The 43412-nt window shown below is 55.5% G+C and carries 38 protein-coding genes (1 of these 38 only partly in view); 28 read left to right on the top strand and 10 right to left on the bottom strand.

Annotated elements, in window-relative coordinates; genetic code table 11:
- Window positions 1–36: 36 nt before the first annotated feature.
- The 3 genes from TH4_RS16530 to TH4_RS16520 all read right to left on the bottom strand — a co-directional run bounded on the left by TH4_RS16530 (window position 37) and on the right by TH4_RS16520 (window position 4000).
- A complete protein-coding gene (locus tag TH4_RS16530; RefSeq protein WP_064781982.1) occupies window positions 37–990 on the bottom strand; it encodes a glycosyltransferase family 2 protein in 954 nt (317 codons plus the stop codon).
- Window positions 991–1203: 213 nt separating this feature from the next.
- Window positions 1204–3162, bottom strand: coding sequence for a 3-hydroxyacyl-CoA dehydrogenase NAD-binding domain-containing protein (locus TH4_RS16525; protein WP_064781981.1), 1959 nt, complete (start codon window positions 3160–3162; stop codon window positions 1204–1206).
- A 1-nt stretch (window position 3163) separates the two neighbouring features.
- Entirely contained in the window at window positions 3164–4000 is an 837-nt protein-coding gene (locus TH4_RS16520) for an alpha/beta hydrolase (protein ID WP_064782001.1), read from the bottom strand.
- Between the two features lie 192 nt (window positions 4001–4192).
- On the opposite strand from TH4_RS16520, the gene TH4_RS16515 reads away from it, so the two are divergent.
- From TH4_RS16515 to TH4_RS16445, 15 genes are all read left to right on the top strand, one after another.
- Window positions 4193–6487, top strand: coding sequence for a bifunctional salicylyl-CoA 5-hydroxylase/oxidoreductase (locus TH4_RS16515; protein ID WP_064782000.1), 2295 nt, complete (start codon window positions 4193–4195; stop codon window positions 6485–6487).
- A 6-nt stretch (window positions 6488–6493) separates the two neighbouring features.
- Window positions 6494–7252 carry an SDR family NAD(P)-dependent oxidoreductase gene (locus tag TH4_RS16510; protein WP_064781980.1) on the top strand — a complete coding sequence of 253 codons (759 nt, stop codon included), beginning with the start codon at window positions 6494–6496 and terminating at the stop codon, window positions 7250–7252.
- 2 nt (window positions 7253–7254) lie between these two features.
- On the top strand, window positions 7255–7749 hold the full coding sequence (locus TH4_RS16505) for a MarR family winged helix-turn-helix transcriptional regulator (protein ID WP_245227956.1): 495 nt from the start codon (window positions 7255–7257) through the stop codon (window positions 7747–7749).
- Window positions 7742–8554 carry an enoyl-CoA hydratase family protein gene (locus tag TH4_RS16500; RefSeq protein ID WP_064781978.1) on the top strand — a complete coding sequence of 271 codons (813 nt, stop codon included), beginning with the start codon at window positions 7742–7744 and terminating at the stop codon, window positions 8552–8554. The genes TH4_RS16505 and TH4_RS16500 overlap by 8 nt, the downstream gene beginning before the upstream one ends.
- The gene (locus tag TH4_RS16495; protein ID WP_064781977.1) at window positions 8554–9705 is read left to right on the top strand and encodes an acyl-CoA dehydrogenase family protein; all 1152 of its coding nucleotides are present in this window, start codon (window positions 8554–8556) and stop codon (window positions 9703–9705) included. Before TH4_RS16500 ends, TH4_RS16495 begins: the two co-directional genes overlap by 1 nt.
- Before the next feature lie 25 nt (window positions 9706–9730).
- Window positions 9731–11356: an AMP-binding protein gene (locus TH4_RS16490; RefSeq protein ID WP_008891968.1), complete on the top strand. Its 1626-nt coding sequence runs from the start codon at window positions 9731–9733 to the stop codon at window positions 11354–11356.
- On the top strand, window positions 11353–12546 hold the full coding sequence (kynU, locus tag TH4_RS16485) for a kynureninase (protein WP_064781976.1): 1194 nt from the start codon (window positions 11353–11355) through the stop codon (window positions 12544–12546). The genes TH4_RS16490 and kynU overlap by 4 nt, the downstream gene beginning before the upstream one ends.
- Before the next feature lies 1 nt (window position 12547).
- On the top strand, window positions 12548–13396 hold the full coding sequence (gene kynA, locus TH4_RS16480; protein ID WP_064781975.1) for a tryptophan 2,3-dioxygenase: 849 nt from the start codon (window positions 12548–12550) through the stop codon (window positions 13394–13396).
- A gap of 137 nt (window positions 13397–13533) precedes the next feature.
- Window positions 13534–14673 carry an ABC transporter substrate-binding protein gene (locus TH4_RS16475; protein WP_008891971.1) on the top strand — a complete coding sequence of 380 codons (1140 nt, stop codon included), beginning with the start codon at window positions 13534–13536 and terminating at the stop codon, window positions 14671–14673.
- A gap of 79 nt (window positions 14674–14752) precedes the next feature.
- Entirely contained in the window at window positions 14753–15670 is a 918-nt protein-coding gene (locus TH4_RS16470; RefSeq protein ID WP_064781974.1) for a branched-chain amino acid ABC transporter permease, read from the top strand.
- Window positions 15670–16656 (top strand): branched-chain amino acid ABC transporter permease, encoded by a 987-nt coding sequence (locus TH4_RS16465; RefSeq protein WP_064781973.1) that lies wholly within the window; start codon window positions 15670–15672, stop codon window positions 16654–16656. Before TH4_RS16470 ends, TH4_RS16465 begins: the two co-directional genes overlap by 1 nt.
- Window positions 16649–17398 carry an ABC transporter ATP-binding protein gene (locus tag TH4_RS16460; protein WP_064781972.1) on the top strand — a complete coding sequence of 250 codons (750 nt, stop codon included), beginning with the start codon at window positions 16649–16651 and terminating at the stop codon, window positions 17396–17398. The genes TH4_RS16465 and TH4_RS16460 overlap by 8 nt, the downstream gene beginning before the upstream one ends.
- 1 nt (window position 17399) lies before the next feature.
- The gene (locus TH4_RS16455; protein ID WP_064781971.1) at window positions 17400–18089 is read left to right on the top strand and encodes an ABC transporter ATP-binding protein; all 690 of its coding nucleotides are present in this window, start codon (window positions 17400–17402) and stop codon (window positions 18087–18089) included.
- Between the two features lies 1 nt (window position 18090).
- Window positions 18091–18522 carry an acyl-CoA thioesterase gene (locus TH4_RS16450; protein ID WP_064781970.1) on the top strand — a complete coding sequence of 144 codons (432 nt, stop codon included), beginning with the start codon at window positions 18091–18093 and terminating at the stop codon, window positions 18520–18522.
- Window positions 18515–18910 carry a RidA family protein gene (locus tag TH4_RS16445; RefSeq protein ID WP_063090420.1) on the top strand — a complete coding sequence of 132 codons (396 nt, stop codon included), beginning with the start codon at window positions 18515–18517 and terminating at the stop codon, window positions 18908–18910. Before TH4_RS16450 ends, TH4_RS16445 begins: the two co-directional genes overlap by 8 nt.
- A gap of 85 nt (window positions 18911–18995) precedes the next feature.
- On the opposite strand, the gene TH4_RS16440 is transcribed toward TH4_RS16445, so the two are convergent.
- The 4 genes from TH4_RS16440 to TH4_RS16425 all read right to left on the bottom strand — a co-directional run bounded on the left by TH4_RS16440 (window position 18996) and on the right by TH4_RS16425 (window position 23471).
- A complete protein-coding gene (locus TH4_RS16440) occupies window positions 18996–20156 on the bottom strand; it encodes an ABC transporter permease (RefSeq protein ID WP_064781969.1) in 1161 nt (386 codons plus the stop codon).
- Window positions 20153–21073 carry an ABC transporter permease gene (locus TH4_RS16435; RefSeq protein ID WP_064781968.1) on the bottom strand — a complete coding sequence of 307 codons (921 nt, stop codon included), beginning with the start codon at window positions 21071–21073 and terminating at the stop codon, window positions 20153–20155. Before TH4_RS16435 ends, TH4_RS16440 begins: the two co-directional genes overlap by 4 nt.
- Window positions 21074–21086: 13 nt before the next feature.
- Window positions 21087–22184 carry an ABC transporter ATP-binding protein gene (locus TH4_RS16430; protein ID WP_064781967.1) on the bottom strand — a complete coding sequence of 366 codons (1098 nt, stop codon included), beginning with the start codon at window positions 22182–22184 and terminating at the stop codon, window positions 21087–21089.
- A 144-nt stretch (window positions 22185–22328) separates the two neighbouring features.
- Entirely contained in the window at window positions 22329–23471 is a 1143-nt protein-coding gene (locus TH4_RS16425) for a substrate-binding domain-containing protein (protein ID WP_008891981.1), read from the bottom strand.
- Window positions 23472–23705: 234 nt separating this feature from the next.
- Between TH4_RS16425 and pdxR the strand changes: the two genes are divergently transcribed.
- Window positions 23706–25220 carry a MocR-like pyridoxine biosynthesis transcription factor PdxR gene (gene pdxR / locus TH4_RS16420; protein ID WP_064781966.1) on the top strand — a complete coding sequence of 505 codons (1515 nt, stop codon included), beginning with the start codon at window positions 23706–23708 and terminating at the stop codon, window positions 25218–25220.
- A 71-nt stretch (window positions 25221–25291) separates the two neighbouring features.
- Here the strand turns inward: pdxR and aptA are convergent, their stop codons facing one another.
- Entirely contained in the window at window positions 25292–26611 is a 1320-nt protein-coding gene (aptA, locus tag TH4_RS16415) for an omega-aminotransferase AptA (protein WP_064781965.1), read from the bottom strand.
- Between the two features lie 196 nt (window positions 26612–26807).
- Between aptA and TH4_RS16410 the strand changes: the two genes are divergently transcribed.
- The 4 genes from TH4_RS16410 (at window position 26808) to TH4_RS16395 (ending at window position 31921) form a co-directional block, all read left to right on the top strand.
- A complete protein-coding gene (locus TH4_RS16410; RefSeq protein ID WP_064781964.1) occupies window positions 26808–27542 on the top strand; it encodes a TSUP family transporter in 735 nt (244 codons plus the stop codon).
- Window positions 27543–27581: 39 nt separating this feature from the next.
- Window positions 27582–28340, top strand: coding sequence for an SDR family oxidoreductase (locus tag TH4_RS16405; RefSeq protein WP_064781963.1), 759 nt, complete (start codon window positions 27582–27584; stop codon window positions 28338–28340).
- A gap of 138 nt (window positions 28341–28478) precedes the next feature.
- Entirely contained in the window at window positions 28479–29912 is a 1434-nt protein-coding gene (locus tag TH4_RS16400) for a sigma-54-dependent transcriptional regulator (protein WP_064781962.1), read from the top strand.
- Entirely contained in the window at window positions 29909–31921 is a 2013-nt protein-coding gene (locus TH4_RS16395) for a sensor histidine kinase (protein ID WP_064781961.1), read from the top strand. Before TH4_RS16400 ends, TH4_RS16395 begins: the two co-directional genes overlap by 4 nt.
- 23 nt (window positions 31922–31944) lie before the next feature.
- On the opposite strand, the gene TH4_RS16390 is transcribed toward TH4_RS16395, so the two are convergent.
- Entirely contained in the window at window positions 31945–32511 is a 567-nt protein-coding gene (locus TH4_RS16390) for a GNAT family N-acetyltransferase (RefSeq protein WP_064781960.1), read from the bottom strand.
- A 410-nt stretch (window positions 32512–32921) separates the two neighbouring features.
- Here TH4_RS16390 and TH4_RS16385 point away from each other — a divergent pair, with 410 nt between their 5' ends.
- The 8 genes from TH4_RS16385 to TH4_RS16350 all read left to right on the top strand — a co-directional run bounded on the left by TH4_RS16385 (window position 32922) and on the right by TH4_RS16350 (window position 43133).
- Window positions 32922–34646: an OFA family MFS transporter gene (locus TH4_RS16385; protein WP_051007672.1), complete on the top strand. Its 1725-nt coding sequence runs from the start codon at window positions 32922–32924 to the stop codon at window positions 34644–34646.
- A 307-nt stretch (window positions 34647–34953) separates the two neighbouring features.
- Window positions 34954–35847, top strand: a complete 894-nt coding sequence (locus TH4_RS16380; protein ID WP_064781959.1) for a LysR family transcriptional regulator — start codon at window positions 34954–34956, stop codon at window positions 35845–35847.
- Window positions 35848–35958: 111 nt separating this feature from the next.
- Window positions 35959–36423: a formate dehydrogenase subunit gamma gene (locus TH4_RS16375; protein ID WP_064781958.1), complete on the top strand. Its 465-nt coding sequence runs from the start codon at window positions 35959–35961 to the stop codon at window positions 36421–36423.
- Window positions 36420–37976 (top strand): formate dehydrogenase beta subunit, encoded by a 1557-nt coding sequence (locus tag TH4_RS16370; RefSeq protein WP_064781957.1) that lies wholly within the window; start codon window positions 36420–36422, stop codon window positions 37974–37976. Before TH4_RS16375 ends, TH4_RS16370 begins: the two co-directional genes overlap by 4 nt.
- A gap of 4 nt (window positions 37977–37980) precedes the next feature.
- Complete coding sequence (fdhF, locus tag TH4_RS16365; RefSeq protein ID WP_064781956.1) at window positions 37981–40860, top strand: formate dehydrogenase subunit alpha; 2880 nt, start codon at window positions 37981–37983, stop codon at window positions 40858–40860.
- Between the two features lie 93 nt (window positions 40861–40953).
- A complete protein-coding gene (locus tag TH4_RS16360; protein ID WP_063090392.1) occupies window positions 40954–41178 on the top strand; it encodes a formate dehydrogenase subunit delta in 225 nt (74 codons plus the stop codon).
- On the top strand, window positions 41178–41984 hold the full coding sequence (fdhD, locus tag TH4_RS16355) for a formate dehydrogenase accessory sulfurtransferase FdhD (protein ID WP_064781999.1): 807 nt from the start codon (window positions 41178–41180) through the stop codon (window positions 41982–41984). The genes TH4_RS16360 and fdhD overlap by 1 nt, the downstream gene beginning before the upstream one ends.
- Before the next feature lie 237 nt (window positions 41985–42221).
- Entirely contained in the window at window positions 42222–43133 is a 912-nt protein-coding gene (locus TH4_RS16350; protein ID WP_064781955.1) for a dihydrodipicolinate synthase family protein, read from the top strand.
- 25 nt (window positions 43134–43158) lie between these two features.
- Here the strand turns inward: TH4_RS16350 and TH4_RS16345 are convergent, their stop codons facing one another.
- Window positions 43159–43412, bottom strand: partial view of a GntR family transcriptional regulator gene (locus tag TH4_RS16345; RefSeq protein ID WP_083997147.1) — the final stretch only. The gene runs 457 nt beyond the window's last position; 254 of the gene's 711 nt are visible here — the last part of the coding sequence; the start codon falls outside the window, past its right edge; its stop codon occupies window positions 43159–43161.

Raw genomic sequence — 43412 nt, 5'->3', positions numbered from 1 at the left:
CAGACTAATCCTGCCCCCGCAAACAATAAAATGAGCTCAACACTTTGTGGTCGGCGGAATGCGCACCCCGCGCTCAGGGCGGAAAGAAGCACAAGTGGCTATTGTACGGTCAAAGGCACTTCCGCAGTTCGGGAAAATCTTAGCGTTAAGATACCGATAAAATTCTTTAGAAAACAAGGTCGCGTTTTCTTGTCGTTTCACCCATGTCCAAGCACGGCTTGTCGCGCGTTGAAGCATTTTGGTGCGAATATTTGTATCCATATTGGGATGGTCGTAGATGAAATATGCAAGTGCAGCGTTTAGGTCATGGAGAACCTGAGATCCTCCAGCCAATGCGGAAGCACGGTTGTTGGTCTTTTCGACGGTTGGGCACCAGTTCAGAATACTTGGAACAAGGACAAAGTCTGTCTGGTTTGCGAGGCGCAGCGTGAAAGAATAATCTTGAATAAAGATGCGCGGGTCACATCCGCCTGCAGCACGAACTGTTTCTGTCTTGGCGAGAACACACGTCAGGTTGAAAATTGCCAGTTTGAGGGCGCGCTCAATTGGATTAGCCAGGAGCTGTGGTTTTTCGTCTGACAATGGTAAGTCTGGTGCATCCATCTTCTCGGAGTTCGCGGAAACGACCTCTCCCAAGCTCCACGCGAGCCCGATATCGAACTGCTTTAGTGCCTTATAAAGTTCTATGGTCGCGCGAGGATGGAGAATGTCATCACCGTCGCAAAACTTAATAAAGGGACGTGTTGCTGCGTCAATACCGACATTGGTTGCGATCGCGGGGCCAGCGTTTTTCTGGGTGATGATCTTTACGTTATCGCGATCATTCGAACATTCTTCTAACACAGCAAGGCTATTATCCGTCGAGCCGTCGTCGATGAAGATGTATTCACAGTCTCCGACGTCTTTTTGAGCAAAAATCGCGCTCAGTACCTTGGGAATGAAATCTTCTTTGTTATAAAATGTTGCGACAAAGCTGACGTCTGGCTTCAACGGTCCAATTCCTTAACAAGGCTTGCTGTTTGATTACAGCAATCAAGAATTTTGGTTGTTTATGGTTCTCCAAGTGGATGCTTTTATCAGGCCCAACTGCATTAGTCACCTCTGTGGTCAGGCTGTCAAAGAGATCGGTCTCCACGCTGACGAAATGTCTAAAAACTGGAGGCGAGGTCTTCTGATAATGAATTACGCATACTGTTGCACCGCTTAGTCAGATACCGTCATAAACATCGGCCCGCCCTTATGTCTCGGGAAGCCATAGCCATTGACCATGACAACATCAATGGCATCAGCACTGTTGGCGATGCCCTCAGACAAGATCTTGTCGCCTTCACTGCGCATCGCACCCAAGATGACATCCATGATTTCCGTACTGGTAAAGTCGCGGCGTGTGATGCGCTTTTTCTCTGATTCGGCAATCACCAATGCGTCGACTTCCGGGTCCGGCTGGGCCTTGCCGTTTTCATCATAACGATACCAGCCAAGGCCGTTCTTTTTGCCAAAACGTCCCATCTCACAAAGGTAATCCCCCAAAGCGACATAACGTTCGGACGGATCGCGGAACTGGGCGAGGCGTTTGCGGGTGGCCCATGAAATTTCGAGGCCAGCCATATCCAGCATGGCAAACAGGCCCATCGGGAAGCCGAATTCAACCATCGCGGCATCAATTTGATGGGGCAGTGCGCCGTCTTCGAGCATGTATTCACAATGCTTGCGATAGGCGGACATGATCCGGTTGCCGATAAAACCATCACAGACACCACATGGGACAGCGATCTTGCCAAGGGCACGGGCAAACTCGAACGCGGTTGCAAGGCTTTTGGTGTCGGCCTTGTCGGTTCGGACAACCTCAAGCAGCTTCATGATATGGGCGGGCGAGAAGAAATGCAGGCCAATCACGCGCCGCGGATTAACGCAGCGCGCGGCAATTTCATTGATGTCGAGATAGGATGTGTTGGACGCAAGCACCGCATCGGCTTTGCAATGAAGACTTAGTTTGCCAAAGACATCATGTTTGACCGCCATATCTTCAAACACGGCCTCGACCACCAGATCGGCATCGGATAAGGCAGCGTAATCAATGTTGGTGGAAAGGGACGCCATCAGCGCATCAAATCGATCCTGACTGATCAGGCCACGCTTGAGGCTGCCGGAAAGGTGTTTCTCAACCGTCGCACGGCCATTGTCACAGGCCGCTTCATCGCGTTCGATGATCGTGACATCAAAGCCCGCGAGTATGGACGCGGTTGCGATGCCAGCCCCCATGATGCCGCCGCCAATCACGCCGACCTGGCGGATCGGGTTGGGTTCAACACCTTTGAGTTCGGGCAGTTTGGCGACTGAGCGCTCGGCAAAGAAGATGTGGCGCAGTGCCTTTGACTGATCGCTGTCGCGCAGTTCGATGAATTTTTCGCGCTCAAAGGCAAGGCCTGCACCCGCGCCGTGTTCAATGCCGTTTCGGATGGCGGAGATGGCGGCAAGCGGGGCGACTTGACCACGAGCCTTCTTTTTCGTTGCGGATGTTATGTCGTCCCATTGCGCGGAGCTCGGCGCATCGATGGGATCCCTCGCAAGAAGGGATGCCGGTGTTTCACGATTGAGGATGGTCTTGGCAAAGTCGCGCGCGGCATCGCCCAAGGCGCCGTGGGTAATCGCATCAAGCAAGCCGATCTCGTTGGCTTTGGTGGCCGAAACCGGTTTGCCGCTGGTAATCATCGAGATGGCCTCGCTGACCGGGATCAGGCGCGGCAAGCGGACCGTGGCACCAGCCCCCGGGATCAGGCCAAGATTGACTTCCGGCAGGCCGAGTTTGGCTTTGCTGTCAGCAATGCGGTAATGGCAGCCCAGCGCGACTTCTAGTCCGCCGCCAAGGGCGTGGCCGTGAATGGCGGCAATGACCGGCTTGGTTGCGGCCTCAAGGCGTTTGATTACGTCGGGCAGGATCGGGGGCTTTGGCGGTTGTCCGAATTCACTAACATCGGCACCGGCAATAAAGGTTTTGCCTTCGCAGATCAGGATCGCAGCCCGGATGTCATCAGTGCCATCGATCTGATCAAGTGCATCAACAAGGCCACTACGCACCGAATGACTGGTGGCGTTGATTGGTGGATTGTTGATCGTGATGAAGGCAATCGCGTTTTCAATTGTAAGCGTGACGGTCGACATTTTATGCGTCCTCCGCACTGATCGGGGTGAGCAGGCAGGCGACAAGATCGGAGTCAGGGTCGGCGAGGTCGGCAATCACATTGAAATGATGTTTGTCCGGGGCATGCACACTTCGCGTGCGGGCGCCAAGGCCGGTCCAGATATTGGCCAGCAGATCGTTCTGGCGAACAAATTCCGGGCGTTCATCGGCCCCGACCCAGCAAGTGATCGAACACGGCAAGGCGGGTTTCAGCAGGGCTGCGCTTTCACGCGTTGCTTCGTCCTCATCAAGCTGCAGAGTATCATTCATGGTCGTTTTGAGCAGCGGGCGCAGGTCATTCAGGCCGCTGATCGAAACAGTGTTTTCAATCCGCGTCAGAACCGATGGAGCGAGTGGGGATGTGTCAGATACCATGCGGCTGACAAGGTGCCCGCCTGCCGAGTGACCGTTGATATGGATCGGGCCGGCGATCTTGTTGGCTGCGTGCGTGATGGCCGCGCCGATTTGCAGGGTGATTTCAGAAAGCCGTGCATCAGGGGCAAGCGTGTAGCTTGGCATACAAACAGCCCAGCCCCTGGTTACCGCCCCCCTGGCCAGATGCGACCAGCTGGATTTGTCAAACGCCTTCCAATAGCCGCCATGTACAAAGACGACCAAGCCCTTGGGCGTGCCGGAGGGCAGGAAAAGATCATATTTCTCACGCGGAGCATCGCCATAGGCAATGTCGAGCCGGGCGCGATCTTCACTTAAGAGTTCATCGCGAAATTGTGCCGATTGGGTCGCCCATAGCTCCGGATAGGTTGCGGCATCGGCGATGTGATCGCCATTGGCATAAGCATCATCCCAGTCGGTAATCATGGTCGGTTCCCTGAAATTCTGTGTTGTGGCGCTTGGTGATATCACCGGGCGCATTCTGATCATGGGAGGGAGTCTAGGCAAATCTGAAAATATTTCAAACCTAAAATATTTGTGCTTGAAATAAATGAATTCGAGGCGTACCGTTTTATCAGTTTCCCGAAACAACCAAACAAATCAGGAAGGGAAAAGCTGGTGAGAGTAGCTTGTCTGGGTGGCGGTCCTGCGGGGCTTTACTTTGGAATCTCGATGAAATTGCGCGACCCCGCGCACGAGGTTGTTGTGATTGAGCGCAACAAGCCAGATGACACATTTGGCTGGGGCGTGGTGCTGTCTGACGAGACGCTGGACAATCTGGCCGAGAATGATGGCAAAAGTGCCGAGGCCATTCGCGCCAACTTTTCCTATTGGGATGATGTCGCGGTTCAGTATCGCGGCGAAAAGACAATCTCCACCGGCCACGGGTTCTGCGGCATCGGCCGCAAAAAGCTTTTGATCCTGTTGCAAGAACGTGCACGTGAACTGGGTGTTGAGCTGCGCTTTGAGACGGAAGCCGAAAGTGCTGCCCATTATGCCAAGGAATTCGATCTGGTTGTTGCCAGTGATGGCCTGAATTCCAAGACCCGCACCGAATTTGCCGAGCATTTCCAGCCTGATATCGATACCCGCAAATGCAAGTTTGTCTGGCTGGGAACGCATCAGAAATTTGATGACGCCTTTACCTTTATCTTTGAGGAAACCGACAAGGGTTGGGTTTGGGCGCACGCCTATCAGTTTGATGACGAAACGGCGACCTTTATCGTCGAATGCACCCAGGAAACCTGGGATGCATATGGTTTTGGCGAGATGTCCAAGGAAGAGTCGATTGCAACCTGCGAGGACATCTTCAAGGATCATCTGGGCGGTCACGAACTGATCAGTAATGCACACCATATTCGCGGTTCGGCCTGGCTGAGCTTCCCGCGTGTTCTTTGCAAAAGCTGGTCTTATGAGAACATCGTTTTGATGGGCGATGCGGCGGCGACGGCGCATTTTTCCATCGGGTCGGGGACCAAGCTCGCGCTTGAAAGCGCGATTGCGCTGGCCAACTATCTGCATTCCGAAGGTGACCTCAAGTCCGCCTTTGGCAAATACGAAGACGAGCGCCGTCTTGAGGTCCTGCGTCTGCAGTCGGCTGCGCGCAACTCGATGGAGTGGTTCGAGGAAATCGAACGTTATTTCGATTTTGATCCAACCCAGTTTACCTATTCTCTTCTGACCAGATCGCAGCGCATCAGTCACGAAAACCTGCGTCTGCGCGATGCCAAATGGCTTGAAGGTGCGGAAAAATGGTTCCAGACGCAGGCGGGCCTTCCGGAAAGTGCGACGGTTCGCCATCCGATGTTCGTGCCTTATCAGTTGCGCGACATGTCGCTTAAAAACCGCATCGTTGTCTCGCCGATGGCACAGTACAAGGCGGTTGATGGTTGCCCGACCGACTGGCATCTGGTGCATTATGCCGAACGCGCAAAGGGCGGGGCAGGACTGGTTTATACCGAAATGACCTGTGTCTCGCCCGAAGGTCGCATCACGCCGGGCTGCCCGGGTGCCTATGATGCCAGCCACGAGAAGGCCTGGGCGCGGATTACTGATTTCATCCATAGCGAGTCTGAGGCCAAGGTCTGCATGCAGATCGGTCATTCCGGGCGCAAGGGTTCGACCCAGCTCGGTTGGGAAGAAATGGACGCACCGTTAAAGGATGATAACTGGCCACTGATGTCGGCATCTGCCATCGCATGGTCGGACCGCAATGCGGTGCCCAAGGCCATGACGCGTGAAGACATGGATATGGTTCGTGATCAGTTTGTTGCATCGGCCCAAATGGCCGATCGCGCAGGCTTTGACATGATCGAGGTTCATGCCGCGCATGGTTATCTTCTGTCATCCTTCATCAGCCCGGTCAGCAATGTCCGCGATGACGAATATGGCGGATCGCTTGAAAACCGGATGCGTTATCCGCTTGAAGTCATCAATGCCGTTCGTGCGGCATGGCCCAAAAACAAGCCGATGTCGGTGCGTATTTCGGCCAATGACTGGGTCGGTGATGCGGGGATTACGCCCGAAGAAGCGGTTGAGATTGCCCGGATGCTGAAAGCCAATGACGTCGATATTTGTGACGTTTCGGCGGGGCAGACGACAACGGATGCCAAGCCGGTCTATGGTCGCATGTTCCAGACACCGTTTTCCGACCGTATCCGCAACGAGGCCGGTATTCCGACCATGGCGGTTGGCAATATCTATGAGGCCGATCACGTCAATTCGATCCTGATGGCCGGGCGTGCTGACCTTGTTTGTCTGGCGCGACCGCATTTGGCCAATCCGTATTGGACGCTGCATCAGGCAGCCAGCCTTGGCAATCGCACCGAAAACTGGCCGGCGCCATACTATGCCGGGCGTGATCAGATGTGCCGTCTGGCCGAGCGGGCAGAAACCATGACCGGAAAGGTATAAGCACCGATGAGCGATCTTGCCGTTCATAACGCATTGATCACCGGCGGCGGTTCTGGTGTCGGGGCCGTGATGGCCAGGATGCTTGCCGATGCCGGGGTGAAGGTTGTGGTATCCGGACGGCGATCAGATGTGCTGGCCGAGGTTGCCGAACATCAAAACATCACTGCCATCGTGGCCGATGTCACCGATGAAACATCAGTGCAAGATATGTTCACGACCATGGTCGATGTGGTCGGTACCCCTGATCTGGTGATCGCCAATGCCGGCATGGCCGAAAGTGCACCGATTGGCAAAACGTCAGTCGATCTTTGGCAGCGGACCATGGATGTCAATCTGACTGGGACGTTTTTGACGTTTCGCGAAGGGTTGGCCGCAATGGACAAGACCAAGCCGGGGCGGCTGATTTCAATCGCCTCGACCGCCGGACTTAAGGGCTATGCCTATGTCACGGCGTATTGTGCGGCAAAGCATGGCGTTGTCGGCATGGTCAAGGGAATGGCGGCAGAGTTGGCCACCAGTCCGATCACGATCAATGCGGTTTGTCCGGGCTTCATGGAAACCCCGATGTTGGAAAAGTCGGTGGAAAACATCGTTGCCAAAACCGGCATGAGCAAGGACGCCGCGCGCGCAAGCCTTGCCAAAATCAATCCGCAAAACCGGTTCATTCAGCCTGAAGAGGTTGCTGAAACCGTCATGTGGCTTTGCAGCCCCAAGGCGGCATCGATAACGGGACAGACGATTTCCGTTTCGGGAGGAGAAGTATGAACATGAACAAATCCGAAGCACTTTCCGAACGGGCAGGAAATGAAACCTCTGATCTGTCGAAGGCACGGTTACGCGCCTGGCTGCAAATCCTGAAGGTGTCGCGCAAGATCGAAGGCGAGTTGCGTGAAAAGATGCGCCTTGAGTTCGGATCAACCTTGCCTCGCTTTGACGTATTGGCCGCCCTTTATCGCGAACGCGATGGCATGCGCATGAGCGAGCTTTCAAAGTCGCTGATGGTATCAAACGGCAATGTCACCGGGATCGTTGATCGTCTGGTGGCGGAGGGATTGGTTGTTCGCATGCCGGTCGAAAATGATCGTCGGGCATCGATTGTCCGCCTGACCCCGGCGGGTGAAAAAGATTTCGCTGAACGTGCGCTGGTACATGAAGGTTGGGTTTCGGACCTGTTTTCCGATTTGTCGTCTGGCGATGCCGATGCCCTGATCCGCATCCTGCGCAACATTTCCCATCATAACGAGGCGCCCCACCATGACTAAGATGGCAAACATCACGCCTAAACACTTCAACTGGCGGATGGAAGGCGACGTCGCGGTCATTTCGCTTGATCGCCCGGATCGCAAGAACCCGCTGACCTTTGAAAGTTATGCCGAGCTTCGCGACACATTCCGCGATCTGGTCTATGCCGATGACGTCAACGCGGTCGTGTTTGGCTCGAACGGGGGCAATTTCTGCTCTGGCGGGGATGTGCATGACATCATCGGCCCGCTTATCGACAAGGACATGAAGGGCCTTCTGGAATTCACCCGCATGACCGGTGATCTGGTCAAGGCGATCATTGGTTGTGGCAAGCCGGTGATTGCTGCGGTCGACGGTGTTTGTGTCGGGGCCGGGGCGATCATTGCCATGGCATCTGATCTGCGACTGGCGACAGCGGCATCGAAAACCGCGTTCCTGTTTACCCGGGTCGGGCTTGCCGGATGTGACATGGGGGCATGTGCCATCCTGCCACGCATCATCGGACAGGGCCGCGCGGCAGAGCTTCTTTATACCGGCCGATCCATGTCGGCAGAGGAAGGCGAGCGTTGGGGCTTTTATAATCGTTTGGTCGAAGCGGACGTGCTTGAGGCAGAGGCTATTGCCCTTGCGACCCGCATTTCCCAAGGCCCGAACTTTGGTCACATGATGACCAAAACCATGCTGGCCCAGGAATGGAACATGTCGATCGAGCAGGCGATTGAGGCCGAAGCACAGGCACAGGCGATCTGCATGCAGACCGAGGATTTCAATCGCGCCTACAAGGCATTCGTTGCCAAGGAAAAACCGGTTTTCGAGGGCGACTGATGGCAGATAAGACCTATCTTGATTGGCCATTCTTTGAAGACCGCCATCGTGAACTGGCGGCAAAGCTTGATGATTGGGCCGCGGCCAACATCAAGGGCATCAATCACGAGGATGTCGATGCGGCCTGTCGCGATCTTGTCGCACGTCTGGCCAGTGGCGACTGGTTGCGTCATGCCGCGATTGATCCGGCTGACGCGGGATCAAAGCTTGATGTCAGATCGCTTTGCCTGATCCGTGAAACACTGGCGCGTTATGACGGGCTTGCTGATTTTTCTTTTGCGATGCAAGGGTTGGGGAGTGGCGCAATCTCCTTGTTCGGAACAGACGACCAGAAAGATAATTGGTTGCCAAAAGTTCGTTCCGGCAAGGCGATTGCCGCCTTTGCACTGACCGAACCGCAATCGGGCTCGGACGTTGCAAATATCGCGCTTGAGGCAAAGCGTGATGGCGATGATTTCGTCCTGAACGGTGAAAAAACCTGGATTTCCAACGGTGGCATTGCCGATTTCTATTGCGTCTTTGCCCGCACCGGCGAGGCACCGGGTGCCAAGGGGCTGTCGGCCTTCATCGTGCCGGCGAACGTGCCCGGCTTTGAAATCGCGGAACGCCTGCACACCATCGCCCCGCATCCGTTGGCACGTTTGAAATTTACCGATTGCCGTATTCCGGCATCCGCCCTGATGGGCAAGGGTGGGGATGGGTTCAAGATCGCGATGTCGGTTTTGGATGTTTTCCGATCGACCGTTGCCGCAGCCGCCCTTGGCTTTGCGCGTCGCGCACTTGATGAAACCATCACCCGCGTTCAGGAACGCGAACTGTTTGGTGCACCGCTTTTTGATTTGCAGATGGTTCAGGGGCATGTCGCGGACATGGCGCTTGATATCGATGCCTCCGCCCTTCTGGTGTATCGCGCCGCCTGGCTTAAGGACAGTGGTGCTGCGCGGGTTAGTCGCGAGGCGGCGATGGCCAAACTTTATTCAACCGATCATGCACAAACCGTCATTGATAAGGCGGTGCAAATTCATGGCGGCGATGGTGTGCGCAGCGGGCACATCGTTGAATCGCTTTACCGGGAAATTCGCGCCCTTCGTATTTATGAAGGCGCATCCGACGTCCAGAAAATAATCATCGCACGGCAAACGCTGGCGTAATAATGGCTGTATCAGGGACTTCACAATGCTCGGACCAACCGCACATACCGATAGCTTCACACGGGATAAGTTACCCCCGTTTGCAGAATGGCCGGATATCAATCTGGATGGGTTTGATTATCCCGAATATCTGAATGCCGGGGTCGAACTGACCGACAAAATGGTCGAACAGGGATTTGGCGATAACACCGCCCTGATCGGCAATGGGCGCCAGCGTACCTATAAGGAACTGGCAGACTGGACCAACCGGATCGCCCATGCACTGGCTGAGGATTACGGCGTCAAACCGGGTAATCGCATCCTGATCCGGTCGGCCAACAACCCGGCCATGGTGGCCTGCTGGCTGGCCGCGACCAAGGCCGGGGCGGTTGTGGTCAATACCATGCCGATGCTCCGTGCGGGTGAGTTGGGTCAGATCGTTGACAAGGCCGAGATCGAATTTGCCCTGTGCGACACGCGCCTGATGGATGAACTGGTGGCGTGTGCCAAGGACAGCAAGTTCCTTAAAAAGGTGATCGGCTTTGACGGTACGGCCAATCATGACGCGGAGCTTGATCGCATTGCGCTGACCAAATCGGTCAAGTTCGAAGCGGTCAAGACCGGGCGCGATGATGTTGCCTTGCTCGGCTTTACCTCGGGCACCACCGGCAGTCCGAAGGCGACCATGCATTTCCACCGGGATCTTCTGATCATTGCTGATGGCTATGCCAAGGAAGTGCTGAATGTCACCCCTGATGACGTGTTTGTCGGCTCTCCGCCGCTCGCCTTTACATTCGGGCTTGGCGGGCTTGCGATCTTTCCGCTGCGGTTCGGGGCGACGGCGACCTTGCTTGAAAAGGCATCGCCGCCCAACATGATCGAAATTATCGAAACCTATAAGGCGACCGTGTGTTTCACCGCACCGACCGCGTACCGGGTGATGTTATCAGCCATGGAAGATGGTGCTGATCTGTCATCACTGCGCGCCGCCGTGTCGGCAGGTGAAACCCTGCCAGCCCCGGTCTATGAAGCGTGGATGGCAAAAACCGGCAAGCCGATGCTTGATGGCATCGGTGCGACCGAGATGCTCCATATCTTTATTTCCAACCGGTTCGGTGACAGCCACCCGGCCTGCACAGGCCGTCCGGTAACCGGATACGAAGCCAAGATTGTCGATGATAAAATGAACGAAGTGCCGGTCGGAACCGTCGGGCGCCTTGCGGTGCGCGGTCCCACGGGATGTCGTTATCTGGATGACGTGCGCCAGAGCGTCTATGTCCGCGACGGCTGGAACCTGACGGGGGATGCGTTCTTTGTTGATGAAGACGGCTACTATCATTTCGCGGCACGCAACGACGATATGATCGTGTCTTCGGGCTATAACATCGCCGGGCCAGAGGTCGAGGCCGCCTTGCTGGCACATGCGTCGGTGGCGGAATGTGCGGTTGTTGGCGCACCCGATGAAGAACGCGGAACGATCGTTCAGGCCCATATTGTCCTGGCAGAAGGCTTCGACCCAACGCCCGAGATGGCCAAAGCGCTTCAGGATCATGTAAAAGCGACCATCGCGCCGTTTAAATATCCGCGCTCCGTCGTCTTTATCGAGGCGTTGCCAAAAACCGCGACTGGAAAAATCCAGCGCTTCAGATTGAAACAGGAACCGTCTGCATGACCGACTTTGCCGCCACCAAATCCCTGTTCCATATCCCGGAAGGTGTGATTTACCTTGATGGGAACTCGCTTGGCGTGCTGCCGAAAACGGCGGAAAACCGTGCCAAGGAGATGATCGAACAGGAATGGGGGGAAATGCTGATCCGTGGCTGGAACGATGCCAAGTGGATGGAGCAACCCGAACGTGTCGGCAATCTTGTCGCACGTTTGATCGGGGCGGCACCCGGTACTGTGGTGATGGGCGATACCCTGTCGATCAAGGTCTATCAGGCGCTTGCAAGTGCACTTGAAATGCGCCCGGATCGCAAGGTAATCGTTTCTGATAATGGCAACTTCCCGACCGATCTTTATATGGCAGATGGCCTGATCAAGTCGCTTGATCGTGGTCATGTGTTGAAAACACCGAACCCGGAAGATGTCGAAAGCCTGATCAACGAGGATCTGGCGGTGCTGATGCTGACCCAGGTGGATTACCGCACCGGGCGCATGCACGACATGAAACGCCTTACCGATCTGGCGCATGCCGCTGGTGCGCTGGTGATCTGGGACTTGGCGCACTCGGCCGGGGCTGTGCCGGTTGATCTGGCGGGATGCAATGCCGATTTCGCGGTGGGCTGTACGTACAAGTATCTGAATGGCGGTCCCGGTGCGCCGGCCTTTATCTATGTCCGGCCTGATCATGCCAAGGTCGCCCGTCCGGCGCTTTCGGGTTGGTTGGGGCACGCCGCACCCTTTGCCTTTGATCCCGATTACACCCCGGCACCGGATGTGTCGCGCATGCGTGTCGGCACACCGCCGGTCATTCAGATGACCGTGTTGGAAGAAGCCATGAAGGCATGGGACGGCGTTGACATGGCCGATATCCGCAAACGCAGTATTGAGCTGTGTGAACAATTCATCGCCGGGGTCGAGGCAAATTGCCCGATGCTGGAACTGGCAAGCCCGCGCAATCCCCAAGAACGTGGATCGCAGGTGTCGTTCAAGTTTGATCAGGGCTATGCCGTCATGCAGGCCTTGATTGCGCGCGGTGTGATTGGTGACTTCCGCGCACCGGATGTCATCCGCTTTGGCTTTACCCCGCTTTATATCGACGAGGGTGATGTTGATGGTGCGGTGAAAATTTTGGCTGAAATCATGGAAACCCGTGCTTGGGACAAGCCGGAATTCCACAAACGCAATGCGGTGACCTGAGATGGCAAAGCAGACCTCGCCATATGATCCAAGCACGGAAGGTGCGCGCACGGATTTCTCCGATCAGATGTCCTATGGGGATTATCTGTCACTTGATGCGATCCTGACGGCCCAGCATCCGCAATCGGATGCCCATGATGAGATGCTTTTCATCATTCAGCACCAGACGTCCGAACTTTGGATGAAGCTTGCCATTCGCGAAATCAGTGCGGCCCGCAAGGCGATCCATGGTGGTGATCTGCGCCCGGCGTTCAAGATGCTGGCGCGTGTGTCGCGCATTTTCGAACAGCTGAACAACGCATGGGATGTCCTTCGCACCATGACGCCAAGCGATTATACGACATTTCGCGATGCGCTTGGCCCGTCATCAGGGTTCCAGTCCTATCAGTATCGCCTGATCGAATTCATGCTGGGCAATCGCAATCATGCCATGTTGCGCCCACATGCGCACCGCGAAGACATTACCGAAATGCTCAAGGCGGAGCTGGCAACACCAAGCCTTTATGACGAAGCCCTTTGCCTGCTGAATGCAGAAGACGGGATTGAGGTGCCAGCGGACGTTCTGAACCGTGATGTTTCGGCACCCTATTTGGCTGATGATGCGGTGATCGCCGCCTGGCAAAAGGTTTACAGCGATCCGGGTAAATACTGGTCGCTTTATGAATTGGCGGAAAAGCTGGTCGATTTTGAAGACTATTTCCGGCGATGGCGCTTTAACCATGTCACGACGGTCGAACGCGTGATCGGGTTCAAGCGTGGCACTGGCGGCACGGGAGGCGTCAGTTACCTGAAGAAAATGTTGGAAGTAGAACTGTTTCCGGAACTCTGGCGGGTTAGAACCGCGCTTTGAGGATGGACGGACCGGATGCAAATACTGCAAAATCAGGGGCAGGCATCAGGTTCACTAAAACCGTGACGCATAAAGACATAAATGTCGCGGGATCAACGTGTTGCTAAATGAAAAATTGTATAAACACGGAGGCTTAAATGAAGGGTATTAAGACAACCATCGCAGCAGCTGCTGCTTTGCTTGCAGCCGGAGCTGCGCAGGCAGAGCCGGTCAAGGTGGGTATGATCACCACACTTTCTGGCGGTGGTGCAGGGCTTGGTATTGATGCACGTGACGGCTTTATGCTTGCTGTCAAACAGGCAAACAATCCTGATCTTGAAGTCGTAATCGAAGACGATCAGCGCAAACCGGATATCGCGGTTCAGCTGGCCGATAAAATGATCCAGCAGGACAAGGTTGATGTTCTGACAGGTATCATCTGGTCGAACCTTGCGATGGCGGTTGTGCCGTCTGCTGTGGCTCAGGACAAGATCTACATGTCGGTTAACGCGGCACCGTCGCAGCTGGCAGGCAAGGGCTGCAACAAGAACTATTTCAGCGTATCCTATCAGAACGACAACCTGCATGAAGCCGCTGGTGGCTATGCTTCGAGTGCGGGTTATGAAAAGGCGTTCATCCTTGCCCCGAACTATCCGGCAGGTAAAGATTCACTGACCGGCTTCAAGCGCTTCTTCTTTGGCGATATCACCAACGAAGTTTACACCAAGCTTGGCCAAACCGACTACGCAGCTGAAATTGCACAAATTCGTGCATCAGATGCGGATCATGTATTCTTCTTCCTGCCGGGCGGCATGGGCATCGCGTTCATGAAGCAGTATGCCCAGTCTGGCGTCGACAAGCCGCTGATTGGTCCGGCCTTCTCGATGGATCAGGGCATCCTCGGTGCCGTTGGTGACGCAGCACTTGGTGTGAAAAACACCTCGAACTGGTCGAAAGACATCGACAATCCGACCAACGCGGCTTTCGTTGAGACCTTCCAGGCTGAATATGGTCGTCTGCCGTCGCTCTATGCATCGTTTGGCTTCGATACCGCCAATCTGCTGCTGTCGGCGATGGATAAGGCAAGCATTTCGGACAAGGATGCCTTCCGTGAAGCCCTGCGTGCGGCTGATTTCAATTCCGTGCGCGGCAAGTTCACTTTCGGTCCGAACCAGCATCCGATCCAGGATCTGTATGTCCGTGAAGTCGTCAAAGAAGGCGATGTGCTGACCAACAAGATCATTGGTACGGCGCTGACGGATCACTCTGACGCCTATGCGTCGGAATGCTCGATGTAATAAAGAGCTGACAAGAGGCCGGGGGCCGGTTTCGAATTTGTAATTGGCCCCCGACCACCTTGTGACGGAGTTTCCAATAATGTTTTCTCTTTTTCTGGAGCAGCTGTTAAACGGCCTTCAGTCCGGGGTGATGCTGTTTTTGATGGCATCGGGGCTGACGCTGGTTTTCGGCGTGATGGGGCTGATTAACCTTGCCCATGGCTCCCTTTATATGATTGGTGCGTTTGCCTGTGCGGCTGTGGCTGCATGGACCGGGTCTTTCTGGCTGGGGCTTGTCGCCAGTCTGATGGCGGCTTCCATTGCCGGTGCACTGGTCGAAATGTTGATTATCCGCCGTCTTTATAACCGTGATCACCTTGATCAGGTTCTGGCGACTTTTGCGCTTATTTTGATATTTTCCGAAGGCACCCGCTGGATTTTCGGATCCTTCCCGCTGTTTTTAAGCGTGCCTGATTTCCTGACCGGCACTGTTATCTTGCCGGGCGGATCGCAATACCCGCTATTCCGTTTGGCTATTATTGTCGCCGGGCTTGCTGTTGCGGTCGGGTTGTTCCTGTTGATCGGCAAAACCCGTCTTGGCATCCGCATCCGCGCGGGCGAGGCTGACCGTGGCATGATCGCGGCCCTTGGTGTCGATATTGATCGTCTTTACACCATTGTCTTTGCCCTTGGGGCTGCGTTGGCCGGGCTTGCCGGTGCCTTTGTTGGCACGACACAATCGGTTCAGGTTGGCATGGGCGAACCGGTTCTGATTTTGGCCTTTGTCGTGATCGTCATTGGCGGCATCGGCTCCATTAAAGGCGCGTTGGTCGGCTCCTTGCTGGTTGGGTTTACCGATACGATGGGGCGCTTCCTGTTGCCGCATGCTTTTGCGACCTTCCTTGATCCGTCAAGTGCCACGGCGATTGGCTCGGCACTGGCATCCATGTTGATTTATATCGTGATGGCGCTGGTTCTGTTCCTGCGGCCAAGCGGTCTGTTCGGGGCGACTTCCTGATGACCATGAACCGCGAGTTTCTGATTAATTCCATCCTTGCGATTGCGCTCATCACCGTTCCGCTGATCGCGCTTGGCATGGATGAACCATTTATCATCACCCTGGCCACAAAGGTCGCGATCTTTGCCATGGCCGGTGTCGGGCTTAACCTTGTGCTGGGCTATGGTGGGCTTGTGTCGTTCGGGCATGCGGCGTTCTTTGGTATTGGCGGTTACGCTGCCGGTATTCTTGCCAGCCATGCGCTAAACTATGAACCGATCATGGAAAGCCCGTTCCTGATCGAAGGTACAACCCAGATGATCGTCATCTGGATTGTTGCCCTTGTGGTCTCGGCACTTGTTGCGCTGGTGATCGGGGCGATCACGCTGCGCACCAGCGGGGTCTATTTCATCATGATCACGCTGGCCTTTGCGCAGATGATCTATTACTTCGCAATCTCCTGGCCAGCTTATGGTGGGGAAGACGGGTTGTCGATCTATGTGCGCAATGGCTTCCCGGGGATCAACACCCTTGATCCGATCAGCTTCTTCGCGCTTTGTGCCGTGATGCTGGCGATTGCGATGGTGTTCTCGGCCGTTCTGATCCGCTCGCGCTTCGGTCTTGCCCTTCAGGGGGCGCGTCAGAACGCGCAACGCATGACGGCGGTTGGTATTGCGCCGTTTCGCATTCGGCTGGTTGCCTTTGTGATTTCGGCGATGATCACCGCCCTTGCCGGTGCGCTTTATGCCGACCTCAACCGCTTTGTCAGCCCGACAATGCTGTCCTGGCACATGTCAGGTGAAATCATGGTGTTTGTCATTCTGGGCGGGGTCGGGCGTTTGTTTGGTCCGCTTGCCGGTGCGGCCCTTTACATCATTCTGGAACATCTTCTGGGGGGTGTCTGGGAATTCTGGCAGTTGCCGCTGGGCGTGTTGCTGCTTCTGGTCGTGCTGTTTGCGCGCGGTGGACTTGTCGGTGTTCTGGCGGGGGAGCGTAAACATGTCTGATGCCATTCTTTCGCTTTCCGATGTCACCAAGCAGTTCGGGTCACTTCTGGCCAGTGACAGCGTCACGCTTGATTTGCGAGCGGGCGAAATTCACGCCCTGATCGGTCCGAACGGAGCAGGTAAATCCACCCTGATCAAACAGATCGCGGGCGAGATTAAATCTGACCGCGGCGATATCCATTTCAACGGTCAGAACATCAACGCGCTTGATGCGGTGGCGCGATCCCGCATGGGGCTGGCCCGAACGTTTCAGGTATCGTCCCTGATGCCGGAATTCTCGGTCCTGCAAAACGTGATGCTGGCGCGCCAATCGGTTAGCGGCAAGGTGTTTCGCTTCTTCAAGCCGGTTCTGGGTGACAAGTCGCTGGTTGATCCAGCGATGGCACAGCTTGAACGGGTTGGCTTGGCAGATCGTGCGCAAATGCGTGCAGCCGACATCTCACACGGCGAACGTCGCCAGCTTGAAATGGCCGTCGCCCTTGCACTTGAACCCAAGGCATTTCTGCTTGATGAACCGATGGCCGGCATGGGGCCAGAGGGCTCCAAACGCCTGACCGGTTTCCTTGATGGATTGCGCGGACAGGCACCGATCCTTCTGGTCGAACATGACATGGATGCGGTCTTTGCGCTCGCAGACCGGATTTCGGTTCTGGTGTATGGCCGGATCATTGCCACCGGCACGGTGGACGAAATCCGCGGCAATGATGATGTCAAACGTGCCTATCTCGGGGAGGAAGCCTGATATGACTGCACTTCTCGAACTTAGTGGCGTTACCGCGTTTTATGGCGCATCGCAGGCCCTGTTTGGCATTGATTTGTCCCTCAACGAAGGCGAGGCCGTCGCCCTTATGGGCCGTAACGGCATGGGCAAAACCACCACGATCAAAACCATCTGTCGCATGATGGAACATCGTGATGGTTCGATCCATTTTGCCGGGCAGGATCTGGCGAAGATGCCATCGCACAAGGCGGCCCGCCTTGGTCTTGGTCTGGTGCCCGAAGGACGCCGGTGCTTTGCCCAGCTTAGCGTAACCGAAAACCTGATTGCTGCTGCCCGCCCGGGCGAATGGGATTTTGATCGTGTGGCGGGACTGTTCCCGCGTCTGGCCGAACGCCGTGATCAAAAGGCCATGACCCTTTCGGGGGGCGAGCAACAGATGCTGGCGATTGGCCGGGCGCTGATGACCAACCCACGTTTGCTGATCCTTGATGAAGCAACCGAGGGACTGGCCCCCGTCGTGCGTCAGGAAATCTGGGCGGCGATCAATCAGCTTAAACAATCGGGGCTGACTATCCTTGTGGTCGACAAGTCGCTTAAGGAACTTTCGGGTGTCGCTGATCGCTATGTGATTGTCGAAAAGGGCATCACGGCCTGGAGTGGGGCGGTGAATGAACTGACCGACGATCTGGCTGACCGGTATCTGGGGGTCTGATATGGGGGCATTCACCTATCAGCAGAAGGTTCTGTTCCAACATTGCGATCCGGCGGGGATTGTTTTCTATCCCCGCTATTTCGAGATGGTGAATGCCACGGTCGAGGAATGGTTTGATCAGGTCATCGGGTTCGGGTTTCCGACCATGCATGGCCCGATGAAGGTTGCCGTGCCGACAGCGGCACTCAGTGTCGCGTTTACTGCGCCAAGCAAGCTTGGCGATGTTTTGGAATTCTGTCTGATCCCGACCCGGATCGGACGTTCCAGTTTAGAGCTGGAAATCACCGCACGATCAGGTGCCGAGCAACGCCTGAAAACAACGGTCACCCTGGTCTTTACGAAACACGGGGCCGGAAAGTCAGTGGCATGGCCAGATGATTTGCGTGCCAAAATCGAAAAAGAAATCAATCAAGTGGTAGAAAACAATGCATAAAATCATTCAGCCGGACGGATGGAAACAGCCCAAGGGATATGCCAACGGCGTCTTGGCCGATGGTGCCCGACTTTACATCGGTGGCCAGATTGGCTGGAACGAAGATCAGGTCTTTGTTGCCAAGGATTTTGTCGGCCAGATGGAACAGGCGCTTAAAAACATTGTTGCCGTTCTGGAAGCCGCTGGTGGCAAGCCCGAACACATTGCCCGACTGACCTGGTATGTCACGGATAAAAAGGAATATCTCGCCCATCAGCGCGAAGTCGGGCAGGCCTATCAGCGCGTTCTTGGCAAGCATTTCCCGGCGATGACCATGGTTGTGGTCAAGGAACTCGTCGAAGACGAAGCTCTGGTCGAGATCGAAGCAACCGCCGCCATCCCATCCTGATCAAGCATTAGCACATGACGGAACAAAAAAGGGCAGCACATCACGTGCTGCCCTTTTTGTTGATCAGCTTGCCGGAAGGTGATTTTTAATTGCCTTCCCGGGCACTGGTTCCGAGGTTCTCTGGCGAGAAGATGTTGTTGCCAAACGGGCTTGGTGCCGATGCACCGCCCTCATCACCGCCAAGCGGGCCAAGGTTGGGCATGGTCGGGGCTGGCACAGCCTGTTGTGGTGTGTTGATCGATTGCTGTTCCATCAACTGCTGTTGCAGGGCGCGCTTTTCTTCAAGGACTTGCGCCGTGCAGACACTGGAATCATGGTTCTGGATAAACAGAACCGCGGCAAGTGTCAGAACCCCCAAAATCACGGCCACCGTTCCTGGATGGGTCGCGATCTTCAAAGCCGGACGTTCGGCAATCACATGGGCCCAGCCCTTGGTGTAATAGCGATTGCGGCATTCATAAATGATCGCACCGATGAGCGTGATGGCGATAATAATCACCGCCACGGCCGAGATTGACGGGTCAAGACCATACCGCACCTTCGATGACAGAACCGTGGTGAAGGTGCTGCTTGAAACAATCGTAAACACGGTGGTGTTGTAGTTTTCAAGCGATGCCAGAAACGCAAGAACCGTCGCCGAACCAATCGCCGGTGCCATGAAGGGCAAAAGCACTTTGACAAACGCCTGTGTTGGCGTGGCCCCCATATCAAGGGCCGCTTCGGTAAGCGTGGTGTCAAACCGCTGGATACGTGACAGGAACACAAGCATCGAATAAGCGGCGATGAAGGTCACCTGACCAAAGATGGTCAGGAACGTTCCGTCATAAAAGAAGCTCTCATACGGTGCATTGAAAAGGGTGCCGATCCTGTCCCAGAAAATCAGGGTCGAAAGACCGATGACAACGCCGGGTACGAGAATGGGCGCAATGAAGATCGTATAAAGGGCTGCGCGTAATTTGGGCCCAACCTGTGACAGTGTGATTGCGGCTGCCAGTCCGATTGGAATGGCAACACAAACAACGCCCACCCCGATCAAAAGCGAATTACCAAGCCCGGAAAGAAGCTTGTCATCGCTGGCAAGCTTGCCAAACCAGTCGGTGGTAAAACACTCCCACGGCGATACGCGCGGGAAGGTCGATGAGTTGAACGCGGTGATCACCATAATGATCAACGGTCCGAACAAATAGGCAAAGAACAGGGTCAAATACAGACCGGGGATCAATGCAGTCGGGGATTTCATCCTCATTGTTTGATCTCCCCGATCGATACCTTGAACAGGCGCATCACCAGCAGGACAAGCGCGATACAGACAATCAGCAGAACCATCGCATAGGCCGACCCGCGCGGCCAGTTGCCGCCGGAGTTAAACCATTGATAGACTAGCTGCGTGAACCACAGGTTCGATGGGCCTCCCAAAATCTGCGGTGCAGCAAGGGCGCCGGATGTCAGCATGAAGACCATCGTCATGCCCGATGCAATGCCCGGCTTGGCATAGGGAATGACAACCTTGGCATGGACCTGCCACCAGTTGGCGCCCATGTCACGCGCGGCTTCGATCTGGTTACGATCAAGGCTTTCAATCGCGTTATAAAGCGGGAAGATCATCAAAAGGATGTAGGCATAAGCCAACCCGGCATAGAGCGCGACGTCCTGGCGGATAAAGTCAATTGGCGTATCCCAAAGGCCAAGCCCCATGCCGGTTTCATTGATCACACCCGTGGCGCCAAACAGAATACGAAACGCAAAGGCACGCAGGATTTCGTTGATCCAGTACGGCACGATAAGCGCCAGTACCAGCAAGCGCGCCTTGGCACCGGTCGATGATTTCGCCAGCACAAAGGCCACCGGATAACAGATGATCAAATCGAACACTGTGACAAACACAGCCGCAAGCAGCGTTTTGAACAGGATGCCGATATCAAGGGTATTTAACCCGTCGGACGCGCCACTTCCCTGGAAGAAATAGCGATATTGCTCAAGGGTATAAACGTCTTCGGGGCCGCCAATCTTGGCCGGTGGCAGGTTAAAGCGGAACGAATAATCCAGCATGGTCAGTTGCGGCAGGATGATCAGAATGAACACCCAAAGGCTGACCGCAAGCATCAGATAGATCGAGACTGCCATCCCGTTGCGTCTGACAAGGTCGTAAAAAAGATCACGCATGATACGGGCCCCCTTACGCGCTGGCCAATTCGCCCGGTTTGAGCGCAATGCCCATTTCCGGTGCGAAATCGAGTTTGACCGGGGTATTGGCATCAATCGCATTGGTGCCATCATTGATCAGCGAAAGCTTAAGGTCCGTGCCACTCGCATTCATCACGATATGGCGCATATTGCCTTCGAACTCTTCGGTGATGAAGTTGGTTTCGAACTGATTGATTGCACCATCATCTTTCGAAAGCCGAAGCGCTTCCGGGCGCACAAAAAGATGGCAGGCATCCCCGGGCGCAAGGGCGGGGCCACCGGCCGGATGGTTTTCGACCGTAAAGGGTGTGCCCAGACCCGCATCGATTTTCATCACCTTGCCGTCATTGGACAAAACCGTGCCATCAAGCACATTGTTTTCACCGACAAATGACGCGACGAAGCTTGTCGTCGGGTGATCATAGATCGCCTTGCCATCGCCGATCTGTTCGATCTTGCCCTTGTTCATCACGGCAATGCGGTCTGACATGGTCAGTGCCTCACCCTGATCGTGGGTGATGTAGATAAAGGTCAGGCCGACCTGCTTTTGAATGGCGCGCAATTCAGTGCGCATGTGTTGCCGCAGTTTAAGATCAAGGGCCGACAACGGTTCATCAAGAAGCAGGATATCTGGCTCAACCGCAAGGGCGCGGGCAATCGCCACACGCTGTTTCTGACCACCGGAAAGTTCGCTGACTTTCTTGTCGCCCTGACCGGGCAGGGCAATCAGTTCAAGCAACTCATCGGCACGTTTGCGCCGGGTTTTCTTGTCGACACCGCGCACTTCAAGCGGGAAGGCGATGTTATCAGCGACCGAACGTAAAGGGAAAAGGGCAAGGTTTTGAAAAATAAGGGCGGTGGGACGTTTGTTCGGGCCAACGCCACGCATGTCCTGACCACCGATTTTGACCTTGCCGCGTGTCGGTTCCTGAAAACCGGAAATACAGCGCAAAAGCGTTGTCTTGCCGCAGCCCGACGGGCCAAGGAATGAAAAGAACTCGCCACCCGCGATGTTCAGATTTGCTTTATGGACAGCGGTGAATTCGCCGAACTCTACCCAGACATGCTCAAGCGAAATTTCTTTGGTCATAGAACTGACAACCCCCTGAAAACGTCAAAGCCCGTTCGCCCGCAAACACAGGCGATACCGGAATTATTGTTGTTTGAAATGGATCGGGCCAAAAAACCCAAAAAGGGCGACACGCGCAAAGTCGTGCCGCCCCAAAGATCGGAATCAGGCGCTTTCGAAGCGGTTCACATATTCGGTACGCATGTCGGCATACCACTGCGGTTCAGATGGCCACGGGTTGAGGTTGGCCAATGCTTCGCCCGGATAGGCATCGGCAAAGTTCTTGGCATAGGCTTCGCCGGCGAACTTGTCGGCACCCAGAACCGGGGAGTTGTAACCGTGATGGTCAATTGCCTCACCTGCCAGTTCCGGCATGTAGGCATATTTGATGAACTCATAAGCCTGTTCGATGTTTTCGGCACCGGTCGGCAGGGCAAGGCCATCGACCCATGCCAGCGCACCTTCTTTCGGCGCACGATACATGACCGGTTCGCCAGCCGTTTTAAGCGCAAGCGGCGGGCCATCCCAAGTCTGACCAACGATGACGCCTTCGTTCAGAAGACCGTTCTTCTGGGTATCGGCATCGTTCCAGATCAGTTTGATGTTGCCTTTACGCGCGATGCACCATTCGGTGATCTTTTCCCAAACCGGGCGCATTTCTTCTTCGGAGGTGTAGGCCTTCCAGACCGAACCCGGGGCCAGTTCGCCCGTGGTTTCCATGTAAAGGCCGGCACCCAGCATCATGGAATGCGCACGGCCCATGGTTTTGCCGGCATTGGCTTCGGACCAGACATCGCCATAGGACGGGAACATGCCTTCTGGCTGGAACATATCGGTACGCCACGCCATGCCTTCGGTGCCCCAGATATGCGGCAGCCAATAGGTGGAGCCAGCCTCAAACGCCCAATCGGTGCTGCCGATCTTGGCCATTGCCGGGTTCACGGCCTCAATGGCGACTTTGGACATGTCAAACGGCTGAAGCAGTTCCAGTGCTTTCCACTGAAGGGCACGGTTGTTGGTCGGCGATACGATATCAAAGCCGCGACCTTTGGAAGCCTTCATCTTGTTGATGATTTCCTCGTTCGAGCCGATGCCGGTGTAATTCACCTTGATGCCCGTTGCATCGGTAAACGATTTGAGGAACGTCTCTGGCAGATAATCAGACCACATCAAAATGTTGATTTCGCCAGAGGATGCGAGTGCTTTTCTGCTGATAATTGCAGGCATTGCAAGTGCCGAACCGGCGGCAAGCGAACCTTTAAGAAGTGTGCGCCGGTTAAGTTTCGGGCCGGAAGTGAACTTGGTCATCCGTATGTCTCCTGATAGCCGGGATTTTTCCCTTATGTGCGGCGCACCATGCGCCTCCCTGGTGGACATAACTTCCCTGAACCGACCGCATTATGATCGCGGTTCTTGTTCCTGCTTTATCGCATTGACAAAATGGTATATCTGCCGGTTACTCTAGTAATAGAGCCACAAGGCAAAAACTATGGTGCCACGCCGGTTAACGTGCTGCAGTGCCGAATAAAAGGGGCATAACCGATGCTCGACATTCGACTTGAGGATCCGGCAATTGCCGGTCAAACCCTTCAGCAACAGCTGCATCAGGGCCTCGTCGATGCGATTCTTGAAGGTCGGTTGCCTTCGCATGAACCCTTGCCGTCGACCCGCGATCTGGCATCGGCCCTTAAGGTGTCACGCAATACGGTGGTGCTGGTTTATCAACGCCTGCTCGATGATGGATACCTGACAGCCGTCTGGCGGCGCGGGCATTTCGTGAATGAGCAATATATTCGCCAGCAACTGCGCCTGAGTGTGGATACGCGGACCGCTTCGCTGTTTACCAAGGAACGCGATCCTGATTTGTGGCGACGCCATTTGCAGTTCCGCCCGACCGAGGCCCGCAATATCGTCAAACCGGCCAACTGGCGCGATTTCCCCTATCCGTTCATTTACGGGCAAGTTTCACCCGACAAAACCACCATTTCGCGCTGGCGAGATTCCATGCGGCTGGCCGGGTCGCTTGCCCATTCGCAAAGTTGGGTCGGCGATCAGGTCGATATGGATGACCCGCAACTTCTTGAGCAGATCATCACCCGCATTCTGCCCCACCGTGGTTTACGCGCCCATCCGGAACAGTTGCTGATCACCATTGGCGCGCAAAACGCCCTGTTTCTGGTCGGGCAGCTTCTGGCAGGGCGGGGCAGGACAGTTGGCGTCGAAGATCCGGGTTATGTCGATGCGCGCAATATTTTTGCCTCGACCGGGGCTGAAATCTGCCCGCTTCCGATTGACAGCGAAGGTCTTGCCAACTCATCCGTGCTGTCGAAGTGCGATATGGTCTACACCACGCCATCGCACCAATGCCCCACCAGTGTCACCATGTCACTGGATCGACGTCTTCAGCTTGTTGAACGGGCGCGCAAGGATGACTTCATCCTGGTCGAGGACGATTACGAGCATGAGCTGAATTACCTTGGTCATCAGCGCGCCGCCCTTAAAAGTTACGATAATTCCGGGCATATCATTTATATCGGCAGTCTGACCAAGCTGATGTTCCCGGGATTGCGGATTGGCTACATCCTTGCCGACAGTGAACTGATCAAGGAATTGCGTGCGCTGCGCCGCCTGAATTACCGCCACCCATCTGCACAGGATCAGCGCGCCATGGCGTTGTTCATTGGTGAAGGTCATCTGGACTCACACCTGCGCCGGACGCGTGATCGCCTGTCGGAGAAGTGGCAATTGATGCAAAACGAAATTTCCCGGCAATTACCCGAATTGAATGTCACCCCGACCACGGGCGGGTCGGCGGTTTGGGTTAAACTGCCCGACAATATCGATGCATGGGCCGTCCACCGCGAAGCTGCAAAACGCGGGGTTTTGGTCGAACCGGGCGATGTGCATTATTGTGATCCCGACCGCGCACCGCGTGATCGCCTCAGACTGGGGTTTGCCGTGATTGAGCGCGATCAGATTGCGCCCGGCATCACTCAGTTGCGCAATGCCATCATGGCGGTGATAGCCGAAAACAGGAAAGGGACCGCCGCACAGTAAACTGTGTGTATGGCGGTCCCTTTAACCCGACCCCACTCCCCCGAGATCGGATCTGTCCCCGGCAAAGCAGATTAGATAGGTGAACCAAGTACCTTCTGAAGGATGGCAACCATATCGTCGATGTCCTGTTCGGTGCTGACGAACGCAGGCGCGAAAATGATCGCATCGCCGGTCGCCTTGACGTGAAGGCCTTCGTCAAACAGTGCACGCTGTGCCCAGCTGCCTTTTGCACCCGGCGCATCACCGGGGGTCAGTTGGATACCCGACATCATGCCATAGCCGCGAAGATCGCTGACATGGGGCAGGTTGCGCAGGCCAAACACGCCATCAAGGAAGTGCGAAGACAATTCGTTGGCACGTTCGAACAGTTTGTCTTTGGCGTAGATATCAAGCGCTGCGATCCCGGCGGCACAGGCCACCGGATGGGCGGAATAGGTATAGCCATGGAAGAATTCCGGGCGGTCCGCATCGCCGGCAGCCTCAAAGACAGCCGCCTGAATTTCGGCACTGGTGGCAACCGCACTCATGGGAATAGCGCCGTTGGTCAGTGCCTTGGCCATGGTGATCAGGTCCGGCTTGACTGCGAATGCCTGGGAGGCGAAAGCAGAACCTGTTCGGCCAAAACCGGTAATCACTTCGTCAAATACCAGCAGGATGCCGTATTTGTCGCAAATCGCGCGAAGCTTCTCGAGATAGCCTTTGGGTGGCACGATGGTGCCGATCGATCCGGCAATCGGTTCAACAAAGACCGCGGCAATGGTATCGCCGCCATAGGTCTTGCAGATTTCTTCGAGATCGTTGGCCAGATCGGCATCGGTTTCCGGCTGACCACGGGTGAATTTTTGTTCTTCGGTCCATGTGTGGCGCATATGCACGACATCACAGGTAATCCCCGAAAAATCACGACGGTTATTGACCATCCCCGCAAGCGACGTACCGCCAAGGTTCACGCCATGATAACCCCATGCACGCGATACAAACCGGGTGCGCTGGGCATTGCCGGTCGCACGGTGATAGGCGAGGCACATCTTCATTGCGGTATCAACCGCCTCGGAACCCGATCCGGCAAAGAACACGCGATCAAGCCCGTCTGGCAGGATACCGGCCAGCTTTTCGGCAAATTCAAACGACACGGGGGCGGCGCGCTGGAAATGCGGTGAATAATCCAGCGTGCTGAGTTGCTTATAAACCGCATCGGCGATTTCCGGGCGTCCATGACCGGCCGCACAGCAAAACAGACCCGATGAACCATCCAGAATTTCACGGCCTTCCGGGGTCCAGTATTTCACGCCTTCTGCCTTGGCAAACATCTGCGGTTCTTCATGAAACAGACGGTTGTTGGTGAAAGGCATCCAATGGTTGGTCATGTTCGGCTTGACGGACACGTTCATGCTGGCTCCTGTCGGCAAGAGTGTGGGGCGGAAATCTTATGCTGCTAGCTAAACCCGTCCCCTCGCATGGTGTTAGTGCCAGAACTCGATAATATTTGGGTCCAGATCGCTATGTGGCTCCATCAAAAGGGACGATGTGGCTCTATTGCCGACGCAATCAGTGGCGTAATTCAGGTCTGTAACAACGAGGAATTCCATGGAACTGATCTTGTCTGGCATGGTCGTCGCGGTTGCCGCCCTGTTTCGTGGCGTCACTGGATTTGGTTTCGCACTGCTGGCAGCACTTGGTCTGTCAAGCTTGCTGGCCCCGGCAACGGCAACGCCGATCATCCTGATCATTGATATTGTCCTGACCGGCTTGATCCTGCGTGATTTTGATCGGGCCAAGGTCGACTGGCGGGCTTGTTCGATCCTGCTGGGTTTTGGACTTTTCGGCGCGGTGCTTGGCCCTTATGTCGCCTTTGCACTTGATGATCAGACGATCCGGATTGCCACCAATCTTGCGATTGCGGTGGCGGCATTGGTTGCCATGTTGCACCATCCGCCAAAATGGATGGGACATTTTGTCATCGGGGCACTTCTGGCCTGCTCGGTTGGTATTCTGATGTCGGGCTTTGCCGTTGGCGGACCGTTGGTTGCGGCCTGGCTTTTGGCCGGTGGCACGCAGGATGTCCGGGTGCGCAACACGCTTGCGATCTATTTCGGCGCGGTCGATGTGCTGGGATTTATCACCCGGGCGGCCGCGGGCATGTTGCCAGATGATTTCATCGCACTTGTCTTGCCGTTGCTGGTGATTGCCATGATCGCCTATTTCCCCGGCGAGATGATTTATCGCCGGATGTCGGCAACCACCTGGCGGCGTGTTTGCGCCATCAGCCTCGTTCTTATTGCCATTATCGGCTTCGCTCAGACCATCGCACTTGGTTTGTAAGACATTTACCATCTACTACTCACACTACCGGAGATCCCCATGACCAAAACAGCACTCATTACCGGCGCAACTTCTGGCTTTGGCGCCGCAACGGCCCGGCGTTTTGTCAAGGAAGGCTGGAAAGTCATCGTAACCGGCAGGCGTGCCGAACGGCTTGACGCGCTTGTCGATGAACTCGGTGGGGCATCGGTTGCCCATGCACTTTGCTTTGATATTCAGGATGCCGATGCGACACGCAAGGCGATTGACAGCCTTCCGGCGGACTTCGCCGAGATCGATCTTCTGGTCAATAATGCCGGTTTGGCGCTTGGCACCGGTCCGGCACAGGAATGCAATCTGTCGGACTGGATGACGATGATCGACACCAACACCAAGGGGCTGGTCGCCATCACCCGCATCCTGCTTGATAAACTGATCGAACGAAAAGGGGCGATTGTTAATCTGGCCTCCATCGCGTCGAACTGGCCGTATCCGGGCGGGAATGTCTATGGTGCGACCAAGGCATTCGTTCAGCAATTCTCGCTGGGTATTCGTTGTGACCTTGCGGGCACTGGCGTTCGTGTGACATCCATCGAGCCGGGCCTTTGTGAAAGCGAATTCACGCTGGTGCGTACCGGAGGCAACAAGGAAGCCTACGACAAGCTTTACAGTGGTGCCGATCCGATCCAGCCCGAAGACATTGCCGAAAGCATTTTCTGGGTGGCGAACTTGCCAGCGCATGTGAATGTCAACTCGCTTGAAGTCATGCCGGTCAGCCAAAGCTGGTCGCCGTTTGCCATTCATCGCAAGCAAGCCTGATCCCATATTTTGCACATCCGTTGGTGAAGGTAACTTCTGCGTTAGAATGAGCTAACCCTCACCAACGGTTTTGCTTTTCTCTTTCCGCTGAACTAAGCTTTTAAAAAAACAAAAAGCATGTTTCATCGGAGGGACATCATGAGATCGACCGTTCTGGGCGCGTCAGATGGGGCAGCGCCACCTGTCGGCAATGACGCAAGCCATGGCGGGCCGGGGCCCGAGTTTGGGCCGTGGCTTGAAAAGGCATCCATCCTGATCGTCGACGACGAACCGGGCATGCGCAATTTCCTTGTCCGTACCCTGGGGCCACGTGCCAAACGCGTCGAAGAAGCCGCCGACTGCGAAGAGGCCACAGCCCTTCTTGATCAGCACCACTTTGATGTCGTCATCCTTGATAACATCATGCCCGGCAAAAGCGGGGTGGAGTGGCTGACCGAACAGCGCGAGATCGGCTTTTTCTCCGACGCCATCCTGATGACGGCCTATGCTGATCTTGATACCGCGATCAAGGCGCTGCGTGCCGGTGCGGTCGACTTCGTCCTGAAACCATTTCGCTCTAACCAGATTTTGAACGCGGTGGCGCGCTGTCTGGATCGCATGCGGTTGCGCCGTGAAAACCATGTGCTGCGCCACGAATTGCGCGCAACGTCCGATCATGTGCTGCTGCGTGACAAGCTGATTGGCTATTCGCCGCAAATTCAGGAAATCCGTGAAACCATCGCCCGCGTGGCGCCCCTTCCGACATCCATTCTGATTTCCGGGGAAAGTGGCACGGGCAAGGAAGTCACCGCACGTTCGTTGCATGCGCTTTCTGATCGCGCCGAAAAGCCGTTTGTGCCGATTAACTGTGCCGCCATTCCGTCTGAGATGATCGAGGCGGAATTGTTTGGTCACGTCAAAGGGGCCTTTACCGGCGCACAGTCCGCACGTGATGGACTTTTCATGCATGCGCAGGGCGGAACCCTGTTTTTGGACGAAGTCGGTGAATTGTCGCTGGCGACCCAAAGCAAGCTTTTGCGCGCAATCGAAAGCCGCCGTGTCCGCCCGGTGGGCTCAGAACGCGAAGCCCCTGTTGATTTGCGCTTTATCTTTGCCACCAATGCCGATCTTGAGGCCGAAGTCGACGCCGGTCGGTTCCGCGCGGATCTGTTTTATCGCATCAATGTCATGCATATCGAAATGCCACCACTTTCGGCCCGCGGGGATGATGTCCTTGAACTGGCAGAACTGTTCATGACCAAACTGTCCAAGCAGCTTGGCGTGCGCGCCGTGCCAATGGATGCGGCTGTGCGCGCCGGACTGACACGCTATGACTGGCCGGGCAATGTGCGTGAATTGCGCAACCTGATTGAACGGACACTTATTCTTGGCAAGTTCCCGGAGGAATTCCGCGATGAACTTGCCGATCAGGGATCGCAGGTCGACCGTGATGAAACATTGGATGAGATGGAACGTCGTCACATTCTGGCGATGTTGCACAAGACCAATGGCAATCGCAACGAAGCTGCCAGACGGTTGGGGGTATCGCGCAAGACCATTGATCGCAAATGCGCAAGCTGGGAACAAGAATGACCGACGCGTCATTGTCGGGCGCCACCAAGCCCCCCGCCAAAAGAACACGATCCGTTCGTTTTAAGTTGCTGGCGATTGCGCTTTTGCCAACGCTTGTGATCCTGCCATTGTTGCTTGGCGTGATGATGGTGCGTTGGAATACCAAGTTCGACGCACTGTTAACATCAAAGGTCAGTGGCGATCTGACGATTGCCCATCAATACTTCACGCATATCCTTGAAAATACCGGCGAACAAATCCAGGCACTTGGCCAATCGGTTGCCTTTCGCGAAGTGCTCGCCAAAGGGGATGTCTCAGAGGTCGACCGCCTGCTTGCAGAACGTCAAAGCAAGCTTGGCCTTGATTTCCTCTATCTGTCACCCGCGCCGGGTGGCACAGGTTCTGACCAACCCGATGCGGACTGGCCAGTGATTGCCAGTGCCTTGCGCGGGCAATCGATGACCAGCATCGATATTTTCAGCAACAGCGAGTTGGCAGCGATTTCGCCCGATCTGGCCGAAAGCGCCCATCTGGATCTGATTGATACGCCCAATGCTGTGCCCTCGACACGCAATGCCGAAACGCGTGGCATGGTTGTGCATTCGGCAAGTCATGTTGAATTGCCAAACGGGCAAAACGCCGCCTTGGTCGGGGGTATTCTGCTCAACCAGAATTTGGCTTTCATCGATACGATCAACGATCTTGTCTATCGCCAAAGCAGCCTGCCCGAGGGCAGTCAGGGAACGGCGACCCTTTTCCTTGATGATGTACGGGTCAGTACCAATGTCCGCCTGTTTGCCGATCGTCGCGCCTTGGGCACGCGGGTATCAAGTGCGGTGCGCAAAACTGTCCTTGAAGACGGCCAAGTCTGGCTTGATCGCGCCTTTGTGGTCAATGACTGGTATATCTCGGCTTATGAGCCGATCAAGGACAGCTATGGCAAACGGGTTGGCATGCTTTATGTCGGGTTCCTTGAAGCCCCGTTTGCCCAGACCAAATATGAAAGCCTTCTGATCCTGATCGGGGCGTTTTTGTTTGTCGCGGCCCTGTCGGTGCCGATCTTCCTGCGCTGGGCACGGGGTATTTTCAAACCGCTTGAACGCATGGCCAATACCATTGGTCGCGTCGAAAACGGCGATTTGTCAGCCAGAACCAACATTGATCAGGTGCAGGACGAGATCGCCCTTGTGGCCGACCATCTTGATGACCTTCTCGATCAGGTACAGGAACGCGATAAACGTTTGCGCGCCTGGAACGATCAGCTGAACGAACGGGTTGATGCGCGCACCAGCGAGCTGCGCGAAGCCAATCGCCAGCTCGAAGCCACCACCCGGCAATTGATCATGTCAGAAAAGCTTGCGGCCATTGGGGAAATCACCGCCGGTGTGGCGCATGAAATCAACAATCCGGTGGCCGTGCTTCAGGGCAACCTTGATGTTCTCCGTGATTTGTTGGGCGAACATGCCAGATTGGGCGATACCGAATTCCGTCTGATTGACGAACAGGTCAATCGCATCAATCTGATCGTGACCAAGCTTCTGCAATTCGCCAAGCCCGAAGAATATGCCGGATATGTCGAACGCCATAGCGTGGCCGAGGTGATTGACGATTGCATGCCGCTGGTCGCCCATCTGCTCAGCCGCGCGTATATCAATGTCGTGCGTGAACATCATTCAACCCGGCTGGTTCTGATGAACCGGACCGAGTTGCAACAGGTTCTGGTCAACCTGATGGTCAATGCCCTGCACGCCATGTCCGAGCGCGGGACATTGACCCTGACCGATATTGATCAGGACCGCGATGGCCTGCCGGGTCTTCTGATCACGGTGCGCGATACCGGATCGGGTATGGATGCCGACGTGCTGAACCGTATCTTTGATCCGTTCTATACCACCAAACGGCGCGAAGGGACGGGGCTTGGCTTGTCGATTACCAAGACCCTGATTGATCGACAGGGCGGCGGGCTTGAAGTGGAAAGCAAGCCCGGAAAGGGCACCACATTCATGATCTGGTTGCCGGAGGCGGATTAGAGCCAGGCTGGCGTCAGGGCCGATTAATTTGTTGGGCTTTTCGGAGTGCCTGCACGCTGCCATTCCTTTTTCAGAATGGCATACACAAAAGTATTTTCGTATTTGGGTGTGCCATCGGGGTTGTTAACAAACGAAATAAACTCCTCAAAGCAGGCCTCTTTGCGCATGCCAAGTTTTTCGCACAGCTTCTGCGATTTGAAATTGTTGTCCTCGACATAGGCATAAAGCCTTCTTGCGTCGCGCTGTGTGAACAGATGCTCAAACAAGGCTTGTGTGCTCTCACTGGCATATCCCTTGCCTTCAACCTTTTCGTTGAAGTTCCAGCCGACGGAAAAGGTGTCGGCTTGTTCCGGGCCATCGTGATGAAGCAACAGTTCACCAATTAAGGCTCCTGTTTCTTTCAGGCATACCGCAAGACACGTCTTATCCTTTGCACGTTTCCGCGCCTTTGCCTTCGCTTGTTCCAGCGTTGTGACTTTGTCATCCATAAAGCAGTTTACGCGCGGGTTCGAAATGTACTCGAACAGTTCTGCGGCATCAGCTTCAACAAAGGGTCTGATGATCAATCTGTCCGTGATGATGTCGCTCATATGCGTCCTTCGCGGGTAAGCGGATGGTAACAGGCTCATCGCCCTTTCTTACTAAAGCGGTACGCGCAATGAAAAGGGTTATCGCAGGATGATTTTTCAATCCCCCACAATCCTGTCCAAACCCGGAACGCGCGTTGGGGCATCGCATTGAAATTGCTGCGGTTGCGAGTGGACATTTTGTCCATTTGCACGCTATGCGCGAAAAAAGATATGGACATTTTGTCCATGCGTGTGCGCTGCAGCAGTCCATTTCAGTTTGGAAGAATGACAGAAAACGGCGCTTGTTATGCAATGGCATGGCGATTGCGATGTTGAGAGTTCCGGATTTAACCGTGTTTGCCCTGCACCATGACCAATTGTGCGACGGGGAAGGGCAAGGAAAATCCAAAGACCGGGAGGACAACATCGCTATGTTTGACAAGCTCAAAAAAGAACACATCGTCGCTGGTGACGATTTCAATCGCTGGAAAGTGCCACCAGCATCCATTGCTATTCATTTGTGCATCGGCTCTGTCTATGCTTGGAGTATCTTTAACCCGCCTCTGATCAAGGAATTTGGTGTGGTCAGTGCAAGCTCCGGCGACTGGGGCCTGCAATCCGTTGTCTGGATTTTCTCTGTTGCCATCGTCTTCCTTGGCCTTGCGGCGGCATTTGGCGGCAAATGGCTTGAAGAAGTCGGCCCGCGTATGGTCGGTGTCGTTGCCGCCTTTTGCTGGGGGGGTGGTTTCATCATCGGAGGCCTCGGCATCATGACCCATCAGCTTTGGCTGGTGTATCTCGGCTATGGCGCGCTTGGCGGCTGTGGTCTTGGTCTTGGCTATGTTTCTCCGGTATCAACGCTTATTCGCTGGTTCCCGGACCGCCGTGGCATGGCAACCGGCATGGCGATCATGGGCTTTGGCGGTGGTGCGATGATCGCAACCCCGATCAAGGAAGGCCTGCTGTCGGCGTTCTATAAGGTGCCGGAATATCTTGGCCCGGAAAGTGCCGTAAACCTGGTGACCGAGGGCGGCAAACGCATGGCCGAAGTCGGTGGCCAGATGGTTGAAGTCGTGGTCGCCGGTGCCGCACAGGTTGCCTCGGCCCCGGTACCTATCGAAGAGGGCGTTTATGTTGTTGGAACCGGGAACACCGGTGCGGCTGCGACCTTCTTTACGCTTGGTGTTGCCTATTTCATCGTGATGGTTATTGCGGCCTTTTCCTATCGCGTGCCGCGCGAAGGATGGCTTCCGGCTGGCTGGACGCCGCCGACTGCCGATGCCGCATCCAAACGCATGATTACGCATGCCAACGTTCATATCGATCAGGCGCTTAAAACCCCGCAATTCTATCTGTTGTGGATTGTGCTGTGCTTTAACGTGACGGCGGGTATCGGGGTGATTGGCGTTGCCAAAACCATGATGACCGAAATCTTTGGCACGACCTTGCCGCTGGTTGTGAACTCTGCCTTTGCGGCGACCTATGTGTTCATGATTTCGGTCTTTAACATGTGCGGTCGTTTCTTCTGGGCATCGATGTCGGATTATATCGGGCGCAAGAACACCTATTACTGCTTCTTTATTCTGGGCATCGCGCTTTATCTGTCGATCCCGTTTGCCGCAGAACAGGTCAGCATCAACCCGGCTGTGACATGGCTTGTCATGTTCTATGCCGCAACCATGATCATCTTCACGATGTATGGCGGTGGCTTTGCAACCATTCCGGCCTATCTTGCCGATATTTTTGGTACCAAATATGTCGGTGGCATCCATGGTCGTCTTCTGACCGCATGGAGCACGGCCGGTGTTCTTGGTCCGCTTGCCATCACCCAGTTGCGTCAGGCCTCGGTCACAAGTTCGATCAAGGATCTGGCCTCAAAGGTGGATCCGGCCGCCTTCCAGGAAAAGTTCGGTGCCGGCATTGCCCAGCTTGATCAACTGGTTGCGGCCAAAACGGTGACCATCGGACGTCTGATGGAAATCGCCCCGGCAGGGACGGTCGATCCGACCTCAAGCCTCTATAACACCACCATGTATGCCATGGCAGCACTGCTTGCGATTGCGTTGGTCGCCAACAAGCTGGTCAGCCCGATCCATGAAAAGCATCACATGGAAACGCAGCAAGCTGGCGGAAGCGAGGCTCCGTCCAAGGCCTAACCTGACCAAGGGCGCTGGCCAACATACCCACGGCCAGCGCCCGTTTTGCCGGTTCCACTTTCCAGCAAAACCGGGCATGAGTGGGACATCATGCCAAAGCGTCAGGGGCAGACCCGGGCTCTGTTCATCCGGCCCGGATCTGTGTTCTGTTGCAGGAATAACCTTTATGCCCGAAGGGGTAATCGGTTATCCTGCAACCAGAACACTTCCCCGCGACGTAGAGTGTTCAGTCAATAATAACGCGACCCGAAAGCAGGATCGCGATCACCGCCATAAAAAGCATCCGCCTTGCGATGCCGGATACGCCATGATTGATAAACTCGAAATGTTTATGGTTCTCGCCCGCGAGCAGCATTTTGGCCATGCTGCCGAACATTGCGGCGTGACCCAGCCAACCCTTTCAAGCGCCCTGCGCCAGCTTGAAGATCATCTTGGCGTCGTGCTGGTCAAACGCGGGTCGCGCTATCAGGGGCTGACACCCGAAGGCGAACGGGTTCTGGAATGGGCGCGCCATATCGTCGGCAGTACCCGTTCCATGCGCGATGAAATGCGCGCCATGCGCTTTGGCCTGACCGGGCAGGTGCAGATTGCCGTCATTCCGACTGCCCTTGCGATGGTCCATGAACTGACCACGCCGTTTCGCGAAAAGCACCCTGATGTCAGCTTTGCCATCCTGTCGAGGACCTCGGTCGAAATTCAGGCATTGCTTGATGATCTTCGTATCGATGCCGGCATTACCTATCTCGATAATGAACCCTTGGGCCGTGTCACCGCCATTCCGCTGTATCGGGAACGCTATCATCTGGTGACGTCCAACATGGATGATCTGGCCGGGCGAGAAACAATCACCTGGCGCGAAGCCGCCAAACTGCCGCTTTGCCTGCTGACACCCGATATGCAGAACCGCCGCATCATTGATCAGCATCTTGATGCTGCTGGCGCGAAAGTCAGTGCGACGCTTGAAAGCGATTCCATGATTGCGCTGTTTACCCATGTGCAAACCGGCAACTGGGCCAGCATCATGCCCGAAAAAATGGTCGAAAGTTTCGGGATGCGCGACCGGGTCAAATCGATCCCGATTATTGAACCGGATGCGACCCACACGGTTGGCTTGATCGCGGCAAAACGAGAGCCTGCAACCCCTGTGGTTTCGGCACTTTTGAAAGAGGCCGCCCGAATTTCGGAGCTGCAAACCGCTTGATAGGTTTTCGCTATCGCGTAACGGGATGGCTTTATTGAACAGGTCGGGACAATGCCCGACAATGTTCATAATAAACAAGAATTTGATAACATGCTTGAGAGAGAGGCTTGCATGTCGGAAACGACCGAGGACCAGAATGTCCGCGTCGCTGCCATTTGTGATCAGTTGATCACTTTGGAAGGACCGTTATTGCCAATTCTGCACGAGGTGCAGGAAGAATTTGGCTATATCCCCGATGGCGCGCTTCAGACAATTGCAAAGAAGCTGAACCTCAGCCGGGCGGAAGTCCATGGGGTGGCAAGCTTCTATCATGACTTCCGCGAAGAAAAGGCCGGCAAGCATGTCATCAAGATCTGCCGGGCCGAAGCCTGTCAGGCGATGGGGGCCGATGCCCTTGGTGATCAGATCCGTCGTCATTTGAAAGTCGACTGGTCGCAGACCACCGCTGATCGCAAGATCACGCTGGAGCCGGTTTTCTGCCTTGGCCTCTGTGCCTGTGCACCTGCCGCAATGATTGATGGCAAGGTTGTTGGCCGCGTTAGTGCTGATCGCATTCTTCAAAAGGTGGGATCATGAGCATCAAGGTTTACGTTCCACTTGATTCGGGTTCGGTCGCACTGGGGGCTGATGACGTCGCATCCGCGATTGCCGCCAAGGCATCGAAGGCCGGTTCGGATGTCAAGATCGTGCGCAACGGCTCGTTTGGCATGTATTGGCTGGAACCGATGGTCGAGGTCGAAACCCCGCGCGGGCGGGTCGCCTATGGCCCGGTTAGCACCGATGACATCGACGCATTGTTTGAGGCCGACTTCCTGACTGGCGGCCCGCATAAACTGTATCTTGGTCGCACGCAGGAAATCCCGTTCCTCAAAAGCCAGTCGCGCCTGACGTTCCAGCGCTGCGGCATTGTTGATCCTGTATCGCTTGACGATTACCGCGCCAATGATGGTCTTACCGGTCTTGAAAGCGCGCTCAAGATGACGGACGCAGAAATCGTCAAGGCCGTCACCGACAGTGGCCTGCGGGGCCGCGGTGGTGCCGGTTTCCCGACGGGCATCAAATGGAATACCGTCCGCGAAGCGCCAGCCGATCAAAAATACATCGTCTGTAATGCCGACGAAGGCGACAGCGGTACCTTTGCCGATCGCATGATCATGGAAGGTGAACCGTTTGTTCTGATCGAAGGCATGATCATTGCCGGTCTCGCCACTGGTGCGACAAAGGGCTACGTCTATACCCGTTCGGAATATCCGACCGCGATTGACGTCATGAACGAGGCGATCAAGGTCGCCCGTGCCGCTGGTGTTCTGGGCGATAACGTCCTTGGATCCGGCAAGGCGTTCGATATGGAAGTCCGCATGGGTGCGGGTGCCTATGTCTGTGGCGAAGAAACATCCCTTCTTAACAGCATGGAAGGCAAGCGCGGTGTTGTCCGTGCCAAACCGCCATTGCCCGCCCTTGAAGGTTTCCTTGGTCGACCGACTGTCGTCAATAACGTGATTTCGCTGTGCTCTGTGCCGGTCATTTTGGAAAAGGGTGCGGAATATTACCGCGATTACGGCATGGGCCGGTCGCGGGGCACCATCCCGATCCAGATTGCCGGGAACGTCAAACATGGCGGGCTTTATGAAGTCGGCTTTGGTCTGACCCTTGGTGAAATTGTCGAGCAGATCGGCGGTGGGACGGCCACAGGGCGTCCGGTCAAGGCAGTTCAGGTCGGTGGTCCATTGGGGGCCTATTTCCCCAAGGAACTGTTTGATACGCCGTTTGACTACGAAGAATTCGCCAAACGTGATGGCCTGATCGGCCATGCCGGTGTTGTCGTGTTTGATGATACGGTCGACATGATGAAGCAGGCTCGGTTTGCCATGGAATTCTGTGCAATTGAATCATGCGGCAAATGTACGCCATGCCGCATTGGTTCGATCCGTGGCACCGAAGTCGTCGACAAGCTTGAACGCGGTGAACAGCCTGAATTGCAGACCGAGCTGCTGCGTGATCTGTGTGAGACCATGAAGTTCGGATCGCTGTGCGCACTGGGCGGCTTTACGCCATATCCGGTCCTGAGTGCACTGACCCATTTCCCTGATGACTTCAAGCCACGCGCGCTTGATATAGCTGCGGAGTGAAACGATGTCCTTGATCGAAGAAGTTGACTACGGAACCCCCGCCAAGAAGTCCGAAAAGACGGTAACCCTGACCATTGATGGCAAGGACATTACCGTGCCCGAAGGCACCTCTGTCATGCGGGCCTCGATGGAGGCCGGCATTCAGGTCCCGAAACTGTGTGCGACCGACATGGTCGATGCGTTCGGGTCATGCCGTCTGTGTCTGGTTGAGGTCGAAGGCCGCAACGGCACCCCGGCATCCTGCACGACGCCGGCCGCTGACGGCATGGTTGTCCATACCCAGACCGAACGGCTCAAGAAAATCCGCAAAGGCGTGATGGAGCTTTATATCTCCGACCATCCGCTTGATTGCCTGACCTGTGCCGCCAATGGCGATTGCGAATTGCAGGATATGGCCGGCGCGGTTGGCCTGCGCGATGTGCGGTATGGCTATGAGGGTGAAAATCACGTTCAGGTCCGCCAGAACGGCGAAGAAAACCCGCGCTACATGGCCAAGGATGAAACCAACCCGTATTTCACCTATGACCCGTCGAAATGCATTGTCTGTTCGCGCTGTGTGCGTGCCTGCGAAGAAGTGCAGGGCACCTTTGCGCTGACCATCGAAGGTCGTGGCTTTGAATCCCGCGTGTCGCCGGGCATGCATGAAAACTTCCTCGATTCCGAATGCGTATCGTGTGGTGCCTGTGTGCAGGCCTGCCCGACCGCAACGCTTCAGGAAAAATCGGTCATTGAAATCGGCCAGCCGGAACACTCCGTTGTCACCACTTGCGCTTATTGCGGGGTGGGATGTTCGTTCAAGGCGGAAATGCGCGGCGAGGAACTTGTCCGCATGGTCCCCTATAAGGATGGCAAGGCCAACCGCGGTCATTCCTGTGTGAAGGGGCGGTTTGCCTATGGCTATGCCAATCACAAGGACCGCATCCTCAACCCGATGATCCGCGAAAGCGTCGATGAACCTTGGAAGGAAGTCAGTTGGGAAGAGGCGCTTCGTTTTACTGCCGACAAGTTCAAAGGCATTCAGGCCAAATACGGTAAGGGTGCGCTGGGCGGGATTACCTCGTCACGGTGCACGAACGAGGAAACCTTCCTTGTTCAAAAACTGATCCGTGCCGGGTTCGGCAATAACAACGTCGATACCTGCGCCCGTGTTTGCCACTCGCCGACCGGTTATGGCCTCAAGACCACGTTTGGTACCTCGGCCGGGACGCAGGATTTTGATTCTGTTGAACACACTGATGTCGTCATCCTGATTGGCGCAAACCCGACCGATGGCCATCCTGTCTTTGCCTCGCGCCTGAAAAAGCGCCTGCGTCAGGGGGCGAAACTGATCGTCATCGATCCGCGCCGGATTGACCTTGTCCGTTCCCCGCATATCGAGGCCGTCGCCCATATCCCGCTGCGTCCGGGCACCAACGTCGCGGTTCTGACGTCTCTTGCCCATGTCATTGTCACCGAAGGCCTGTTTGACGAGGCATTTGTGCGTGAACGCTGTGACTGGGACGAATTCCAGGATTGGGCAACCTTTGTGTCCGATCCGAAACACAGCCCCGAAGCCATCGCTGAGATGATCGGTGTTGACGCGGAAACCATGCGAAAGGCCGCACGCACCTTTGCTACCGGCGGCAATGGCGCGATCTATTACGGTCTTGGTGTCACGGAACACAGCCAGGGTTCCACCACCGTGATGGCAATTGCCAACCTTGCCATGGCGACCGGTAATATCGGGCGTCCGGGTGTGGGTGTGAACCCGCTGCGTGGTCAGAACAACGTGCAGGGTTCGTGCGATATGGGATCGTTCCCGCACGAACTGCCGGGCTATCGCCATATTCAGGACAGTGCCACCCGCGATATTTTTGAGGATATCTGGGGTGTCAAACTGGATGACGAGCCCGGTCTTCGTATCCCCAACATGCTCGATGCGGCTGTCGAAGGCACATTCAAGGGCATCTATATTCAGGGCGAAGATATCCTTCAGTCTGATCCGGATACCAAACATGTCGCGGCCGGTCTGGCGGCAATGGAATGTGTGGTCGTCCATGACTTGTTCCTTAATGAAACCGCGAACTACGCGCATGTATTCCTGCCGGGGTCGACATTCCTCGAAAAGGACGGGACCTTCACCAACGCCGAACGCCGCATCAACCGCGTGCGCAAGGTGATGACGCCGCTTAATGGCTTTGCCGATTGGGAAGTCACCCAGAACCTGGCCCGTGCGATGGGTCTTGACTGGAACTACACCCATCCGTCGCAGGTCATGGATGAGATTGCCAAGACCACGCCAAGCTTTGCCAAGGTCAGCTATGACCTGCTGGAAGAAAAGGGCTCGGTTCAGTGGCCGTGCAATGACAAGGCACCCGAAGGGACCCCGGTCATGCATATCGATGGCTTTGTTCGTGGCAAGGGCAAGTTTGTTGTCACCGAATATGTCGCAACCGACGAACGAACTGGTCCGCGCTTCCCGCTTCTGCTGACGACGGGGCGCATCCTTAGCCAGTATAACGTGGGTGCACAGACCAGGCGCACGGAAAACACCACCTGGCATAAGGAAGACTTGCTGGAAATCCACCCGCATGATGCCGAACAGCGTGGCATTCGTGAAGGCGACTGGATCCGTCTGGCATCCCGGTCGGGCGAGACATCCCTTCGCGCCACCATTACCGACCGCGTCGCGCCGGGTGTGGTTTACACAACCTTCCACCATCCGGGCACACAGGCCAACGTGATCACCACCGACTATACCGACTGGGCGACAAACTGCCCGGAATACAAGGTTACCGCGGTTCAGGTTTCGTCCTCCAATGGCCCGACCGAATGGCAGGTCGAATATGATCGTCAGGCCGAACAGTCACGCCGGATCAAACCGCGCGTCGATGCCGCCGAATAGGATAACGCGCCAGACATTGTGCTATACTCCCTTGGCATGATGTCTGGCGCTTCCTGCTTGAATACAAAGTTTACAGTCAAAGAGTGAACCGCAATGGCACCCGACAAACTTGTCTATATGGCCAATCAGATCGCGACCTTCTTCAAATCCCAGCCCGAGGGCGAGGGCGTTGATGGTGTTGCCAACCATATCAGCGATTTCTGGGAACCGCGCATGCGCAAGCAGCTGTTTGACATGATCGCCGAAGGCAAGGCCGACTTCCATCCTTTGGTGATCAAGGCCGCGCCGAAAATCCGGAAGGTCAAGGAAACTGCATGATGGCCAAGCCATCGGAAAATCGCATTCTGGACGGGCGTGACGTTGATCTTGCGCGCGCCGTATCAGGCGATGATGGTAATGATGACGCACCGATGATGTTGCAGCCGGAAGTTCCGGCTGCTTTGACGTTTAATGGTCATTCCCATGCGGTGATGATGGTATCCCCCCATGACCTTGAAGACTTCATGGTCGGCTTTGCCCTGTCCGAAGGCATTGCCGATGACATTTCCCAGATCACGCTGCGCGACGTGCGCAAGACCCTGCAGGGCTATGTGATCGAGGCTGATCTGCATGACGACGTGTTTGATCGTCTGGCTGATCGTCAGCGCACCCTTGAAGGTCGATCTGGCTGTGGTTTGTGCGGTGTGCAATCGCTTGAAGCCGTCGCCATGGACAAGATCGGGGCGGTCAAGCCATCCAACATGACCCAAGATGTTGTCTTGCGGGCGATTGACGCACTTCCGGAATATCAGACCCGCAATCGCGAAGGCGGCGGGTTGCTACATGCCAGCGCCTTTGTCGATGGTAGCGGTAACATCGTTCTGGTCCGTGAAGATATCGGACGCCACAACGCGCTTGATAAGGTGCTTGGTGCTGTGGCGCGACAGGGGATCGATCCGACCGGCGGGTTCATTCTGATGACCAGTCGTTGCTCCTATGAAATTGTCACCAAGACCGTGCAATTTGGGGTGGGCGGGCTTGTGACCCTTTCGGGCCCGACATTGACGGCGGTGAACCTTGCGCGCAAGGCCGGTTTGACGATGATCTGCCGCGAACGGCGTGGTCTGTTTCGTCGGTTTGCCTGACCTGTAAACGGCTTTTCCCAACTTGTAATTTTCTGATGATCACCTGTTTGCAACACAGGTGTAATTGTACACGTCTGCCTGAACCGCGCTTTCCGGTGTCTTAAGCGCATAATTGGAATTGCCATATCCGCGCATACTTGTTATTCAAGATGTAATTAAATATTACAAGATGGTCCCGCCAGTCAGTCGGATATTTGATCTGCTGCGCGCGGGCCACGGCACGGGGATAAGGAAACCATGGCACTTTCAAAAACTGAATTGCGCGCCGTTTTGTCGGGGATTTCGGGCATTCTTGTCACGCCCTATGATGACAATGGCGATGTCGCGCCCAAGAAGCTCGTGCCGGTGATTGATCGTGCGCTGGCCGCGGGGGTGCATTTTCCGGTTGTGAATGGTAATACCGGCGAATTTTATGCCCTGACCACCGACGAAGCGATCTTGATGGCGAAGTCGGTCGCTGAAATGCTCGATGGTCGTGCGCCGATGCTGGCCGGGATTGGCCGCGGTGTGCGTGATGCCTGTGCGCTTGCCAAGGCATCGGCCGAGGCCGGGGCAGAGGCATTGATGATCCATCAGCCGCCAGACCCGTTTGTCGCCCCGCGCGGTGTTGTGGAATACATCAAACGGATTGCCGATGCGTCCGGTGGTCTGCCGATGATGCTGTATTTGCGTAACGATGCCATTGGCACCAAGGCCATTACGGAACTGTGTGCCGTCGAAGGTGTTGCTGGTGTTAAATGGGCAACGCCAAACCCGATGAAGCTGGCCGAGGCAATTCAGGCCTGCGATCCGGATATCGTCTGGGTCGGGGGGCTTGCGGAAACCTGGGCACCGGCATTTTATGCCGTTGGCGCCCGTGGATTTACATCTGGCCTGATCAATGTCTGGCCGGAACGCTCCATGGCCATTCACGCGGCCCTTGAAGCCGGCGACTATGCCAAGGCGCGCCAGTTGATCGCCGAAATGAAGGCCTTTGAAGAAGTCCGGGCCGAGGAAATGAACGGCACCAACGTAACCGGTGTGAAGGCAGCCCTGAAATTACTGGGTGATGATTGCGGGGCTACGCGCCCGCCGTCCGCCTGGCCGTTGACCGACGCGCAAGCCGAAAAGCTTTCAAGCTTCATGAAGGGAAACGGCCTGATCGGTTAGGTCGCCTAGGGGTAACTGCGCCGTCCTAGAAGAAGGATGGATGGCGTTCGCGGATGGCATCGACGGTGGCAAGGGTTCCCATCAGATGTTCGCGAACGACCTCGCAGGCGGTATCGGCCTCACCCTTGTCAATCGCGGCCAGAATGCGCGCATGGCAATCAAGGATCGATGCCGATTTTCCCGGGTCGGGCAGGTTAAGCTTGCGCAGGCGGTCAATGTGGCCGGACCTGGCTTCAACCACGCCATAGAGTTGGGCAACACCGGCAGCCTCATAGAGCG

Origin of the sequence: Thalassospira tepidiphila MCCC 1A03514, assembly GCF_001662875.1 — a bacterium.
Taxonomy (GTDB): Bacteria; Pseudomonadota; Alphaproteobacteria; order Rhodospirillales; family Thalassospiraceae; genus Thalassospira; species Thalassospira tepidiphila.
The sequence above is the reverse complement of the archived record's forward strand: the minus strand, read 5'-3'. Positions and strand labels throughout refer to the sequence as shown.

Coding starts and splice junctions, on each gene's coding strand:
- TH4_RS16455 (WP_064781971.1), top strand. CDS start 17,400: ATGACTGCACTTCTCGAACTTAGTGGCGTTACCGCGTTTTATGGCGCA.
- fdhF (WP_064781956.1), top strand. CDS start 37,981: ATGTCCTTGATCGAAGAAGTTGACTACGGAACCCCCGCCAAGAAGTCC.
- TH4_RS16385 (WP_051007672.1), top strand. CDS start 32,922: ATGTTTGACAAGCTCAAAAAAGAACACATCGTCGCTGGTGACGATTTC.
- TH4_RS16375 (WP_064781958.1), top strand. CDS start 35,959: ATGTCGGAAACGACCGAGGACCAGAATGTCCGCGTCGCTGCCATTTGT.
- TH4_RS16470 (WP_064781974.1), top strand. CDS start 14,753: ATGTTTTCTCTTTTTCTGGAGCAGCTGTTAAACGGCCTTCAGTCCGGG.
- kynA (WP_064781975.1), top strand. CDS start 12,548: ATGGCAAAGCAGACCTCGCCATATGATCCAAGCACGGAAGGTGCGCGC.
- TH4_RS16445 (WP_063090420.1), top strand. CDS start 18,515: ATGCATAAAATCATTCAGCCGGACGGATGGAAACAGCCCAAGGGATAT.
- TH4_RS16390 (WP_064781960.1), bottom strand. CDS start 32,511: ATGAGCGACATCATCACGGACAGATTGATCATCAGACCCTTTGTTGAA.
- TH4_RS16525 (WP_064781981.1), bottom strand. CDS start 3,162: ATGTCGACCGTCACGCTTACAATTGAAAACGCGATTGCCTTCATCACG.
- TH4_RS16500 (WP_064781978.1), top strand. CDS start 7,742: ATGACTAAGATGGCAAACATCACGCCTAAACACTTCAACTGGCGGATG.
- TH4_RS16490 (WP_008891968.1), top strand. CDS start 9,731: ATGCTCGGACCAACCGCACATACCGATAGCTTCACACGGGATAAGTTA.
- TH4_RS16460 (WP_064781972.1), top strand. CDS start 16,649: ATGTCTGATGCCATTCTTTCGCTTTCCGATGTCACCAAGCAGTTCGGG.
- TH4_RS16405 (WP_064781963.1), top strand. CDS start 27,582: ATGACCAAAACAGCACTCATTACCGGCGCAACTTCTGGCTTTGGCGCC.
- kynU (WP_064781976.1), top strand. CDS start 11,353: ATGACCGACTTTGCCGCCACCAAATCCCTGTTCCATATCCCGGAAGGT.
- TH4_RS16430 (WP_064781967.1), bottom strand. CDS start 22,184: ATGACCAAAGAAATTTCGCTTGAGCATGTCTGGGTAGAGTTCGGCGAA.
- TH4_RS16410 (WP_064781964.1), top strand. CDS start 26,808: ATGGAACTGATCTTGTCTGGCATGGTCGTCGCGGTTGCCGCCCTGTTT.
- TH4_RS16400 (WP_064781962.1), top strand. CDS start 28,479: ATGAGATCGACCGTTCTGGGCGCGTCAGATGGGGCAGCGCCACCTGTC.
- TH4_RS16360 (WP_063090392.1), top strand. CDS start 40,954: ATGGCACCCGACAAACTTGTCTATATGGCCAATCAGATCGCGACCTTC.
- TH4_RS16370 (WP_064781957.1), top strand. CDS start 36,420: ATGAGCATCAAGGTTTACGTTCCACTTGATTCGGGTTCGGTCGCACTG.
- TH4_RS16440 (WP_064781969.1), bottom strand. CDS start 20,156: ATGAGGATGAAATCCCCGACTGCATTGATCCCCGGTCTGTATTTGACC.
- TH4_RS16450 (WP_064781970.1), top strand. CDS start 18,091: ATGGGGGCATTCACCTATCAGCAGAAGGTTCTGTTCCAACATTGCGAT.
- TH4_RS16495 (WP_064781977.1), top strand. CDS start 8,554: ATGGCAGATAAGACCTATCTTGATTGGCCATTCTTTGAAGACCGCCAT.
- TH4_RS16510 (WP_064781980.1), top strand. CDS start 6,494: ATGAGCGATCTTGCCGTTCATAACGCATTGATCACCGGCGGCGGTTCT.
- TH4_RS16435 (WP_064781968.1), bottom strand. CDS start 21,073: ATGCGTGATCTTTTTTACGACCTTGTCAGACGCAACGGGATGGCAGTC.
- TH4_RS16475 (WP_008891971.1), top strand. CDS start 13,534: ATGAAGGGTATTAAGACAACCATCGCAGCAGCTGCTGCTTTGCTTGCA.
- fdhD (WP_064781999.1), top strand. CDS start 41,178: ATGGCCAAGCCATCGGAAAATCGCATTCTGGACGGGCGTGACGTTGAT.
- pdxR (WP_064781966.1), top strand. CDS start 23,706: ATGCTCGACATTCGACTTGAGGATCCGGCAATTGCCGGTCAAACCCTT.
- TH4_RS16350 (WP_064781955.1), top strand. CDS start 42,222: ATGGCACTTTCAAAAACTGAATTGCGCGCCGTTTTGTCGGGGATTTCG.
- TH4_RS16520 (WP_064782001.1), bottom strand. CDS start 4,000: ATGATTACCGACTGGGATGATGCTTATGCCAATGGCGATCACATCGCC.
- TH4_RS16380 (WP_064781959.1), top strand. CDS start 34,954: ATGATTGATAAACTCGAAATGTTTATGGTTCTCGCCCGCGAGCAGCAT.
- aptA (WP_064781965.1), bottom strand. CDS start 26,611: ATGAACGTGTCCGTCAAGCCGAACATGACCAACCATTGGATGCCTTTC.
- TH4_RS16505 (WP_245227956.1), top strand. CDS start 7,255: ATGAACAAATCCGAAGCACTTTCCGAACGGGCAGGAAATGAAACCTCT.
- TH4_RS16425 (WP_008891981.1), bottom strand. CDS start 23,471: ATGACCAAGTTCACTTCCGGCCCGAAACTTAACCGGCGCACACTTCTT.
- TH4_RS16465 (WP_064781973.1), top strand. CDS start 15,670: ATGACCATGAACCGCGAGTTTCTGATTAATTCCATCCTTGCGATTGCG.
- TH4_RS16395 (WP_064781961.1), top strand. CDS start 29,909: ATGACCGACGCGTCATTGTCGGGCGCCACCAAGCCCCCCGCCAAAAGA.